Source organism: Sphingomonas sp. Leaf38 (assembly GCF_001421825.1).
In the GTDB taxonomy this organism is placed as follows: domain Bacteria; phylum Pseudomonadota; class Alphaproteobacteria; order Sphingomonadales; family Sphingomonadaceae; genus Sphingomonas.
Map to the genome: position 1 here is coordinate 170765 of NZ_LMLD01000011.1, position 57671 is coordinate 228435.

Here is a 57671-nt window from a genome sequence, read left to right on the forward strand (position 1 = left end):
TTCCGTGTCCTCCCCCTCCGTCTCGCTGCGCGATCTCCCCCTGGCGGGGAGGATTTCTCAGGGGTAGCTGACGGTCTTCGGGACCGCGGGGATCTCGATCCATTCCTTCTCGTCGCCGGGCACCTTCGGGAAATTGCCCGCATTCCAGTCGCGTTTCGCCTGTTCGATCCGGTCGCGGCTGGAGCTGACGAAGTTCCACCAGACGTGGCGCGGGCTCGTGAACGCGTCGCCGCCGCACAGCATCGCACGCCCCCCGGTCGCCGAGCGGAGCGTCGCCGCAATGCCGGGACGCAGCACGTAGAGCACCTGTGGTTCGAGCGGCACGCCCTCCAGCGTCGCCTCGCCCATCGCGAGATAGATCGCGCGTTCCTCCGCCGCCGCATCGATCGGCACGCTCGCGCCGGGATCGAGCGCGATGTCCGCGTAGATCGTGCCCGAATAGGTCGTGGTCGGTGCGGTCTGGCCCCACAGACTCCCCATGATGATCCGCGAGCGCGCGCCATGCGCATCGATCACCGGCAATTGCGCCTTGGTGACGTGCTCGAACGCGGGATCGATCTCCTCGACCGCCTCGGGCATCGCCAGCCAGGTCTGGATCCCCGACAGCGTCGGCCCCCCGGCGCGCTCGTCGCCGGGCGAGCGTTCGGAATGGACGATGCCGTGGCCCGCGGTCATCAGATTGACCGCGCCGGGCTCGATCCGCGCCTGCGTGCCGAGCGAATCGCGGTGGTCGATCGCGCCGTCGAACAGATAGGTGACGGTCGACAGGTTGATGTGCGGATGCGGCCGCACGTCGATGCCCGATCCGACCTCGAGATGCGCGGGGCCCATCTGGTCGAAGAACAGGAACGGGCCGACCATCGTCCGTTCCTTGTTGGGCAGCGTCCGGTGGACCTTGAACCCGCCCAGATCGTGCGTCGACGGCAGGATGGTCTGGAGAACGAAATCATCGAGCATGTGCGCTATCCCTTGGCAGGTTCCGAGGCGTCGAGAAGGTCGACCAGATCTGCTGGATAGATGGTTTCGTCATGCGCGACGATGTCGTTTCGGGAAAACCACCGGTGACCGACGAGCAGTTGCTTCTCCTGTTCGGTGAGATTGCCCGCCTTCACGTCGCACGTGTCGACGTCGACCCGGAAATAGCGTTCGTCCGCGGTGACCTCGACGCCGTCGAAGGTCAGGAAGTCGATCGTCCGTTGCGCGACCTCGGGGCCGCAGTCGATGTCAAGGCCGACCTCCTCCCAGAGCTCGCGGCGCGCGGCGGCGGCATAGCTCTCGCCCGGATCGACCGCGCCGCCGGGCGTGCACCATAGCGGCGGGCGATCGTCGGGCGTGAAGCGGAACATCAGCACGCGGTCTTCACCGTCGACCAGCAGGATCCGCGCGGCAGGGCGCGGTGTGCGCCCGCTCATGAATCCTCCCCCGCCAGGTGGCGGTGGCAGGCAAAGCTTGACGGAGGGGGAGGACACGGAACAGCGGTCATCGCTTCCCGCCCCCTCCGTCTCGCTGCGCGATCCACCTCCCCCTGGCGGGGGAGGATTCGGGCATGCTCATGCCGCATCCAGTTCGGGATAATGGCGGAAGATGCCGTCGGTGTTGAACGCGATCCGGCGGTCGCTTTTCAGATACGCCTTGATCCCCGGCAGCTCGGCGACCTGATCGTGTATGCGGATAAGATTGGGATACTCCGGCTCGAGCGTCTTCATCCGCTGCGGAAACATGTAGCGCAGCCCCTCGACGATCTGGAACAGCGAGGTGTCGGCATAGCCCCATTTATGGTCGATCAGCCAATCACCCGGGTTTGCCTGCGCCGCATCCTCGAAATGGCCGAGAAATTTCGGGAGGCGCTCCTCGCGGAACTGCTTGGCAGCGCGCGCGGCCTCGGGCTTCTGGTCGTTGTAATAGTCCATCATCGCGACCGGATGGTGGACGTTGTGGACCTCTGCGACGAGGTCCGCGATCGTCAGCTGCAACTGGTTGAGCCACAGCCGGTCGGCCATGGTCGACGGCGCGATCGAATGCCGCTCGCCGAGATACAGCAGGATGTTGGCGACTTGCGCGATGACCAGCCCGTCGAGTTCGAGATAGGGCGGCGCGAACGGCGTCCGTCCGGTGCGGTCGTTCAGATCGGCGAGCAAACCCTCTTCGCCTACGCCGCGCGCGCAATCCTCATACGCGATCTCTGCCCCTTCGAGCGCGAGGCGGACGAACTCGCCGCGTCCCTGGAGCGAGGGCCAGTACCAGAGCTTGTACGCCATCAGAGCTCCCCGGGCGCGCGGGCCTTGATGGCGAGCGCGTGGATCTTCGTGCTCAACAGGTCGGCGAGCGCCTGGTTCACGAGCCGCTGCCGCGCGACGCGAGTAAGGCCTTCGAATGCCGGTGTTTCCACCTCGACGCGGAAATGCGTTTCGCCAGTGCCGTCGTCGCCCATGTGGCCGGCATGGAGTCCGCTCTCGTTGACGACGGTCAGCTGCGTGGGCGCGAGCGCGGTGGTGAGGCGCGCGGTGATCTGGTCCTGTACGGAGCCGGTGGCGAGGTCTGTCATCGAACCTATATAGCCCGTTTCGGAAAGCGCGGGGAGCCAGTGAGCGAAGACGGTGAGAACAATCGCAAGGAACGCCCCAGCCCGCGCTTTCACGGCCGCGTGGAAGGGACCGGGCGCGTCTGCATGTGGCGCGATTGCGAAGGACCGGGCGAATTTCGCGCGCCGCCTTTGGAAGGGCCGAGTGACAGCGGGCCGCCGCAGTTCCGCTGGTTCTGCCTCGAGCATGTCCGCGCGTTCAACGCCGGCTATAATTTCTTCGACGGGATGACCGCGGACGAGATCCATCATGCCCAGCGGCCGATGGCGGGCTGGGAGCGCGAGACGCGTGCGTTCGCGCATGGCGGCGGCGACACGCCGCCCAAATGGGCGGACTTCGCCGACCCGATCGACGCGATCGGTGCGCGCTTCGGGGAACGGATGGCGGCAGCGCGCAAGGACGGTCGCGTGTTATCCGATGGCGAACGACGGTCGTTGCGCGTGCTCGGGCTGGGGACGGACACCGACCGGACCACGCTGCGCAAACGCTACAGCGAACTCGTGCGCCGCTATCACCCCGATCGCAACGGCGGCGACCGTGCGCATGAATCGGAGTTGCAGAAGGTGATCGCCGCGTACCAGCATCTGAAGGGCGCGGCCGCGTTCGCGTAACCACTCCGTCATCCTGGGCTCGACCCAGGATCCAGAGCCGAGCATGGAATCGAGTGGGGCTCTGGATCCCAGCGTTCGCTGGGATGACGGTTGTGGGATTCCGGCGTTCGCTCGGATGACGGCCGTGCGGTATGATGCATGCTTACTCTGATCGAGATTTCACGCCGCCCGATCCGGAACCCGCTGCTATCCCGGCGGTTCGTCTAACTCATCCGGTCAATCGCCCGACCAATCGTACAGCGGCGGTTGAGTAACAGCCCGCGCTTGGCCTAGAGCTACCGGGAACACGAGGCCAACATGACCGATATCCCGAATACCCAGCCCGACAGCCGCGAGACCACGATCCTCGACGCCCCCGACCGCATGGTCAAGGTGCGCGAGATGTTCGGCATCGATTCCGACATGGAAGTGCCCGCCTTCTCGGAAGCCGACGAGCGCGTTCCCGATCTCGATCCGGCGTATGTCTTCGATGCGGACACCACGCTCGCCGTCCTTGCCGGCTTTGCGCATAACCGTCGCGTGATGGTCCAGGGCTATCACGGCACCGGCAAGTCGACGCATATCGAGCAGGTTGCGGCGCGCCTCAAATGGCCGTGCATCCGCATCAACCTCGACGCGCATATCAGCCGAATCGACCTGATCGGTCGCGACGCGATCGTGCTCAAGGACGGCCAGCAGATCACCGAGTTCCGCGAAGGCCTGCTGCCCTGGGCGCTTCAGACCCCGACTGCGCTCGTGTTCGACGAATATGACGCAGGGCGCCCGGACGTGATGTTCGTGATCCAGCGCGTGCTGGAGACCGAGGGCAAGCTGACGTTGCTGGACCAGAACCGCGTGATCCGCCCGAACCCGTGGTTCCGCCTGTTCGCGACCGCCAACACGGTCGGCCTCGGCGACACCAGCGGGCTGTATCACGGCACGCAGCAGATCAACCAGGGCCAGATGGATCGCTGGAACATCGTCGTCACGCTCAACTACCTGCCCGCCAAGGTCGAGGCGCAGATCGTACTCGCCAAGTCGGGCGAATATGACAAGCCCGACGGCAAGAAGGTCGTCGAGAACATGGTCCGCGTCGCCGACATGACGCGCAAGGGCTTCGTCAACGGTGACATCTCGACCGTGATGAGCCCGCGCACCGTGATCACCTGGGCGCAGAACGCGCTGATCTTCGGCGATGTCGGCTTCGCATTTCGGTTGAGCTTCCTCAACAAGTGCGACGAGGCCGAGCGGCCGCTGGTGGCGGAATATTACCAGCGCGTGTTCGGCAAGGATCTCCCCGAGAGCGTGGTGGGCAAGGCGTAAGCTTTTGGCGAACGAAACGCCTCTCGATCGCTTTAAGGCGGTTCTGGCCGGGACGGCACGCGCAATCGCGGAGGAGCCCGAGGTCGAGCTCGCCTTCACCGCGGACGCGCCGACGCAGAGCGGCAAGCATATCAAGGTGCCGATGCCCGCCCGCGCCTTGCCGGCCGAGCAGGTGGCGGAGGCGCGTGGGTTCGCCGATGGCTTCGCGCTGCGGCTGAAGCTGCACGACATCGCGCTGCACAACCGCGCCGCACCGGTCGAAGCAGTCGCCCGCGCGGTTTTCGATTCGGTCGAGACCGCGCGGATCGAGGCGCTCGGGTCGCGCGGCTATGCGGGGATCGCGGACAATCTGGATCGTGCGCTCGACGTTCGGCTCCGCGCCGATCCGATCACGCGTGCGCGCAATCGTGACGAAGTGCCGCTGTCGACCGCGCTTGGCCTGATGGTGCGCGAGAAGCTGACCGGGCAGGATTCGCCCGCGATCGCCGCGCCCGGGCTCGCGCTGGTGCGTGAGTGGATCGAGAGCAAGACCGATCTCGACGCGCTGGCCTACGCGCTCGACGACCAGAAAGCATTCCAGGGTCTCGCGCGGAAGATGCTGCAGGAGCTGGAACTCGTCGAAGGCGATCAGGTCCCCGAGGAGAGCGACGAGGGCGGCTCCGAGGACGAGGGCACCGACGAGCAGCAGCAGGACGAGGGCGACGAAGGCGACGACCAGGGCGAGGACGGCCAGGGCGAAGTCGAGGCGCGCGGCGAACAGGCCGAGCAGCAGAACGAGGAAAGCGACGGCCAGGAGCAGAGCGACGAGTCGATGGACGACATCGACGGCGAGCCAGGCGACGATGGCGAGGAGGGGATGCAGCCGGTCCGCCCGAACCGCCCCTTCGCGGACATGGGCGGCGCGTTCGACTACAAGCCGTGGACGACGCAGTTCGACGAGGTGATCGCCGCGACCGAGCTGTGCGACGCGGACGAACTGGCGCGGCTGCGCGGCTATCTCGACCAGCAGCTCGTGCATCTGCAATCGACCGTGTCGAAGCTTGCCAACCGCCTGCAGCGCCGCCTGATGGCGCAGCAGTCGCGGTCGTGGGATTTCGACCAGGAGGAGGGCATTCTCGACGCCGCGCGGCTGGCGCGCGTGATCGTCAACCCGACGCTGTCGCTGAGCTACAAGGCCGAGCGCGAGACCGATTTCCGCGATACCGTCGTGACCCTGCTGATCGACAATTCGGGATCGATGCGCGGACGACCGATCTCGATCGCGGCGATCAGCGCGGACATCCTCGCGCGCACGCTCGAGCGCTGCGGTGTGAAGACCGAGATCCTCGGCTTCACGACGCGCGCCTGGAAGGGCGGACAGAGCCGCGAGACGTGGCTCGCCGCCGGGCGTCCGCCGCAGCCGGGGCGGCTCAACGACATTCGTCACATCGTCTACAAGCGCGCCGACGAACCGTGGCGGCGCGCGCGCAACTCGCTCGGGCTGATGATGCGCGAGGGGTTGCTTAAGGAAAATATCGACGGCGAGGCGCTGATGTGGGCGCATGCGCGGCTGGTCGCGCGGCCCGAGGAGCGTCGCATCCTGATGGTGATCAGCGACGGCGCGCCGGTCGATGATTCGACGCTTAGCGTGAACTCGGGCTCGTACCTCGAACGCCATCTGCGCCAGGTGATCGGCTGGATCGAGAGCAAGTCGCCGGTCGAGCTCGTCGCGATCGGCATCGGCCACGACGTCACCCGCTATTATGCGCGCGCCGTGACGATCATGGATGTCGAGCAGCTTGGCGGGACGATCATCGAACAGCTCGCGTCGCTGTTCGACACCGAGTGATCGCCGCGTGATCGAGGCGCCAGCCGGCGGCTTCCACGGCCCCGTCAAACGCTCGATCACCATCGCTGGCCACCAGACCTCGATCAGTCTCGAACCCGTCTTCTGGCAGGCGCTCGAAGCCGCGGCCACGCGTCTCGCGCTGCCGCTGTCGGCGCTCGTCGCCGAGATCGACGCCATTCGCATTGTCGCAGACGATCCGCCCAATCTTGCTAGCGCGTTGAGAACATGGCTCTTCGTTAATTTGCGTTGAGAACTACTCGCATTAGCGTTGACAGTGCGAACGACTCTCAATAGCGAGCCCCTCAAGAACAAAGGGGTTTGTCCATGTCGCTACCGTCGCCGCGCGCATCGTTGCCGCGTTCGTCCTCCGTGCCCGCGTTCCTTGCTCTGTCGTGCGTCGGTGCCTTCGCGACCGCGCCGGCCTATGCGGCGGATGCCGACAAGGCGGCGGCACCAGTGACGGATGCGCAGCAGCGCGAGGAAATCCTCGTCAACGGCCAGCGCATTCACGACGAAGGCCCCAAGCAGGTCGCGCCGCTGGTCAACACGCCGCGGTCGGTGATCGTCCTGCCCAAGGAAGTGATTGAGCAGACCGGCTCGAACAGCCTCGCCGACGCGCTGCGCACCGTGCCCGGCATCACCTTCGGCGCGGCGGAGGGTGGCAATCCGATCGGCGACCGTCCCTTCATCCGTGGGTTCGACAGCCAGGGCAGCATCTATGTCGACGGCGTCCGCGATCTAGCGTCGCAGACGCGCGAAGTATTCGCGGTTGATTCGGTCCAGATCGTTCGCGGCTCGGATTCGACGCTCGGCGGTCGCGGCTCGGCGGGGGGCACGATCAACATCCTGTCGCGCCTGCCGCAGCTCGACACCTTCGGATCGCTCGGCGCCAGCTACGGCGAGGCGGACTATAAGCGCGTCACGGGTGACGTGAACCTCAAGGTCTCCGACACCGCCGCCTTCCGCATCGAGGGGATGTGGCATGATCAGGACGTCGCAGGACGTGATGCGATCTGGCAGAAACGCTGGGGCATCGCGCCGTCGTTCGCGGTCGGGCTCGGCACGCCGACCCGGCTGACCGCGAGCTTCTATCATATGGAGAGCGAGGAACTGCCCGACAGCGGCATCCCCTATCTCTACACGATCGCCAATCATCCCGGCACCGGCAACGTCACGACCCAGCCCGCGCTCGGCACCGTGACGACCGCCAGCGGCCAGACCGGCTATGTCTCGCGCAAGACCTTCTACGGGCTGGCGGCGCGCGACTTCCGCGATGCGACCACCAATCAGGCGACGCTCCGCGTCGAGCATGATTTTGGCGGCATCACGCTACGTAACACCGCACGCTACACGCACAGCTCGCAAAGCTTCATCTTCACGTTGCCCGATGACAGCCAGGGCAATGTCTATGGCACCACCGCGACGGCAACCAGTGGCGTCAATCCCATCACGGGCGGTACGAAGGTGACGGGCGGCGGCTATGTCTGGACGCGCGGCAACACGCGCTATGGCTATAGCGAGAGCATCGTCGACCAGACCGACCTGTACGGGAAGTTCAACACCGGCGGTATCGAGCACAGCTTCTCGCTCGGCACCGAAATCTCCTGGGAGAAGACGCGGCGCGGGACGTTCGTGTCGGCGAACGGATCGACGATCAGCCCGCGCTGCGACACGGTCACGATCGCGCGGTCCTACTGCGTCAGCCTGTTCGATCCAAATCCGTATGCGCCGTGGGTCAACTACACGAGCGATACGTCGACCACCCAGACGCCCATCGTGAAGGGTGCGCCCTCGACCGAGACGCAGAACGACGCAAATACCAAGGCGGTCTACGCGTTCGATTCGATCACGTTGATGCCCGCGCTGATCCTGAACCTCGGTGCGCGCTACGATCGCTTCCAGTCGACAGTTACCTTGCCAGGTGCCCAGCAAACGCGAATCAAGCGGGTCGACAATCTGTTCAACTGGCAGGCCGGCCTCGTCTTCAAGCCGACGTCGGAAACCAGCCTGTACGCAAGCTACGCGACCGCCGCCACACCCCCCAACAGCCTGCTCGGCGAGGGCCGCGAGGACAATGCGATCTCCGCGGCGGTGCTCAACTTGCTGAATCCGCAAAAAACCAAGTCGTACGAGGTGGGTGCCAAGGCCAGCCTGTTCGGCGAGCAGCTCCAGCTCGGCGCCGCGGTGTTCCAGACCGAGATTTCCAACGCGCGCGTGCTCGACGACACCAACACCGCATCGTTCATCGGCGAGACGCGGATCCGCGGTATCGAGTTTAACGTCAGCGGGACGATCCTGCCCGGCTGGACCGTGTTCGGCGGGTTCACGCATCTCGACCCCAAGATCATCGACGGCGGTTTCACGACGCTGACCGCCGCGGCGCGTCCCGGCATCCAGCCTGCACGAACGATTGGTGTGGTCTCGGTCAACACCGGCAAGCAGGTACCGCAGACCGCCAAGAACAGCTTTACAGCGACGACCAATATCGACGTGACCAAGCGGCTCCAGATCGGTGGCACCGCGTTGTACATGGACGAGCAGATCGGTGGCTATGCCGACAACCGCACCGCAACGCAGAACGATGCCGGCGTCGTCTCGGTCAATCCGGCAACCAAGGTGCTGACGCGCAGCATCCCCGATTACTGGCGCTTCGATGCGCGCGCGAGTTACAAGCTGACCGACACTATCGACCTCAGCGTCAACGCGCAGAATCTGACGAACAAGACCTATTTCTCGCAGACCTTCACCAGCCATTATGCGTCGATAGCGGCCGGCCGTACGGTGTTCGGCACCGTGAACCTGCGTTTCTAAAAAGGGGTGGCCGTGACGGCGATCGATACGTTGACGCCCGACGCCATCGCCGCGCGCCTTTCCGGCAGTCCGGACGAGCGCGCGGCGTTCGTGCGCGAGGCTGCGGACGCGGGCGTCGCGGAGGCGCAGGCGGTCTATGGGCAGATGCTGCTCGACGGCACCGGCGTCGCCGCCGATCCCGTCGCGGCGCTCGGTTGGTTCACCAAGGCCGCGGCGCAGCATCACGTGATGGCGCTCAACATGGTCGGGCGCTGCTACGATCTCGGCTGGGGTACGCGCGTCGACAAGGCGCGCGCCGCCGAATGCTACCGTATCGCGGCCGAGCGCGGGCTCGACTGGGCGATGTACAATTATGCGACCTTGCTCGCGCTGGGTGACGGCGTGGCCGAGGACAAGCCGGCCGCGCTGGCGTGGCTGAAACGCGTGGCGGCGATGGACTCGGGATTGGCGAGTGCGAAGGCGCTCAACTTCGTCGGCAGCTTTGCCGAAGACGGGTGGGCGTGCGATCGCGATCTTGACCGCGCCGCCGACTGTTACGCCCGGGCGGCCGAGGGCGGCGATTTCCGCGGGTGTTTCAATCACGCGCGGATGCTCGGGGCGGCGGGGGAGATCGAGATGGCATTGGGGTGGCTGCAACAGGCTGGGCAGCGCGGAAATGCGGCGTTTCTCGCCAAGGCGGAGGCGTGGCTCGCGTCCAGCGCGATCCCGGCCTTCCGCACGCGTGGCGTCGCGGCGCTGCGGGAGGGTGGCCAGTGCTGATCGCGATCCCCGACGTGCTCGATCCCGCTGGCGTTACGCGGATCCGTGCGCTGATCGACGCGGCAGACTGGATCGACGGCAACGCGACGTCCGGCTCCCAAAGCGCGCTGACCAAGCGCAACGAGCAATTGCCCGAGGACTCCGTCGCGGCGCGCGAGGCAGGCGGGATGATCCTCGATGCGCTCGGCCAGTCGGCGCTGTTCGTCGCCGCCGCGCTGCCGCTGAAAGTCTTCCCACCGCTGTTCAACCGCTATGCCGGTGGGCAGGATTTCGGGCTGCACGTCGACACTGCGGTCCGGATCAAGCGCGGCTCCGACTTCCGCATCCGCAGCGACCTGTCGGCGACGCTCTTCCTCGCCGATCCCGACGGCTATGATGGCGGCGAGCTGGTGATCGAGGATCAGTTCGGGCCGCAATCGGTCAAGCTGCCCGCGGGGCACATGGTGCTCTATCCCGCCTCCAGCCTGCACCGCGTCGCGCCGGTGACGCGCGGGGTGCGGGTGGCGTCGTTCTTCTGGCTGCAGTCGATGGTCCGCGACGACGGTGCGCGACGGATCCTGTTCGACCTCGACCAGGGCGTCCAGGCGGTCGCGGCCGCGCAGGGGCAGGGCGATCCGGCAACGGTGCGGCTGACCGGCGTGTATCATAATCTGCTACGCCGCTGGGCCGATGTCTAGGCACGCGCGGAAAGGGGATGGATGGACTTGCGTAGGCCCGCCATGCCACGCTGCACGAACGGGGGAATATGCGATGAATAAGCTGGCGATGCGACGCGCGTGGTTCCAGGTCCATAAGTGGATCGGGCTGATCCTGGCTGTCCTGATCATTCCGCTGTCGCTCAGCGGCGCGGCTTTGGTGTGGCACGATGCGCTCGACCGGATTGTCGATCCAAGCCGTTATGCGGTGTCGGGAACGACGGTGCGCGACCCGGACGCCTATGTCGCGGCGGCGGCGGCCCGGCTGACGCACGGCGAGCGGATCGCGCAGCTGACCATGCCTACGGATGGCGGACCCGTCGTGGTTGCCGCCGCCGCTGCGGGCAGCGCGCCTAAGCGGCCGGGCCCGCCGCAACGGACGATGGTGTATCTCGATCCGCCGACCGCGCGCGTGCTGGAGGTGTCGGCGTCGAACGGGGGGCTGGTTCGGTTCCTCCACGTCCTGCACGGCAGCCTGCAACTGCCCGGCGTCGGCAGGTCGATCGTCGGCTGGATCGGCGTGGCGATGATGGTGTCGTGCTTTACCGGGCTGTGGCTGTGGTGGCCGACGATCGGCAAATGGACGCGCGGGCTGCGCTACCGGCGGCATCGCAACGCCGATACGAACCTGCATCACCTGTTCGGCTTCTGGATCGCGCTACCGTTGTTCGTGCTGTCGCTGACCGGTGCGTGGATCGCGTTCCCGCAATTCCTCGGCAAGATCACCGGCGAGGCGTCGCGGCCGCGCGGGGGTCCCGATCGCGGCGCGATGATGCGCGCGAAGCCGCTCGCGAAACCGGCGCAGCCGCTCGCCGTGGCGATCGGCAAGGCGCGGTCTCTCGCCGGCGGCGCGCCGTTGCGCAGCGTCACGTGGCCGACCGATCTCAGCGCCGACTGGACGGTGACGTTCGCGCGCGGCAGCACGCCGGTCGGGGTGAAGATCGCCGACGACACCGGCGGCGCGACGGCCGCGCCCGCACGGCCGCAGACAGGCGTGGCGCGGTGGATGCGACGGATCCACGACGGCACCGACATGGGCGCGCTGTGGCAGGCGATCATCTTCCTCGGCGGGATCCTGCCCGCGGTGCTCGCGGTGACCGGGGTGATCATGTGGTGGCGCGCGCGCGGCTGGAAGGCGGAGCTCGCGGCCAAGAAGGCGGCGCGGGCGTAATGCTTGTCCCTCTTCCCCTTGAGGAGAGGGAAGGCGGAGCCGTAGGCGACGGGAGGGTGAGGGGCTGTGGGGTTCGCGTCCCGAGCCTCATGCCCCTCACCCTCCCACACGCGAGCGCGTGCGGGCCCCTCCCTCTCCCCTGAAGGGAGAGGGCAAGAACTACCGGCCTAGCAGAACCCGGGCCTGCCCGGCGATCTGCGCCAGCATCGCCGCATTCGGGACCGCGGCATGCCGCGCGCGGTCGATCACCGCCTTGAACTGCGCCACGCGCGTTGCGTTCGCGGTCAGCCAGGCCTCGACAGCACCCTGCGGATCCTGCGCCCCGCGACGCGCGAGGAACTCCAGCCGCAGCTGCTGGAAATCGCGCGCAAGGCCGGCAATCAGCAGGCGCTCCCACGGATCGGTCGGGCTGATCCGCGCCGCGTTCGCCTGCGCCCAGTCCAGCCCGAGCGCCTGCCCGAGATGCGTGAACGCACGTGTGAGGACCGCCTCGTCGAGCGTCATCCGCTCGCCGAGATCGGCCAGCCCGACCGCGCCGTCCATCTCGAACAACCGCACCACCTTGCGCACCAGATCGCTTGGTGCACCGACCGCTTCGAGCTGGCCCGCGATACGGCTGCTCTGCGCACTCGCCTCCTCGAGCAGCAACGCCGCAGTCTGGCTGTCGAGTTGCGTGATGCCCTTCGCCAGTCGCGCGAGTACGTCGCCCGGTGCCGTCCCCGGTGCCGACACGCGCAACAGATCGGCGATCTGCGAACGAGTCGCGACCGCCACCTCGTCGAACAGCGCGATCCGCGCCGCCTCGGGCATGACGGCCGTCTCGATCTCCGCCCACAGTGCCGGCAGGTCGAACAGGCGCTCGGCGACGACGAACATCGCCGCGATATCGCCCATCGCCGCGCCTTCCTCTTCCGCCAGTTCGAACGGGTAGAGGATGCCCAGTCGGTTGACGATCCGGTTGGCGAGCTTGGTCGCGACGATCTCGGGCCGCAGCCGATGCTCGTCGATCGCCGTTTCGAACCGCTCGCGCATCGCCGCGGGGAAGGCGGCGTGAAGGTCGGGCTTCAACGCGTCGTCCTTGGCGATGTCGCCATGCTCGATCGCGTCCTGCAACCCGAGCTTGGCGGTCGCCAGCAGCACGGCCAGTTCAGGGCGCGTGAGCCCCAACCCATCCTGGCCGCGACGCAGCAGGATGTCGTTCGACGCGAGGCCCTCGACCGCACGGTCGAGCCGGCCGGCGCTCTCGAAGATCTCGATCACGCGGACATAGCTCGGCATCGCCACCGCGCCATCCGCCTCGGCGATCGACAGCGCCAGCGTCTGCAGGCGGTTGTCCTCCAGCACGAGGTGCGCGACGTCATCGGTCATGCTGGCGAGCAGCGTGTTGCGATCCTCGTACTCGAGCCGGCCCTCGATCATCTCGCGGTTGAGCGCGATCTTGATGTTGACCTCGTTATCCGAGCAGTCGACGCCCGCCGAATTGTCGATGAAGTCGGTGTTGATCCGCCCGCCGCGCGCCGAAAACGCGATGCGTGCGGCCTGCGTGACACCCAGATTCGCGCCTTCGCCGATCGCGATCACGCGCAGATCCTCGGCATTGACGCGCAACCGGTCATTCGCCGGATCGCCGACCGCGACGTTCGCCTCGGAGGCGGCCTTCACATAGGTGCCGATACCGCCGAACCAGAGCAGGTCGGCGGGCGCCTTGAGAATCGCCGAAATGAGCGCACCCGGCTCCATCTCGCTCACCGTCACGCCGAGCGCAGCCTGCACCTCCGGCGACAGTTTCACGATCTTGTCGGTGCGCGCGAACACGCCGCCGCCCTTCGAGATCAGCGTCGCATCGTAATCCGCCCAGCTCGACCGCGGCAGCGCGAACATCCGGTTGCGCTCGGTCCAGCTCGCCGCCGGATCGGGATCGGGATCGAGGAAGATGTGGCGGTGATCGAACGCCGCGATGACCTTCAGCGTCTTCGACAGCAGCATGCCGTTGCCGAACACGTCGCCCGACATGTCGCCGCAGCCGACGACGGTGATGCTCTCGCTCTGCACGTCGAGGCCGCGTTCGGCGAAGTGCCGCTGGACGCTGAGCCATGCGCCCTTGGCGGTGATGCCCATCGCCTTGTGGTCGTAGCCGACCGAGCCGCCGCTCGCGAACGCGTCGCCGAGCCAGTATCCGCGTTCGAGCGCGAGCGCGTTGGCCACGTCGCTGAACGTCGCGGTACCCTTGTCCGCCGCGACGACGAAATACGGATCCTCGCCGTCGAGGATCGTCACGCCGTCCGGATGGACGATCTTGCCCTCGACGATGTTGTCGGTGATCGACAGCAAGGTGCGGATAAAGATCCGGTAGCTCTCGGTCCCCTCGGCGAGCCATGCGTCGCGGTTCGACGGGGCAGGGAGCTGTTTCGGATAGAAGCCGCCCTTCGCGCCGGTCGGCACGATCACCGCGTTCTTGACGCGCTGCGCCTTCATCAGCCCGAGGATCTCGGTGCGGAAATCGTCGCGACGATCAGACCAGCGCAGGCCGCCGCGCGCGACCGGGCCGGCGCGTAGGTGGATGCCCTCGACGCGTGGCGAATAGACCCACACTTCGCGCCACGGCACGGGCGCGGGAAGGCCGGGAATCAGATGGCTGTCGAGCTTGAACGCGAGCGCCTCCGACGCGGCGGGCGTGAACGCGTTGGTGCGCAGCGTCGCCGCGATCAGGTTGCGATAGGCGCGCAGGATACGGTCGTCGTCGATCGCAGTCACCGCGTCGAGGCCGGCTTCGATCGCTTGGTCCGCCTCGATCGCGTTGCCTGGATGCTCCGGATGATGAACCGCGGTGAAGCGCGCGATCAGCGCCGCCGCGACCTTCGGTGCACGCCGCAACGCATCGACGACGGTGGTCAGCCCGTAAGGGAGCCCGGCCTGACGCAGATACCGGAACCACGCGCGGAACAGCACGATGGCTTCGGGACGCATGCCGAGTTCGACGATCAGCCGGTTGAACGCATCATTCTCCGCCGCGCCTTCCAGCACCGCCGCGATCGCGCCCTCCAGAATGCCGGCATCGCTCTGCTGCGCTGCGTCATTGGCCTCCAGCACGAAGTCATGCACGAACGGCACGCTGTCGTCGCGCAGCCGCGTCGGGAGTTCACCGATCACGCGGAAGCCGAAGTTTTCCAGCACCGGCACGGCGTCCGACAGCGGCAGTGCGCCGCCCAGCTTGTAGATCTTGAGCTGCGGATCGGCACCGACGTCGCTGGGGACCAGCCGCACACCGCGCGCGGCGGGATCGGTCAGGGCAGCGATCCGCTGGATATCCTCGGCAGCCTCGGCGGGAGTGCTGAGGTTGCGGTAATTCTGGGGGAACGCGGCGGCCCATTTGAGCGCGAGGCGCGCGGCGCGCGCTGGCGGCAACGTCTCGACCAGGGCGGCCTCGACGTCCGACACCCAGCCGCGCACCATCCGCTGCAACCGCAGCGCAAGCGGCGCGACGTCGGGCATCCGGCCTTCCCCGCGCAGATCGAGCGTGTAGCGAATCATCGCGACCTCGCCGTCCTCGAGCGCGATCGACCAGTTCAGGATGCTCGCATTCGCCGCCTCGGCCAGCATGTCGCCGATCGCGACCCGGCGGCTGGTCGTGACGTCGTCACGCGGCAGCCAGACGAACCCGAACAGGTGCCGGCCGAGCGCCGATTCGACGAGCACGAGCGCGGGCCGCGGCCGATCCGCGAGGCTCATCGCGGTCAGCGCCAGATCCTCGAGCGCATCGGGGGCGAACGCGATCACGAGGTCATGCGGGAGCGCGGTGAACGCATGCGTCAGCGCCTTGCCGGCGTGGCCGCGCGGATCGAACCCGAACTTGTTCTTCAGCGCCGCCAGCCGCGCGCGCAGCACCGGCACGTCGCGCGGCATCGCCGCCAGCGCGGCGCTGGTCCACAACCCGCTATAGATCGACAGCCCGGCGACGGTCGCGCCTTCCATCACCGGCACCAGCACCAGATCGAGCGGCACGGCGCGGTGGACGGTCGAGATCAGGTTGGACTTGAGCAACAGTGGCGCATCGTTGCCCGCCTCGAACCATTTGATCGCGAGTGCGCGCGATGCTTCCGCGAGGATCGGCACGCGGTGGTCGTTGCGCGCGATGCCGAGCGCGGCGTGACCGCTCCCGTCACGATGCCAGATCTGGTGCCCGAGCAACGTGAGGTGCCCGCTCAGGAACCACTGCAACAGCGCCGCACCTTCGCCCTCGGGCAGCTTGGCGATATCGTCGTCGAGCGCGGCTTGCATCGCGCGCCAGTCGGTTACCGCCGCCCGCACGTCGGCCAGCACCGCGGTAAGGTCTTCGATCAGCCCGCGACGGTCGCGCGCGTCGGCACGCTCCATCTCCAGATAGATCATCGATTCGGGGCGGCCCGCGCCTTGGCCATCCGCGTCGATCGCCTGCAGCGTGCCATCGGGGGTCCGCGTCGTCCGGACGACCGGGTGGATGATTCGATCGACCGCGATGTCCTGCGCACCGATCGCCGCCGCGATCGAATCGACCAGGAACGGCATGTCGTCGTTGACGATCGCGAGCCGCATCCGCCGCCGCGTATCGTCCGCGCTGATCGGCTCGATCGCGATCGCCGGCGCACCGTCATCGCGGTGCGCGGCAGTCGCGGCCACGAACGCCGCGGCCTGCGCGACCTCGCTCGCACCGAAGTCCTTCAATTCGCCCGGAAGGGCCCGTTCGGTCAACCGGCCCGCAAGGGTGTCGGTGAGCGTCTTCAACGATTGGTTCGCCATAGGTCAGGGCCTATGCGCCCGCCGTCCGGCTATCTCAAGGCTTGTGGCAGGTGCGAAGGAATATGCTGCGCTGCACCTAAGTCGCAGCGACTTCGGCAGCAGCGATTGCAGCGAGATCGCCGCCGAATCCGCTGATAAAGCTTGTCATTCCGCCGATCGGCACCTGATGACGCTGCGCGTGTGCCAACACGTGCGCAAACGCGGTCCGTCGCTCCACGTCGAAGTCGGGTCCGAACACAAGCGCGACGATCTGCGTCAGCGCCGTTCCATGACCCGGCAGGCACGCAGCCGACAGCAATGCGGCGTAGTCGTCGCCGTCGCGCGCCGCCGACACAGCGAGATCATGCGCGCGACCAAGCGCCCGGTGCAGTGCGGCGCGGCTGCGCGCTTCGGCAGCGCGGGCCTGCGCGGCAGTTTCGCGCGCCATCGCCAGTTGCTCGCCAAGCGCCCCCGCAAGGACATCGTCCGCCGGCATCGGATCGTCCAACACCAGTTCGGGCACGACCGGCGTGGTCGGCTCGCTTGCGAATCCGCCACTCGGACCATCGGCCCAGACCTGTGCGACCTTGGCCGGCAACGGCGGCGTCGCGCGCGCGGCGGCATCGAGTTCGGCCGCCAGCGTCGCCTGCAGGGTGTCGTCCGCCAGTTCCTTCCAGTTGATGACGCCGTAGATGAAATCGATCGTGTCGCCGATGGACGAGAACGGCATCAGGATCCCGCGGTACAACGTCGTCCGGCCTCGGCTGCTGACGAACTCCGCCTCGAAGCCGATCGGCGCGCGATTCGCGATGATCTGCAGGTAATGATCGGTAAGACGGGACAGCAGCGACCGGCTGGGTACGTCGGCGATCGTCGCGATCGGCCCCTCCAGCCCGCATTCCTCGCGCAGCGCACGACCGAGATATGCGATTCGCGGATCGCCCATCCCGTGGCTGAAATCGAGCAGCACGCTGTGCGGGCCGAAATCGGTGATGGTTTCGGGCTCGAGGTTGGCGATCGACGGGTACGGCCGTCCGTCCAGCAGCGACACCCAGTGCGTATAGGCGCGCACATGCATCCGCCGCTCGTCGCCGCCGAGATCGAACATCACGTCGTTCACCCCGGCATCGGTCGATTCGCCGGTACGGCTATGGGCGTCGGGGTCGGCGCTACCGTCCCGGTCGCCGCCGTTCCCCGCAAGCGCCACGATGCCATCCGGACCATCGTTCTTCTCGCTGTCGAGCCCATGTACCGTATCCATGCCAGCGTCCCCAAGTCACCGCCCCGCTTGTGCACCGCCCGTGGTAAACGCCGCGTAAACGTGCAAACCGCTTGTCAGCCCCCAGATCCCCTGTTAAGCGCCGCCACCTCGACCGGAGACATCCAACGTCGGGCCGCTTTAGCTCAGCTGGTAGAGCATCGCATTCGTAATGCGGGGGTCACAGGTTCGAGTCCTGTAAGCGGCACCATTTTTTCCAGGCGACAAGTGATTGTTTTACCTCACATTTTTATCACTCCGGCCTGCGCTGCGGTGTCTGGCTGTTCGGTGCAGGTTCGGTGCAATGCACCGGGGGCAAGACGTTCAAGGTCGGTAAAATGCCGGTCAGTGCGGTGACGACGCTGGGAAATTCGCCAATCGCGTAGACCTCGGTCTGGCTGCCGTCGCTGTGACCCATGAAGCCCTCTAGGTCCCACTTCGTAGCGCCGCGGTTGCGCGCGAGCGTCGCGACGCTGTGGCGCAACAGGTACGAGCGCCAATCGCGGCCCTTCGGCAGTCCGAGCTTCGTAAGCATCGCGTCCCATGCCCGGTCGACGTCCTGGACGGGACGGCCGTGGTAGTTGACCAGCCAGCCGCGGCCGGCGCGGTCTTCCGGCTTGAGGTCCATGAACGTCGCGTATTCGGCGCGCAGCCAGCGATCGAGCGTTGGGAGAACCGGCACCAAAGCGCGATACTTCTTGTTCTGCGTCCTGCCCTGCGGGTTCAGGTCGATCGTCGGCGCACCTGGCCACCACTGCTCACGGTCGGCCGCTACGTTGATGTCCACAACGGCAGCGGCCGATTGATGAGAACCGGATGCGCTAACATGGCGTCCACCAGCGCGTCGTCTGATAGCGCCGCGTCACTAAGACCGAGCTCCGCATGGGGTGTCCCCTTCTCGCGCAGCAGATCGCGGGGCGTGATTCCAGCGCGACTGATAAGCTCGACAAGCAGCGCGCGTGAAGGCTGCGTCTTCAGATATTCAACAACGTGCGGCTCGATGCCGGCATTGCGGATCATCGCCAGCGTGTTGCGCGACGTGCCGCACTCGGGGTTGTGATAGATCACGATATCGACGGCCACGAGGCATCCTTTCAGCGGCATGGGGTGAGTTCGGCCAGAAGCGGCGCGCATAGTTCGGGTAGCCAGCACAGCAGTCCTTGACGAGGAACAGGGTTAGTGTGCGCAGCCCGTCCAGATCGGCGCGGTAGACGATCAAGCGGCTACGCCGTTCGGAACGGACGATGCCGGCACGAGAGAGGATGCCAAGATGCGCGGACATAGTATTTTGCAGCACCTTAAGTTGGCGTGCGATTTCGCCGGCGGCCAACCCATCTGGTTCGTGGCGAACCAGTAGGCGGAAAACGTCGGGGCGAGTGCCCCGTGCGAGAGCGGTAAGTGCAGCAATAGCCGAATCGTTTTCCATATATCCAGCACAGAGGATATGTCAGACGCCGCTAGCTGGAGATCTCCGAAGCCGATTTTATCGGTTCACCATCTTTTTCGAGAAATCTGGCGTGCCGCCCGGCCGTGGGGAATGCGTGCGGCATGGGCCCACGTCCCCATGAACGAAGGGCCAAAGTTGGGAAGTGAAATTCTCGCCGTGCACGTCCACAACTGAGTCTTCGCGCCGATGAGTATCGCTGGCAGACGAATAGGTGGAGCAAGTTACTTCAAATCCTGAGCTACCCGTTTGCCGCCGCGCCGTAGTTATCGGGCGGATGGCACTGTTACCAGATCCGTACGCGGTCGGCCGGTGCGAGATACTGCTTCTGGCCAGGGTCAATCTTCCACGCGGCGTACCAAGCATCCACGTTGCGTAGCGGGTTCACCGCACGGATCTGACCCGGCGAGTGCGGGTCGCTGACCAGCTGCTGTCGGAGCGCCTCGTCCCGGAACAGCGTCCGCCAAACCTGTCCCCAACCCAGGAAAAAGCGCTGATCGCCGGTGAAGCCGCCAAGCACGGGGGCAGCCTTGACGCCTAGCGAGGTGTGATACGCGTCGAGCGAGATCAGCACCCCGCCAAGATCGCCTATGTTCTCGCCCATCGAAGCGCGGCCATTGATGTGAATGCCGGGCAGCCCGTCGAAGCTGTACGCCTCGTACTGTTCGCCTAGCCTTGCCGCCTGTGCCTCGAACTTGGTCGCGTCCTCCGCCGTCCACCAGTCGCGCAGAACGCCACGGCCGTCCGACTTTCGGCCCTGGTCGTCGAAGCCGTGGCTGATCTCATGGCCGATCACGCCGCCGATGCCGCCATAATTCACGGCGTCGTCCGCCCTTGGGTCGAAGAAGGGCGGCTGCAGGATTGCGGCCGGGAAGACGATCTCGTTCTTGACCGAGTTATAATAGGCGTTGACCGTCTGTGGCGTCATTCCCCATTCAGCCTTGTCGACCGGAATGCCGATCCGTGCCCGCCGGTAATCCCATTCGAAGCGTTGCGCGGCCTCTGCGTTGCCGACAAGGTCGCCCGGTTTGATTTCGAGGCCGGCATAGTTCCGCCAGTTGTCTGGGTAGCCGATCTTGACGTTAAAGCCCCGGAGCTTGTCGAGCGCCTGCTCCTTCGTGGCAGCGCCCATCCATCTTAGATTGCGGATTCGCCCAGCCAACGCCACGCGCAAATTGCGGACGAGCTGGTCCATCTTCGCCTTGGACGCAGGCGGGAAGTAGAGCGCGACATAGTCCCGCCCGATTCCCTCACCGACGCCATTCTCGGCGAACGCCACCGCGCGCTTCCAGCGCTCGCGCTGCTGCGGCTGGCCGTTCAGGAATTTCGAGCGAAACTCGAATTGCGCGTCGACGAAGCGCTTCGAAAGGAGTGGTGCGATGTCGTCGGTGATGCGGAACGCCTCCCACGCCTTCAGCGTATCGAGGTCACTCTCGGCGAACACCTTGGCGATGCTGGGGAAGGCGGTGTTCTGCGCCACGATCGCGCGGTTGGCGGCGTCGACGCCGGCAGCCTCGAAGAAGGTCGCCCAGGGGAAACCGGGTGCCTGGCTCGCCAACTGCGCGGGCGTCGTCGGGTTGTAGGTCTTGTCGCGGTCGCGGCTCTGCGCGCGCGTCCAGTGCGCCTGCGCGAGCCTGGTCTCCATCGCCACGACGTTCCCCGCCGCGGCCTCGGCGTCGGGCCATCCCGCAAGAGTCAGCATCTGCGTCACATATTGCCGATACCGCGCAACCTGTGGAGCGAACTTGCCGTCGATATAGAGGTCGCGATCGCCGAGGCCCAAGCCGGACTGCCGCAAATAGAGGGCGTACACGTCTGGCTGCTTGGCATCGTCGTTGACGCCGGGCGCGAAGAAGCTGGCGCCAAAACCGCCGAGCGAGCGCCCCATGAACCGTGCGATGTCGTCCTTCGACGTAGCAGCCCTCAGCGGCGCCAGTCGCTGGGTCAGCGGTGCGGCGTCGAGCTTCTCTGCAGTGGCGGTGTCCATGAACCCTGCGTAAAGGATTGCTGCCTTCATCCGGTCGGGATGCGCGGTGTCGGAAGCGCTATAGCGGCCGATGAGGCTACGCAGCCTCTGCTCAGAAATGTCGCGCAAAACCGCGAAGGCACCGTAGGATGATCGATCCGGCGGGATCTTCGTTCGGTCCGCCCACGCACCATTGACGAAGCGGAACCAGTCATCACCCGGCTTCACGCTACGATCCATCCCTGTCATGTCAAAGCCCCAGGCGCCGTAGCTGGTCGCCGCGGTGTTATCCGTTGGCACTGCCGCTGTCGGCTGCGCAGTCTGGCGAGCAACCGCACTCCCGATCGCGACGACGCCGAGGAGGGCAACAAGCGGCATATGCTTCAAAACCAACCATCTTCTCCGATTAAGGACATTGCACCTTACCTTTATGATGGCTTCGCGCTAGCAGAAACCATGCAATGATGTGGCCCACATCAAGATGCTGCCGAGCTCATCTGGATAATGAATGGATGCGTAGGTTTCGGAAGCGGGGAAGGGCCCCCGAATGCCAGCTATCGTCTTCCATGCAGCGGGCCAATCATATTCACGAGCTCTCCGAAAGCGTGGGAGCATGTCTCAAGTCGTACCGTTTGGATCGTGCATGGTGAGTCGGATGGCTACAGCTGCCAACGGCCCTGGCGCTTACTCCGAGACGTAAGAAGGGCATCCAAGTCGCCTCGAATGCCCTAATTTGGCAAGCCGCTTGGGAGCAACCTGCCTGCAGTTCTAAGCGCTCGGTCTGTTAGATGCCATTCGAAAGATTGGTATCCGGGTCGTTGGTCCGCATGTCTTCAGCCTGATTCTGGCCTGTCGCGCGCACTGCGTCGGCCTTGTTCTCCAGGCTCGCTTCAGCTGCTTCGTTGCCCGTGGCGTCGGCGGCGTCTTCGAGGTTATCGGCGACGGCTTCAGTGTTCGACTCGATCTTATCGGCCGCCTGCTCGCGCGGGCTGGTGTTGCAAGCTGCGAGCGAGAGCAGACCGGTAACGACGGCGACAGCAAAAAATTTCTTCATGATCAACCCTTTTTGTGGTGCGATACGGATACACGACGGCGGTAGGAATTCAACGCCGATCCACTTGGTGGGGTATGGCTGCCCAGCGGCCAGCAACGCCTTGCCTAAGCGATCCCTCAACAGGCAGGAACCAGTGGCCAAACCCATGCGCTCGGAGCGCTATCACTGAGGAAGAAGCGATGGATGAGTTTGCGCGCATGATGAGTATGGAGGGTGTGCGTCCTCTTGATACCCTAAAGGAAAAATCCCGGCGGATTGTCAAACAGCGGTCTCCAGACCCGAGCCAACCCTTAGAAACTATCCAAGAATTGGGGGCAGGCGGTTATGCATGGGTTACAGGAAAACGTGCGCGCACTGCGCTCGAGACGGCGTTGGAACGCATGGCCAGCGAGATCCGCAGCGGACGGCGCGGCTGGGCAACCGGCATTCTTCAGGATGGCAGGACAGTCACATTGCCTGCTTCGTCAGGAGCGGCGTCACTGCTTGGCACCGCAGATCGGCAATCGTTACGCCTGATGATTGTCGGCGGCGACGGCTGGACCTTCGTAATGCATCCGATGATGGGAGTCGCTACGCTTGATAACGATCCTGCCTAGCCCGATGAACAAGCGTCAGGAAAGGGAATGCAGGTGGAGCGGCTGGACGTCGAGAAACCGGTTTTCCTGACTGAGGGGCGGCGGTCCATGTTACTTTTGCTGATTCGTCCCTCGTTGAGCCCTTTCATTGGATTGTCCGTTCCGCCATGGCCAGCGCCCGTCAATCTTGACGTGACCCCCGCCTTTCATCCAGCTGGAACCAGAGACCGACCGTTGTTGTCGCGCAGGAGCGCGGGTGAAGCAACGGTCGGGTTTAAACCCGATCGTTGCTTTTCGAGTTCGGCGGCAAAGGCGGCCGGTGTGGCGTAGCCGAGCGAGGAGTGTGGCCGCTCAGTGTTGTAGTCCTCGACCCAGCGGGCGAGGATCGTGCGCGCCTGGCGGACCGTGAAGAACAGCGTCTCATTGAGTAGCTCGTCGCGCATGCGACCGTTGAAGCTCTCGACGAACCCGTTCTGCGTCGGTTTGCCCGGTGCGATATAGTGCCACTCGACGCCGGCATCGCCCGACCACGCCAGCACCGAGTTTGAGGTCAGCTCGGTGCCATCGTCGCTGACGATCATCTTGGGCGAGCCACGCTCGGCAATCAGGTCGCCCAGCTCGCGCACCACCCGCTTGCCTGATATCGACGTGTCGAGCACAGCCCGCAAACACTCGCGTGTCACGTCGTCGACGATGTTGAGGATATGGAACCGCCGCCCCGTGGCCATCTGATCATGAACGAAGTCCAGGCTCCAGCGCTGGTTGGGTAGCGCCAGGACCGGCGCAGGTGCCCGCGCGCCGACGGTGCGCTTTCGTCCCTTCCGCCGACGGACTGTCAGACCTTCCTCGCGGTAAAGCCGCTGGGTCTTCTTGCGGTTGATCGTGATGCCCTCCCGCCGAAGCAGGATGTGCAACCGCCGATAGCCGAACCGTCGGCGCTGCTGCGCCAGCTCACGCAGACGCGACCGAAGGTCGCCATCATCCGCCCGTCTCGAGCGATACCGCATGCTCTTGCGATCCGCCCCGACGACAGCACACGCCCGCCGCTCGCTCATCCCCAGCGCCGTCTGGAGATGCGCGACTGCTTCCCGCTTCGCGGCAGGCGTCACCATTTTTTTGAGAGCAGGTCCTTCAGACCTGCGTTGTCGAGCATCGTATCCGCCAGCAGTCGCTTGAGCCGCGCGTTCTCCTCCTCGAACGCCCGCAACCGCTTAGCATCGGACACCTCCAGACCGCCGAACTTGGCCTTCCAGGCGTAATAGGTGGCGCTAGACATCCCGTGCCGACGACACAGATCCGTCACCACCACACCTGCCTCGGCTTCCTTCAGGATGCCAATGATCTGCTCTTCCGAAAACTGCTTTCGCTTCATCTGTCCGTCCCATTCCGGGGTCGGACTCTAGCTCCAACTGGAGCAAAAACGGGGGTCACGTCAGCGCTCCTGCGCGACAACAACGGTCGGTCTCTGGTTCCAGCTGGATGAAAGGCGGGGGGCACGTCAGCGTCTGAAGTTGGGAAGCCCAAGAGGACTACGGAATGTCCACTTGTGGGTCTCTAGCTCCGTAACCAGCCGGTCATTCGAGCCTAAAACATTCTAAGGACGTCATGGTTCAAGCGACCTTTCGCTTTCTCCGCCTGCGCTGGCCCAAGTTCCATTTCGTCCGCCAGAAGCCGTACACCGCGAGGCTGCCAAGCAGCGTCAGTACGATGCCCGACACGGTCATGGCGACCTTCCATGCAATGCCGCCCGTTTTGGCAGCGTGCACGGGATAGAGTTTCTCGCGGATCGATGCCGCCTTTCCCCGGGCCGCCGGATCGTCATAGGCCACGATCGTCAGCTTAACCGGATCGGCGTACACGAACGTCCGTCCGTTCGGGGTCCATTCGAAAGATTGGCGGAGGCGCAGGATGATGGGAGCGCCGGTCTTGCGCGGCATTTGCAGGCGGCGAAATTCGGCACCGGGAAACATCGCGGCAGCAGCCTTGAAAAGCGGCTTCAGGTCATGCGCGGATGGCGTGACTCGGAAACTGTGAACTTTGGGTGCGACCGGGCGTGTTTCGGCAAGCAAGGGCCCACCCAACGCGGGAAAAATCATAAGAATGCCCGTCACCAGCGACACGAGCAGCAACGGCGCCGTCACGACGCCCATGTCCCGGTGGTGATGGACGATTGCGCCGGGCTTCATCGTCGCAGGCCACAACCGCAGGCGAAAGCGGCTGCGCATCCGCCACCACAGGATCATCCCGCTAATGAGGAAGAACAGGCCCGTAAGCCCGGCGACACCGGTAATTGTCTCGCCGGCATCGCCGACCAGAAGGCGATGATGCAGGTCGAACACCCACAATTCCGGTCGCTGCCATGACGAGGACCAGCGGTCGACCGTCACGCCGGCCTGGCTGATATAGGCACCGCTGCCGTCTGCGAAGATGGCCTGATGAACGCCCAGACCGTCGCCTGCGAACGTGATGCGGTCGATCTGGGACGACGCGTCCGTCACGGCGCCGACCGCCAAGGCCAGCGATCCCGGATCGGCCCGGACTGGATCGCCAGCGTGCGCCACGAAGGTCAGCTGGTTGCGCCAGACGAGCAGCGTACCCGTGAGCCCCAGTACCCCCAGCAGCAGACCGCCGATCGCGCCGATCCAGCGATGCAGCAGGGACAGGATGCGCATCAGAAGCCGGCCTGCCAGCTCAACGTGAAATTGCGGCCCCGCCCCGTGTAAAAGCGCGCATTGTCGGTCGGACCCTGCGTATCGCTGTAGTAGGTAACGTAATCGGTATTGCCGACATTCTGAACGCTCAGCATTACGCGGCCTACCGATAGCTCGTAGGCGACATACGCGTCGAACAGCCGATAACCGACGAAGTCGTTGGCGATCGGCTGTCCCTCAAAACGACGGGACAGGTAGTAGCGCCCCTGTACACGCGCACTGAAGGGGCCGTGGCTGTAATCCAGGTTGAGATTGAGGCGATCGGGCGAGATGTTGGCGCCGTCCAGATCGGCATCGAGAATGCCATCGGCGTTGGTGTCGGTGCGCCCGTTGAGATGGCTGAAACCGGTGCCGACCTTCAGACCGGGCAGCGGGGTGCGAACAGCGAGGTTCAGTTCCAGACCCTCGATGTCGATCGGCTGTCGTGCAACGTTGAAGAAGCCATCGCTGCTGCGGACGAGCACCTGACCCAGATCGCTCGACGACCAATAATAGGTCGCGCTGGCGTCCAGTGGCCCTTGTTTCACTTCGACGCCGATCTCGCGGTTGTTCGAGATCACGGGGGTCAGATCTAGAAAGTCGGCGATCCGGATATTAGGCTGGCTGATACCGCGCAGGACACGACCAATATCGGCGATCGTGTAGCCCTCGGCATAGCTGCCATAGGCGCGGATACCCTTGACCGGCTCCAGCACGAACCCGCCGTTCCACAGCGCGCGGTTGAATGATGGCTTGCCGCCGATAACGGCCCGGGAACCGGCACTTGCAAGCGTCGTATAGTCGGGGATATCGAGCCGCACGTTCTCGTACCGGACGCCTCCTGCGATCCTGACGATGCCGTCGAACAGTTTGAGATTGGCCTGGCCGAACGGCGCGAGGCTGCGAAAATCCGTCCGCGGCACCCACGTGCGGCCGGTCTGCACCAGATCCTGCTTGGTGCGATCGATCAGCGCGTCGAACCCGGCGGTCAGCGTCAGCGCCTCGAGCCCCGGTACCGCGCGTTCATAGCTGATCTTGCCACCGAGCTTGCGCGAGACGTTGCGCGACTGGTCGAACAGCGTGCCGGCAGGAGCGATCCTCGCGTCCTGGAAGGTGGCGAGGATACCGCCGGCGAACGTGTCGCTGGTCCGATTGTAGAAGCCTTGGAGCGTGAACGCCCCGCCCATCAAATTGCCGTCGGTCAGCGATGCCGACACCATCTCGGCCAGGCCGGTGGAGGGTTGTCCGGCCGTTTCCCCTCTCCGGCTGGTGGCAGGGATGCCCAGCGTCCGGTTGCCATCGACCGCGACATAGTGGTTGTTGCCTTCCAGCTTGAAGCGATTGACGATTACCTCGAACCGGGCGGTGTCGGACAGATCGACGCCCACCCGACCAAAGAAGGCGATGCTGTCCGTATCCTGAATTTCGCTTTGGTTGCCGTCGAGGCCGATGCGCCGCCCGCGGCCATCGACGAAGACGCCGCGCCGCTCAAAGGCGATGCCGCCGGTCGCGTCGAACCGGCCGCTGCGCATGGTGACGAGGCCGGCGATCTTCCCGCCGAGCGACGACCCTGCGAAACCGTCGCCGCTGTTACCCTGAAGCAGCGTGCGTCCGCTCCAGCCGTTTTGCTTCGGCGCGCTCGCGGTGACCTGATTCACCACGCCGCCCGTCGCACCAATGCCCTGTAAGGCGTTGGAGCCGTAGATCACTTCGATCCGGTCGATGAAGAACGGGTCGATGGTATAGCCGTCGCGTGCGCCGTCGCGGATCGGCGTACTCTGCGGAATGCCGTTGATGGCATAGAGCGGCGAGCGACCGCGCAGCGTTTCGCCGAAGCCGGTGATCTTTTCCCGTGTCGGCGAGAAGGCCGGCAGCAGTGCCGATATCGCGTCGACGACCGAACCGGAGACTGCAACCTGACGCGACAGTGTCTCGCGGTCGATCACGTCGACGGTCAGGGGCAGGGCGCTAGCCGGCAGGGTCGTGCGCGCAGCCGTTACTACGATATCTCTCCGCCGGGCGTCGTCCGCACCCTCGCGGGCCTGTATTTCCTGCGCGCTCGCTATGCCTGTCGACGTGACACAGGCGGCGATCATGCCCAATGCGACCTTCATTCTATTCCCCTTTGAAGAGGCAGTAGAAGTAGCTATGCGTAATTGCAATCAACTCTCAATAGCATTTCGTTGGGCACCGTTGGAGTGCCGCTCCTGCAGGTTAGGACGTAAGGGACGCAAACCGCCACGTTTAACGGGCGTGCGGGCGGCGATCGGTCGCGTCCAGCCGGTCGAGGACATCCACCGCACGATAGCCTCGCTGCGTGGCGCGGGCGTCGATCCGATCAACTTCGACCTGATGTATGACCTACCCGGCCAGTCCGAGGCGAGCCTGCAGGCGACGTTGCGCGACAGCATCGCGATGGGCCCGGACCGGCTCGGAGAGTTCGGCTATGCGCATGTCCCACATCTCGTGCCGCGCCAGCGTCGGATCGACGCGAGCGACTTGGCGGATTCTCAGACCCGGTTTTAGCAGTCGGCACTGTCGCACGGCGTACAGACCGCTGCAGGCTATACCGCGGTCTTCGCCCGGCCCGCCGATGCGCTGGCGCGAACAACCGGCGCGGGCACGCTATACCGCAATTGCCGGGGTTTTACCGAGGACCCGGCGCGGATTCTGATCGGGCTCGACGCCAGTTCGATCAGCGAGTTTCCAGGCGCGCTGGTGCAGAACGAGAAGAATACCGGCCGCTACGGGATGCGGATCGGCGCGGGCCGTTTCGCGACGACGCGGGGGGCTGCGGCGGATCGTGGAGGACCAGATCCAGGGTGGCGCGATCGAGGCGATCCTGACGCGCGGGATCGTCGATCTCGGGTCCGTTGCGGGGCTCGACTCGATTCGTGCGCGGCTCGATCCGTTCGAGCGGCTCGAACTGCTGGAACGGGAGGGCCATGTCCTGCAGTCCGCGGCAGATGTGCTGCCCTATGCGCGGACGATCGCCAGCGTGCTCGACAGCTATCGGCAAACCGCGACAGGACGCTTCAGCAGTGCCATCTGACGTTGCACCGAAAGCGCGAGCGAGACGGTGCAGGTGCTGTGTGACGCGGACCTGTGCGTCTACCCGCGCTTCGCCACGCGCTCGACGCCCATCCTGCGGCCGAACGACTGCTTTTGCGTCGCGCGCTCGCTACGCTGGACGAGGCGCGACGCTGGATACTGATGCTGGGGCGCAAGGATGCCAGCGCGAGGATCGCGACGTTCCTGATCGACATGGCGCGGCGCACCGGCGGCGCGGGCCCGCGGTTCGAGCTGCCGGTCAGCCGGTCCGAGATCGGCGCGGTGCGCGGCCTGACGATCGAGAAGGTCAGTCGACAGATGACGGCATTGTGCGGCGCGCGGATCATCGCGCTGCCCGGGGGGCCGGACGGTCGCGAACCTCGACGCGGCGCGGCTGGCAGTATGGGCGGGGGCTTAACGCCGATCAGGCTGCGTTGCGCAGTGCGGCCAGGGTCACGCCGAGGTCCAGCCGCTGCGTACAGATCTTCGTCAGCACCGGGCGATGGCTGACGACGATCACGCCTTGGCCCGTCGCGTCGACCCGATTCACCAACCGCTCGGCGAGCAAGGCTTCTGTCGCTGCGTCCAGCCCTTCGCTCGGCTCGTCGAGCAACAGCCAGGGCGCAGCCGCGCAATAGGCGCGGGCCACCGCCAGCCGGCGGCGCTCGCCGCCCGACAGCCGCGCGCCATTCTCGCCGATCCAGCTGTCCAGCCCGGCATCGAGCGCGCGGATGCGATCGTCGAGGACCGCATCGTGCAGGGCGCGCCACAGGGTCGCGTCGTCCGCCTGCGGGTTTGCGAGCAACAGATTGTCGCGGACGCTGCCCGACAGCAGCATCGCATCCTGCGGCGCCCAGGCGAAGGCCGTGCGGCGCGTGGCGGGCGCGATCGTCGCGACGTCGACGCCGCCGAGCCACAGCGTGTGCGGGGCGATCGGCCGCAGCCCGATCAACTGCTCGACGAGCGTGGTCTTGCCGATCCCCGACGCGCCGACCAGCGCCAGCCGCGTGCCGGCGGGCGCTATGCAGTCGCGGGCCGGCAGTGCGAAGCGGATCGCCGGGGCGGGGTCGCTCAGGGCAGCGGCGGGGCGGCATTGATCGGGTGCCGCGAAGACCGCGCCGAGCCGGACCTGCGCTTCGGCGAGGCGACCGCGGTCGATCATCGCGCGCAGCAGCGGCCCGGCGGCATCGATCGTCATTGCCGCCGCCAGCGCCGCGAGTGCGGCCCGCGGTGCGCCCGATCCTGCGGCGACCGTCACCGCGCCCGCGGCGGCGACCCCGACCGCGGCGGCGTGGAGCAGCTCGAACCAGCCGGCGGCGTTCGCGTGCGCGCGCTGCGCCGCCGCGAGCACCCGGCTCTGCGCGTCGACCCTGTCCGCGGCCCATGTCTCGAGGCCGTAGCAGCGGAGTTCGGGCGCGGCGTCCGCAAGGCTCGCAAAGGTTTCGCGCAGCGCCGCCGACGCCTGCTGCACCGCGCGGCCGGGGGCGACGATCATCGCAAAGACGAACGGCACCAGGGTCGCGATCAGGATGCACGCGGCGATCGGGCTGGCGATCGCGGTTGCGGCGAGGATGAGCAACGGGGCGACCGCGCCCGCCTTTCGCGCGGGCAGGAAGCGCGCGATATAGCCCTCCAGCGTTTCGACCTCGTCGACGACCGCGGTCATGAAGGCACCGGTCGTGATCGCGGTGGCGGGATCGCGGTGCAGCGCGCCGGCGACCACGCGGGCCCGCACGCGGACCTTCGCCTGTTCGGCGCCCGCCGCGCCGCTGCGCGCCGACAGCATCGCGAAAAGGCCGCGCGCGGCACCGGCGAGTGCGGCGAGTATCGCCCAGGGCAGTATGGCGGCGATGCCGGCCGGAATCGCGACGATGGCGCCGGCAAGCCCGCCCGCAAAACCGATCGCGACCACGCTGTCGAGCAGCAGCAGCCCGGTCGAGATCTGTACCCGGCCCCCGTCACGGGTCGCCGTCTTGAGCCAATGCGTGCGCGCGCGCGTCGCGATCCTGTCCGGTGATGCTGCGTTCATGGCCGTCGCTGTCGCCTGCCGACGTTCTCGCCGTCTTTGACCGCGATCAATGTTCAGTCCGCACGCGCCTCCTATCGAACACGCAGAACCGGCGCATCGACCGGTGGGAGACTGTCCATGGACCTCGGGGTCATCGATCTGTCGCGACTGCAATTCGCGCTGACCGCACTCTATCACTTCCTGTTCGTGCCGCTGACGCTGGGGCTGTCGATGATGCTCGTCATCATGGAGGCGATCTATGTCATGACGAACCGGCCGATCTGGCGCGTGATCACGCGGTTCTGGGGGCGGATCTTCGCGATCAACTTCGTGCTGGGCGTCGCCACCGGGCTGACGATGGAGTTCCAGTTCGGCACCAACTGGTCGTATTTCTCGCATTATGTCGGCGACATCTTCGGTGCGCCGCTCGCGATCGAGGGCCTGATGGCGTTCTTCCTCGAGGCGACGTTCGTCGGCATCATGTTCTTCGGCTGGAACCGCCTGTCGAAGCTGGGCCATCTGATCGTCACCTTCATGGTGGCGCTGGGCACCAATTTGTCGGCGCTGTGGATCCTGGTCGCCAATGGCTGGATGCAGAACCCGACCGGCGCCGCGTTCAATCCCGAGACGATGCGGATGGAAGTGACCGACTTCGGCGCGGTGCTGTTCAACCCGATCGCGCAGGCCAAGTTCGTCCACACCGTCAGCGCGGGCTATGTCTGCGCGTCGGTGGTGGTGCTCGGCATCTCGGCCTTCTGGCTGCTGAAGGGCAAGTACACCGCGGTCGCGCGCCGATCGATGACGGTCGCCGCCGCGTTCGGTCTTGCCGCGTCGCTGTCGGTCGTGATCCTCGGCGACGAGAGCGGCTATGTGCTGACCGACAACCAGAAGATGAAGCTCGCCGCGATCGAGGCCGCCTGGCACACCGCGCCCGCGCCTGCGGGGCTGACGCTGTTCGGCATCCCCGACGTCGCCGCGCGCGAGACGCGCTACGAGGTGCAGATCCCCTGGGTGCTCGGCCTGATCGCCACGCGCAGCCTGGACGGCACGGTAACCGGCATGTCCGAGCTGGTGCTGAAGGCGCAGGAGCGGATCACCTCGGGTGTCGTCGCCTATGACGCGGTCGAGCGGCTGAAGACCGATCCGACTAACCTCGCGCAACGCGCCCGGTTCGAGGCGCACAAGCGCGATCTCGGCTATGCGCTGCTGCTCAAGGCGCATGTCGCCGATCCGCGGATGGCCAGCCCGCAGCTGATCGCCACCACCGCCTGGGACGTGGTGCCCAACGTGCCGCTGATGTTCTGGAGCTTCCGGATCATGGCTGCGATCGGCTTCGTGATGATCGCGCTGTTCGGCGCGGCGTTCGTGCTCACCTCGCTGCGGCTGCACATGCAGGCGCGCTGGTTCCTGAAGCTGGCGGTGATCGCGATCCCGCTGCCCTGGATCGCGATCGAGCTCGGCTGGATGCTCGCCGAGATCGGCCGCCAGCCCTGGGCGATCGAGGGCGTGCTGCCGACCTTCCTCGCCGCCTCCTCGCTGACCCGCGGCGCGCTGTGGACGACGATCATCGGCTTCACCGCGCTGTACGGCACGCTGGCGGTGATCGAGGTCCGCCTGATCCTCGAAACGATCCGCAAGGGACCGTTCGAGCATGACGAGGACCCGCAGCCCGCACCCGGCGACATCCCCGCGCTGCCCGTTGCCGCCTGACAGGAGACAATACGATGTTCGATTACGAAACGCTGCGCATCCTGTGGTGGGGCTTGATGGGGGTGCTGCTCATCGCCTTCGCGCTGACCGACGGCTATGATCTGGGGGTCGCGGCGCTGCTGCCCTTCGTCGCCCGCACCGACGCCGAACGGCGGATGGTCATCAACTCGGTTGGTCCCACCTGGGAGGGCAACCAGGTGTGGTTCATCCTCGGCGGCGGCGCGATCTTCGCGGCCTGGCCGTTCGTCTACGCGGTCAGCTTCTCGGGCTTCTACCTGGCGATGTTCCTCGTGCTCGCGGCGCTGATCCTGCGGCCGGTGGGGTTCAAATACCGCTCCAAACGCCCCGACGCGGCATGGCGTTCGCGCTGGGATTGGGCCCTGTTCGTCGGCGGGTTCGTGCCGGCGCTCGTGTTCGGCGTGGCGGTGGGCAACGTGTTGTCGGGGGCGCCGTTCCGGCTGGACAGCGACCTGCGCGCGTTCTTCGACGGCAGCTTCCTCGGGCTGTTCACGCCGTTCACGCTGCTATGTGGGCTGCTCTCGGTCACAATGCTGGTGCTGCACGGCAGCGCGTGGCTGGCGATCAAGATCGAGCACGGCGTAGTCCATGCCCGCGCCAAGCGGTTCGGCACGGTCGCCGGCATCCTGTCGGTGCTGCTGTTCGCCGCGGGCTGGGCGTTCGTCGCCTTCACCGATATCGGCTTCCGCATCGTCGGCGAGGTCGATCCGTTCGGCCCGTCCAACCCCTTGCGCACCACCAGCGAGATCGCAACCGGGGCATGGCTCGCCAATTATGCGACCTACCCCTGGATGCTCGTCGCGCCGGTGCTCGGCTTCGGCGGCGCGCTGCTGGCGCTCGTCGGGATCCATCGCCGGTGGGAAGCGGCGGCGTTCGCGGGGTCGTCCGCCTCGGCGATCGGGATCATCGCCACCGTTGGACTGTCGATGTTCCCGTATATCCTGCCGTCGAGCATCGACATGCACTCCAGCCTGACGGTGTGGAACGCGTCATCGACGCCCAAGACGCTGGGCATCATGCTGTTCGTCACCGCGATCTTCCTGCCGCTGATCCTCGCCTACACCGCCTGGGCGTACAAGGTGATGTTCGGCCGGGTGACCACGCAGGAGGTCGCGACCAACCCCGATTTCTACTGAATCCTGATCCATTCGGAGAGTTAGCATGTGGTATTTCAGCTGGGCCCTGGGCCTAGGTCTCGCGGTCGGCTTCGGCGTCCTCAACGGCATCTGGCACGAGTTTCATCTGCCGATCGAGGACGATGTCGAAGGCCTTGCCAACCCGTGACAAGGAGGGCCCGGAAAGATCGCCTTTACAGGGCTCCTTGTTACACCGCCGAATTGATGCATGTTTCTTTAGATCAGACCGCTATGATAGCGGGATGCTCAGCACGACCATTTGCGCAGACTGTGCGGTTCGCGACGAAGCGTTGTGCAGCAGCCTGACGAATAACGAGCTGGCCGCGCTGAATACGATCGGCCGCAAACACAGTGTTAAGCGCGGCGAGACCGTAATTTGGGCGGGTGACGATAGCATCATCTGTGCCAACCTGCTGTCCGGCGTGCTCAAGCTGGTCGCGTCGACGCAGGACGGCCGAGAACAGATCGTTGGTCTGCTCTACGCGGCCGATCTCGTCGGGCAGCCCTATGCGGGCCGTGCTGACTTCACCATTACCGCGCTCACCGATTCGGAACTGTGTATATTTCAACGCGCCGCTTTCGAGCGCGTCCTCACCGATCATGTACGGATGGAGCGCCTGCTGCTTCAGCGGACGCTCGCCGCGCTCAACGTGGCGCGCGCGCGGGTGCTGACGCTCGCCCGGACGTCGGCGGCTGAAAAGGTCGCGGGCTTCCTGATGGACATGGCATCGCGCGCTGCATTGACCGGGTGCAGGGGCACCGCGGGCGGGCCGGTCACGTTCGATCTGCCGCTATCGCGCGGCCAGATCGCCGACATCCTCGGCCTGACCATCGAAACCGTTAGCCGCCAGATGACGAATTTGAAAAGTGCTGGCATCATCCGGCTTCCCGGCGGTCGTGCGATCACGATCGCCGATCCTGGCGCTCTCGAGACGCGGGCGGTAGCCGCCTAGGTCAGGCCGGGACGTTGCGCTCGAGGCTGGCGATCAGCAATTCCCGCGCTTGCGGGGTAAGCCGCCGGTCGCCCACCGTAAGGATCGCGAGTTCGTTGAAGTCCATAGCCCGGCGCCAGCCGTCGAAAACGCCGCGCAGCATATACCCGAGTGTTTCCGGCGGAAGCCGGTACTGTTCGTTGGGGGACGGCTCTCGCGCGGCAATCAGATTCTCCGCATTGGCGGCGTCCACGGCGTGACGCGCCCGGATATGCGCGAGCACCGCGGCGTTCAGTGTCTGTGGCGGTTCGCGTTGAAATATAGCCTCCAGCAGCGGGCCGCTGCCATAGGCATCGCGCAAGCTGCCTCTTCACTTTCCAAAACGTTAGCGGACTACAAAGCGCCGCGCCGGTGCCTGAACGAACGTCCGCTTACGACGATCAAAACTCGAAAGCTGACGGCCGGGATTCCTTCCCCATTCACGACATCCATGACGGACGATCATTCGCCAAGCTCAGTGAGCGCGGGGGTCAGTAGTCAGTAAGCGGGGAAGGGCGCGCGAATGTCGACTTTTGGGTCAGCGCCGAGGAGGCGGCGTGGTGTCGTCGAAAGCACGAAGTTGCGGATGGGAATGGTAGTCATCTGACTGTTGGCGCCTAAAGCCGCCCTTTGGATCACCGAGGAAGGCCCGGCTAATATCACGCGGCAGGCGGACTTTCCTTTTTCGCGTTTTCGCCGCAAGTAACGGCTAGATGGCTCTCTCACCCGACTATTATTCTGTTCTAGGGGTGTCTTCGACGGCAAGTCGCGACACTATCCACACCGCGTGGAAAGCGCTGCTCCGTCAATATCACCCCGATGCCAATCATGGTGTGGATGTTTCGGCGCGTGCGAAAGAGATCAACGAGGCGTATGCCGTTTTGGGAAAGAAGGACGCACGCGCCGCCTATGATCGCACGCAGATCAGACCGTCTGCCCACGGAGCGACCGCGGACCGCCCGTTTCACCCCAGGAAAGCCGGCAGGCGCCCGATGCGACCTAACCCGTCAATGCAGCCCAGCGGTAGCTTCTCGCAGCCGCTAGAGACCAACGAATGGCTGATGGGCCTTTTCCTGTTGATCCTCACTGCCGCACCGATCGCTACAATCCTGGTTCTGTGGAATGAGGAATCCGGATTGGCATCTCCGGTTCGACGTAGCGTCGCCGCTCATCCCGTGCCTGAGCCTCCCGCAAAAGCCGTCCGCCGCTCATCGCGTACAAAACTCGGACTTGGACAGCCGGCTTCCTAACTATCGCCCGGTCGCGACATTCGAGTTCGCAGGGGCAGGCGTTGAAAGCGGTCGTAACGCGGAGATGAACGCGCGGCCGAAGTTATGAAGCTGGGAAGGGGGCGGGGACGCCTGAATATGGATCCTCTCAGCCATTGGTCCTTCTAAACTCTACCAAAACATTACGTCTCGATATCGCCCGATGTTGCGAAGCGCGTCACAGGGGGAATTGGTGGGCGATATCGCGCGGATGGTGCTAGACCTGCCGATCAACGGGAACGGGTTCGCGGCCTATGTCGGTCAGGTGCTCGGGCCCAATCTCCGCTGCGCCGATGGGGTGATCACGGATAGATTATCCAACCACAAGCGACAGCGCCCTCGTATTGATCGAGGCTGCGGGGGCCGGGATTGTGTTCCTCCGGCCCTACAGCTCCGACTTCAACCTGATCGAAAGGCCTTCGATCAACGGAGCCATTCTTCAGCCCGTCGCGGCCTCCGTCCTTGTCGGTGAAGTAGCTGAGCAGAAAAACGCTATCGTCGGGCAGCCGTGCAAAGACGGGCAGCGTCGTTCCGGCCATGCCACTACCCATGCCCGCCAGAGCCGTGCGTCGCGTCGTACGTCATGCGCGCTCCTTCTTCGAACACCGGGGCGATCTTGCGCCGTCGCCATCACTTCGGTCCGGTCGGATACCCTACCGTCGCGTCGGGACAAGCGCCTTGCGGATCGGCTCTACCCAACGATCCTTGTCGATGTCGTACAAGATAAAGTCGCTGTCGAACTGCCAATAGGCCCAGGGGAAGCCATGCGCCTCGGCTTCGCGGCGGACGGTCGCGGTGTAACGCGCGCGGGCCTCGATCGGCGTGCCGCTTTTCTCGTAGGCGCCGAACTCGCCCATCAGGACGGGACGATCGTTCGCGCGTGACCATGCACCGACCTTGTCGTAGTCGGCCTTGATCCGAGCCTCGTCGGCGGGCGTGAAGGGGACGTTTTTAAGTCCGGCCGATTCCGACGCCCAAGGCGCGCCCTGGTGGGTGAATTGGAACGGTTCGTACGAGTGGAAGGTGACGAGAATGTTCCGGTCGGATTTGGGCAGTTCGAGCGCAGGCAGTTCGTCCAGATTGTTCCAGCGGGTAGGCCCTATCACCAGCGTCCGGCCTGGATTGCTCGCCCGGACGACGGGAATGAGCCTGCGCAGCATCAGGTTCCACCGGGGACCATCCAATGGCGCGTGCGGCTCGTTCAGTAATTCGAATAATACGCTGTCGGGCGCGTCACGATACCGTGCGCCGATCTGCTTCCAGAACGCGATCAGCCTGGGTTCGCACGCGTCTGGCGCTTCCGAGCACAGGTTGAAATCGTGTTCGTCGAGAATGACGCTGAGGCCGGCGGCGGTGGCGTTCTTGACGATGCCATCGAGCGTCGCGAGCCACTTCGGATCGAGCCGGTTTGCGGCATCCATGTGTCTGAACGACTGGAGCACGACCCGGACGAAATCGAACCCGCCCTGTTTGATGATCCGGAAGTGGCGCGGCTTGAACCGTGCCTTTTGCGGATCGTTCCACAACGGGTCGTAGCCGACGATGTTCACGCCGCGGTGCAGCCGCGATGCGGTGCGCCACGCCGGGCCGGTCGGCATCGTCGTACGGTCGGACGTCTGCACCAACGCTTTACCGACGCCATCGTGCGAATAAGCGAGCGAAGGCGTGGCGAGGGCTACAGCCGTACCCAACACGTATTTGAAGAGCACGGATGTGTTCCTTTCGATAACGATCCGCACAGTGCAGCTCCCCGATGCGTAGGCGATGACAGGGAGCTGCAGACGTGGCGGCAATATTAGGCCTGCGCCGGGATCAGAACTTCATCCGCGTGGTCAGCGAGAATCGACGATCATTCTTGAAGTAACTGCGCGGCGCGCGCAGGCCCGCAGCGTTGATGACCGACTCCGTCTTCGTCGTGCTGTCGAGGAGGTTGACCCCCTGGAAGCCGATCTTGAAGTTGTCGTTGACCGAGTACAGGATCGTCCCGTCGAGCTGCCCGAACGCGCTGGAATAGATCGGCAGGAACGGGGCGATCTCGTCGCGGATCGTCAGCAGGTACCGCGAGCGCCAATTATAGGCGGCGCGCAGCGACAACGGGCCCATCTCGTAGAACAGCGCACCGTTGATCGTGTGGCGCGAGAGCCCTTCGAGCGGCAGGCGTGATACGTCGATCGTGGTGGTCGGCGAGGTGGCCTGCGCACCACGGCCCTGCGGGATGTTGGACGGATCGACGAAGGTATAGTTGGCCTGCACGCCGAAGCCCGACAGCAGCCCCGGCAGGAAATCATAGGTCTGCTGGTAGGCGACTTCGAAGCCCTTGATGTTGCTGTGGCTGTCCGCGTTCTGCGGCGCCACGAACAGCACGTTCTGCGTGATGCCGTTGTTCGTGATCGAGCGGGTTTGCGCGACGTTGGCAACGATGACGTTCGACAGATCCTTATAGAACGCCGCCACGGTCAACGACCCGACTTTCGCGAAATACCATTCCGCGGTGAGATCGAACTGGTTCGCCTCGACGGGTTTCAGGAAGGGGTTCGAGTTGCGGCTGCCGCCTTCGAGCTGGAACACTGAAAGGCCGCTGGTCGGTGCGATCAGGGTCGTGCTCTGCAACTGTTCGAAGCCTGGCCGCGAGATCGCCTTCGAATAGGCGAAGCGCGAGATCAGGTTCGGCGTGACGCCAACCTTCAGGTTGAAGCTCGGCAGGAAATGATCGAAGCGATTGCGTGTCGTCTGGTTGATCGCGGTCCCGTTGGAAAACGTCAGGACATCCTGCTGCTGTGCCGAGGTCAGACCGCAAAAGGGGCTCGTCTGTGCAGGCTGACCGCAGAAGGTCGCGACGCTGGCGGCGCTGCCGATGATCTGGTTGCGCGTCGGAAAGGTGAAGAAGCCGTTCGCCTTGTCCGTGGTCTGGATGTAGCGCAGGCCGATGTTACCCGAGACCTTCAGGCCGCCGAACAGATCGTTGCCCTGTGTGCCGAAGTCGAGCCGGGCATAGGCGGCCTTGGTCTCTTCGGAATTGGTGTAGACCTCGCTCGGCAGGAAGCTCGTGCCCGCGATCACACCAGCGCGCTGGCCAGCCGGCGTCCATCCGCCGGAATTCGCGCCCTTCTGATTGCGCCAGATCGCGTTGACCGCCTGCACCTGTGCGGCGACCGCATCATAGCTCGATGCTGCGTTCCCATTGATGTAGTTCGCACCAAGTTCGGACGGACCGTCACCACGGAACACGTTGTCGAAGCTGAACAAGCCGTAGCTGTTCGGATTGGTATCGGCGAAGGTTACGGGGCCGGAGCCATCCCAGACTTCGCTCAGCACGCCCCAGTTATACAGCGAGTAGCGCACCGTCTGGTCGCGATCGGCATAGCGTGCGCCGACCTTGGCTTTCTTTAGGAAGCTGTCGTCGCCGAAATCATAGGTCGCGTCCGCCTTGAACGCCCATTCATTGCCCTTGTTGTCCTCGAAATGGTCCATCGCCGCCCGGTAATAGCTGTTCGCCGGATCCGCGAAATACGCCTGCCTGTTCGCGCCGTTAGGGGCGAGGAAGCTGATGTCGGGCGTGTTCCCCGTAAGATCGAGCGCGACGTCGGCGAAGGTCGATCCATACACCGACATATCCGTCTGCTTCGTGGTCGATTTCACATATTGGCCATCGAAGTTGAACGCGAGCTTCTCGGTTGCCTGCCACTTTACGTTACCGCCGAAGTCGTTGGTGACCGCCCGCGTCTTCACGCCGCGATTGGCAAGCTGCGTGACCATGCCGCGCTGCTGACCGCCGGCAGGCACATAGCCGCGATCGAGCGAAATCGTACCGGTCTCGAAAAGACCGTCGTCGCCGAAGGTGTAGTTTGTGCCAGGCCGCGGCGCCGTTGCGCGGTCGATGCCGTCGGAGACGGTTTCCACCGTGCGCTCGCCCCAGGTCTGGCGTGCGTCGCTGCGGACGAACTGCAGCGTGGCGAGCAGCGACTTGTCGTTCGATTCGAACTGCAGCGCGCCGGCCGCACCGATGCGCTCGCGGTTGAAGTCCTGCGTGCGGACGCCGGCGCCCACTGGCGCGTAGGCCACCTGGCCCGGGGCAAGCCCTGCCAGGGTGTCGGTTTCGGTTACCCCGTCGCCGTTGATATCCTGCGATCCGTTGAAGCGGGCCTGGTAGTTGGTGACCTGCAAACCGTCTGCGCGGCTGAAGAGCTGCGAATACGACCCACCAACGAGCACACCGAAACGCCCGATGTTGGTGTCGAAGTTCCGCGAGGCGAGGCCGGAAATCGCGGGCGAGCCCTTCTTTGAAAAGTCGCCATAATTCATGTCCGCAGACACGTAGACGACCGGTTCCTTACTATCGAAGGGCTTGCGCGTGTTGAGGACGACCGTTCCGGCGATCCCGCCTTCGATCTGGTCGGCCGTCATGTTCTTATAGACTTCGACCGAGCCGAGCAATTCGGGCGAGACGTCCTGGAAGTTGAGCGCGCGGCCGCCATTGACCGAGAAGCTGTCGCGACCGTTGAATTCCGAGCGGACGTAGTTGAGCCCGCGAATGACGATCCCGGATCCCTCGACCGAGAAGTGATCGGAGTCGTTGCCCGCCGCAAAGCGGCTGATCGACACGCCGGGTACGCGCTGGAGCGCCTCCGTTACCGAGCGATCCGGCAGCGCGCCGATGTCTTCGGCGGTGATCGCGTCGACGACGGTGTCGGCATCGCGCTTGATCCCCTGCGAGTTCGCCAGGCTGGCGCGGATGCCGGTGACGACGATCTCGTCGCCGGTCGCGGCGTCGGTCTGGGCCGCCACGGGATCCTGCCCGGTTGCAGGTGTCCCCGTCTGCGCGTCGGGTGCGGCAGCGCCAGCGACCACCGGATCGGTCGAGCGCGAGATGCCGCCGTCCTGGCTGTTGGTCGTGGGGGCGGTAGGCTGGGTCACCGTCTGCGCGACGGACTGCGCACTGGCAGTGAGCGCCATGACGGACGCGCCGATACCTAGCGAGCGGACGAACGATAGCGATGCGCTACGCGAGGCGTTGACGTGCATTCAGACTCTCCCCAAGGCCGGCTTCAGATGTCCACCGGCTCTCTTTCCCGCAAAACGCGGGTGATTATGTCGGACTAGCCTCCGTTTCGCCGCGACAGCAATGGCAAACCTGCGCACCACGGCTTTAACTGTTTTGATTTTCGTTAGTCTGTTGCGTACAGGTCACACTGCCCCGACACGGTAATACCGTGCAGCCTTGGCAAGAGAGAGGAATGTGCCATCAACCCGCCGCAGCCCGTACCGATCAGGCCCGTACCGATCAGGCCTGTTCCGATCAGGGTCGTCATTATCGGCGGAGGCACGGCGGGCTGGATGACCGCTGCGGCCTTGGCCGCCGTCGCGGGACCGACCGTTGCAGACGTGCATCTCGTCGAGTCCGAGGAGATCGGCATCGTCGGCGTCGGCGAGGCGACGCTGCCGCATATCCGCGCGTTCAACACGCGTCTCGGGATCGACGAGGCCGAGTTCATGCGGGCGACCGGCGCGACGTTCAAGCTGGGCATCGAGTTCTGCGACTGGGCGCGGATCGGCGACAGCTATATCCATCCGTTCGGGGCCTTCGGGCATGACGTCGACGGGGTGGGATTCCACCATTATCTCAGCCGCGCCGGCCAGATCGCCACGCTTCCGGACTATTCGCTGCCGGTCGTCGCGGCGCGTCACGCGAAGTTCGCGCCGCCGCTGGACGATCCGCGATCGCTGCTGTCGACCTTCGGCTATGCGTATCAGTTCGACGCGACGCGCTACGCGCCCTTTCTCCGCGCGCGGGCCGAGCGGCAGGGGGTGACGCGCACCGAGGGACGCGTGGTCGATGTCGAACGAAGCAGCACGGGCGATGTCGTCGCGGTCGTGCTCGGGGATGGCCGGCGGATGACGGGCGACCTGTTCGTCGACTGCTCCGGGTTCCGCTCGCTGCTGCTGGGACAGGCCATGGGCGAGCCGTTCGAAGACTGGTCGCACTGGCTGCCCTGCGACCGTGCGGTCGCGGTCCCTTGCGCCGACGCGGGGACGCTGAAGCCCTATACGACGGCGACCGCGATGCCCGCCGGTTGGCGGTGGCGTATTCCGCTCCAGCACCGGGTCGGCAACGGTTATGTCTATTCGTCCGCGCATATCGACGATGGCGCGGCGCAGGACGCCTTGCTGCGGTCGATCGAAAGCACGTCGCTGGCGGACCCGCGCATGCTGCGCTTCAAGGCTGGCCGAAGGGCGCGTAGCTGGGTCGGAAACGTCGTTGGCGTTGGGCTGGCCGGCGGGTTCCTGGAGCCGCTGGAATCGACGAGCATCTATCTGATCCAGCTGGCGATCACCCAGTTGCTGGAGCTGTTCCCCGCCACGCCGATCTCGCCCGTCGACCGCGATACGTTCAACCGGGTGGTCGATCTGGAATATGACCGGATCCGCGACTTCCTGATCCTGCACTACCATGCGACGGCGCGCGATGATTCGCCGTTCTGGGATCATGTGCGGACGATGGCGGTGCCCGATACGCTGGCGGAGAAACTGGCGCTGTTCCGAAAGCGGGGGCGGGTGATGACCTATCGGGAGGGCGTATTCCTCGAGCCGAGCTGGATCGCGGTGTATCTGGGGCAGGGGGTGGTGCCGGCGGGATATGACCAGCGTGCGGATCGGCCGTCCGATGCCGCGCTCGCCCAGGCGCTGGCACGGTTGCGCACCGAAACGCGCGACGCGGTCATGACCATGCCCGATCACGCCGCCTATATCGCGCAATCGGGCGCGGCTGCGGCATGAGCGACAGGCGGATCGGAACGATCGCGGTGGTCGGTGACGGCGTTGCGGGCTGGAGCGCGGCGGCGGCGCTGAAGTCGCGGGTGCCCGATGTCTCGGTCGCGGTGATCCCGGTCGCGGACCTGCGTCCCGGATTTGTCGATCTGTTCGGCGGGGCATCGCCGTCGATCGGCGAGTTCCACACGGACATCGGGTTGGACGAGCGCGACGTCGTGGCGCGGACCGGCGCGGGCATCCGGCTCGGCACCCGGTTCTCGGGGTGGAGCGGCGCCGAGTATACGCACGCCTATGGCCCCGCCGGGATGCCTGTCGATGGAGTGCCCTTTGCCACGCTCTGGGCAGGTCTGGGGGGAATGGAGCCGTTCGACAGCTTCGCCCCGGCCGCTGCGCTGGCGGCAGCGGGACGGTTCATCCCGCCGCGCGGCGACATGCTCGGTGGCTATGCCAACGGGCTGCAGCTCGATCCGCGCGTCTATCGCCGGTTCATCGAAGCTTATGCCCGACATTTGGGCGTCGTGGTGACGGCCAGCGGGATGCGGCACGCGGAGGTGGACGGCCACCGCGTGACGGCGCTTCATCTCGACGATGGTGGGCGTCTGGAGGCGGATCTCTACATCGACGCGACCAACGGCGACGCGCGGCTCATCGGCCAGTTCGGCGACGATTGGCAGGATTGGTCGCCGTGGCTGCCGTGCGACAGCGTCGTTCAGGCGCTCGGGAAACCGGATGCCGCGCCTTTCGAACCTTTCCTGTCACCCCTGGAGCAGGTCGAAGCGATCGATGGCGGGTGGCGCCTGACGTCGTGCCTGCCCGGCAGAACCGATACGGCGATCGTTTACGCAAGCGGGGCGCGCCACGAACCGGGCGAGGTCCGGTGGTTCCAGAGCGGTAGGCGATCGCGCGCCTGGATCGGCAATGTCGTGGCGATCGGCGAGGCGCATTGCGTCGTGGAGCCGCTGGAAGCCGCCCCGCTGCACGTGCTGCACACGCAGATCGACCGGCTCGTCGCGTCGCTGCCCGATCGCGATTTCGACGCGGTCGAGCTCGCTTATTACAACCGCGAGACGGGGCAGGAGGCGGATCGCCTGCGCGATTTCCTGATCCTGCACTATGCGACGTCCGATCGACCTGAGCCGTTCTGGCAAGCCGCGCGTGACGTCGCATTGCCGCCGTTACTGGCCGAGACGCTGACGCTGTTTCGCGAACGGGGACGGTTGCCGATCCGCGATGGCGAGAGCTTCGATCGGGACAGCTGGCACGCGGTGCTGCTCGGGCAGGGCATCCTGCCGCAGCGCGGCGACGTGTTGGCCGTGGCGGTCGACCCGACACGCGCGCGCGCCGCGATGGCTGATTTTCGGGCGCGGTTGTCGACGGCGGTCGCCGCCGCGCCGACCCATCGCGCCTACCTGGCGAGCTTGAGGACGAACGCATGAACGAACACAGCATCCGCGAGGTCGTCATCGTCGGCGGCGGCACCGCCGGCTGGATGGCCGCGGCGGCGCTATCCAAGTTCCTCGGCAGCAGGCAGGGCGGGGCGGGGCAGCCGCGTATTCGTCTGATCGAGAGCGAAGAGATCGGCACCGTCGGGGTCGGCGAGGCGACGATTCCGACGATCGCGACGTTCAACCAGATGCTGGGCATCGACGAGGATGATTTCGTTGCGAAGACGCAGGGCACGTTCAAGCTCGGCATCGAGTTCGTCGACTGGCGGCGGATCGGCGAGCGCTATTTTCACCCCTTCGGCCAGTTCGGACACGATATCGAAGGGCTGAGCTTCCATCAGTTCTTCCTCAAGCTCGCCAAACAGGGCCAGTGCGCCGATATCTGGCATTATGCGCCGTGCGCGGTGGCGGCGGCGGCGGGGCGGTTCGCGCGGCAATCGCCCGATCCCCGGTCGCCCTTCGGCACATTGCCGTATGCGTTCCATTTCGACGCCGGGCTCTACGCCCGATATTTGCGCGCCTATGCCGAAGCGCGCGGGGTCGAGCGTATCGAGGGGCGGATCGTCGATGTCGGATTGCGTAGCGAAGATGGGTTCGTCGAGAGCCTGACGCTCGACGGCGGCCGGCGCGTCGAAGGCGAGCTGTTCGTCGATTGCTCGGGCTTCCGCGGCCTGCTGATAGAAGGCGCGCTGAAGACCGGGTATGAAGATTGGCGTCATTGGCTGCCGTGCGATCGCGCCGTTGCAGTCCCCACAGCGAACATCGGCGACCCGGCGCCGTTCACGCGCTCGACGGCGCGAAATGCCGGCTGGCAGTGGCGCATCCCGCTGCAACACCGCACCGGCAACGGCTATGTCTATTCGAGCGCGCATATTTCCGACGAGGATGCGGAGGCGACGTTGCTCTCCACCGTCGAAGGGCCGCCGATCGCCGATCCGCGCCGTCTGGCGTTCGTCACGGGGCGGCGCAAGCGGTTCTGGAACCGCAACGTGGTCGCGCTCGGCCTGTCCGGCGGCTTTCTGGAGCCGCTCGAATCGACCTCGATCCACCTGATCCAGACCGGGATCGCGAAGCTTCTCGCGCTGTTCCCGGATCGACGGTTTCTCCAGGTTGAGGCCGGCGAATATGATCGCCTGATGGGCAGCGCCTATGACGGCGTGCGCGACTTCATCATCCTGCATTATCACGCGACGACGCGGGACGATTCTCCGTTCTGGAACCATGTGCGGACGATGACCGTGCCCGACAGCCTGCGCCGAAAGACCGAGCTGTTCCGCGCGAAAGGCCGCTTCTTCCGCTATGACGACGAACTGTTCTCGCTCGCGAGTTGGGTCGCGGTGATGCTGGGGCAGGGCATCACGCCCGAAGGCTATGATCCGATCGTCGACGGCCTCGACGAATCAAAGCTCGTCGAGGCCGTGGAGCGGATGCGGCTGGGGATCCGCCAGACGATCGCGCAGATGCCGTCGCAATCGGACTATATCCGCGCGAACTGCGCCGCTATCTGAAACGCCGATCTAGCGGGTCGGGCACGCCGCGACCGGCCCATCGGCATGCGCCAGACGAACGTCGAAGATCGAGAGCGTCATTTTCCCCGCGGTCGAGATGATGAGAGGCTCGGTGATTTTGTGCGGATCGATCCCGGCGGCGACGAAGCATTTTAGCGGAATCGCCAAGGACTTCCATTCGCCGATCGGTGCCGCCTGTAGAATGCCGGTAATCGGGACCGTAGCGGTTTTGCCGGGGCCGGCCATCGAGAGCGCGACGGCGGACACGGGGCTCGCATCCGTTCGGAACTGGACGATCATGCTTAGTTCTCCATTCGCCTCGCGGGCGATGTCGAGCGGCGCGTTGGCCTCGATCCTGACGTCCGCCTCGTGCTTGCCTGTCCAGCTGAACCGCCGGGCGTCCTCCTGCGCATTGCGATCGATACCGGCGATCGTCAGCGCGCCACCCGGGCTCCGGCCGCTATTGCCGACGATGCGCGTCGATCCGCTGCTGCCTTCGCCGAGCGACAGGCTCCACGCTTCGGGGACGCGCCCCTTCGTGAAGAAGACGCCGCCCGCGTCGACCGCCATGCCGGCGGGACGCGTCTCGTCCAATGTGCCTACCACGGCGCGATCCGCATAGGTGAGGCCGTACCCGAATTTGAACAGCGGGTCGTAGTTCGGATCGCGGGCATTCAGGACATACTGGTCGGGACGCTTGGGCCATGAGAAGGACAGCTTGCCCCGGAAGTCGTGGACGGGTTTGCCGTCCTTGCCGGCGAACAGCACGTCGGCGACGCCCGCGCCTTCGCTCCCCGGCAGAAACGCCGCGACGAAGGCATCCGACGCGTTGAGTTCGGCATTCACCCACATCGGGCGGCCCGACAGGAAAACGGCGACGACCGGGATGCCCGCCGCTTTCAGTTTGCGGAGCAGCGCGACATCGCTCTTGTCGCCCGGTGAATATTCCAGGGTCGGTCGGTCGCCCATGAATTCGGCATAGGGGGTCTCGCCGAAGACGACGATGGCGGCGTCGGGTTTCGCGGTATAGGCGCCCGTCGGCGAGTAGGTGGCGGTACCGCCGCCGGCGCGTACGGCCTGGTCGATGCCGGTCCAGATCGACGTCGCATTGGGGAAGCCGCGCTTCGGCACGTCCGTGCCCTGCCAGGTGATCGACCAGCCGCCCGCCTGCTGCGCCACATCGTCGGCGGCGCTACCGGCGACAAGAATATTCGCCTTGGGCTTGAGCGGCAGAACACCCCCGTTGTTTTTGAGCAGCACGAGCGATTCCTGGACGGCCTGGCGTCCGATGGCATGCCCTTCCGCCGAGCCGATCAGGCCGAACTGTCCGGCATAACGTCGCGTCGAGGGCTTGCCCGCGGTAAAGCTCCCGGCGAGCATCTTGACGCGCAGGATACGACGAACCGCGTCGTCGAGACGCGCCGGCACGATTTCGCCCGACTTAGCTTGCGCCAGCGTGTTGCGGTACAGCGCCTTCCAGTCGCCCGACATCATGAACATATCGAGGCCGGCATTGATTGCGGCCGCGCAGCTTTCGTTGGTACACCCGGAGATCTGGCCGTGTGCATTCCAGTCGCCGACGACGAAGCCGTTAAAGCCCATCCGGCCCTTCAGCACGTCGGTCAGCAAGGTCTTGTTGCCGTGCATCTTCTCGCCGTTCCAGCTGGAAAAGCTCGCCATCACGGTCAAGGTGCCGGCTTCGATCGCGGGTGGGTATCCCGCCGCGTGAACGTCGCGCAGCACGACCTCCGAGACTTTGGTATCGCCCTGATCGCGCCCGCCCGTGCCGCCGTCGCCGACGAAATGCTTGGTGGTCGCGATGACGTGGCCTGGCGTCATGAAATCTGGCGAACCCACCTTGCCCTGGATGCCGGTAACGACCGGGCCGGCATAGCTGGCGACCACGCCCGGCTCTTCGGAATAGCTTTCGTAGGTGCGCCCCCACCGATCGTCCTGCACGACCGCGAGTGTCGGTGCGAAGCTCCAGTCGAGCCCGGCCGCCGCCGTCTCGAGTGCGGTGATGCGGCCGATCTTTTCCATCAGCGCGGGATCGCGGGCCGCTCCCAGCCCGATATTGTGCGGAAACAGGGTGGCGCCGACGATGTTGTTGTTGCCGTGAACCGCATCGGTCCCCCAGATCGTCGGGATTTTCGGCCGACCGTCGGTGCGCTGCATCGAGGCGTCGTAGAATGCGTCGGCCAGCTTCAGCCATGCCGCCGGCGGTGCCAGTTCGTCGTTGTTGGGCGCCGAATTCCCGCCGTTCAGCACCGAGCCGAGCTTGTAGGTCTTGAGGTCTTCGGGCTTTACGGTCGCGATATCGGCCTGGATGATCTGCCCGACCTTGTCCTCGATCGACATGGCAGCAAGGATGGCGCCGATCCTGGTTTCGAGCTTGGGATCGAGCGCGGGCTTCGCCGCGACCTTTGCCCATGTCTCGGCATGCGCGACGGGAGAGAGCGAAACCGGCCCCGTCTGCGCGATCGCCGTGGTGCCACCCAGCAGCGCCAGGACGCTGGCGACCGAAAGCTTCGTCTTCATCATTCTCTCCCCGGTTCCCGTCTTGCGGGATTGGTCGCGTTTCAAACCACTTGGGAGGCGTCGTCAATCAATATTAATTTTGATTTTCACGACACGCGATCAGTCGCGCCCGACGTTCATCAGAATGGCGTCCGAGGGCAGCATGAGATCGCTGAACGGCAGCAACGCCGCGCCCACCGCCGGTGCGTCGGCGGCCATCGCGGCACGCCGGATCGGCGCGATCGACGGCATATCTGCGGCGTAGCCGGCAAGCGCGTTCGTCAAGGCCGCGACCAAGGCATCGATCAGCGGTTCGGGCAAACGACCTCCCACCAGCACCGCCTGTGGATTGATAAGGCAATTGATCGCGATCATCGGATCGACGAGCATCTCGGCAGCTTCGGCAATCCACGCGTCGATGACGGTCTTCGCACGAACGTCCTCCAAGCCTAGTGCACCAAGAGTTCCACTTTTGCATCCGGCGCCCGACAGGCGATCGTACAAAGCGGAAAGCGACACGCGGCTTTCGATCGACTTTCCGCTCGAGGCGGGAACCCGGCTCAGAATATAGCCGACCTCCCCGCTTCTGGCGGACGCGCCCCTGTAATAGCTTCCATCGATCACGAGTCCGCCGCCAAGCCCTGCACCGATCAGCAGGTAAAAGAAATTGTGGCAATTGCGGCCCGAACCGAACTCCAGTTCGCCCAACGCCGCAGTTGCGGCATCGTTGTCGACATGCAGCGGCCAAGGCATCAGGTCCGCCAGCAAGCCTGCGACGTCGAGGTCGTTCCACACGGAGTAGCCAGCGGGCTGATCATGAAAGCCAGCTTTGCTGAATGGTTCGGGAACCGCGATACCTGCGCCGACGATCCGGTCGACGATCACGCGAGGGTCGTCGCAGCAGGTCGTTACCGCCTCGGCGACAAATGTTCGGACCTGGTCGGGAAGGGCATAGGCGATGTCCTGCGACACGCGCGCGCGGACATTTCCCGCCAGATCGAGAACGACGAAGGTCAAATGGTCGCGGTCGATGTTGATGCCGATGCCGAACGCACCATCGGGATCTATTGCCAATTGCACGGCAGGCTGCCCGCGCCCCTGTTGCAGGCGTCCGACGATCTGGACCAGGCCCGCGGCGATCAGGCGGCGGGAAATCGTTGCGATCGTCGGCGGCGTCAGACCGGTCACCGCGACCAGTTCCTGCCGGGTCGTCACGGCGCGCAGGCGGATCGCCTGCAACACCACGCGCTGGTTGTAATCCGCCGCGCGTTCGAGGTTCGTACCGGACAGGCTGACGGTCAGCCGGGCGTGTCGCCGGTCGGTCATGCTCGTCGTCCCAGTCCCCGCTGGAGGAACTCGCGCATGAGCGCCGTTCTGTCGGGGCTGCTGGGCCCCAGGATACCGCGTGCATGGGCCGGCAGGTGGTCCGCGTCGGCCGCGTCGGCGTCGAACACATAATGATCGAAAAATGCCCGCCAGTTCCGGCGCTCTGCGGCCGGCCGATTTCGGATGGCGAGCATCGCATAGATCAACGCTTCGAAAGCGGACGCATCGTTCGGTGGGCTCCACCAGTAATTGACGAGCAGGTTAAAGCGCTCGGTCGAGCGGACGTGATGCCACCACATCGTCGGCACATAGATCGCGTCGCCGGGCGCCAGCACCGCCGATCGCGCGGTTCCGACTGCCAGGGCATAGCGTGGGAAGCGGTCCAGGTCGGGTGCCAACGGGTCGACCATGCTGACGGGCTGGCCGGAAATCGTGTTTTCCAAAGGCCCGACATACAGGTTCGCGACCTGTTCGGGGGGAAACAGCGTAAAGCTGCGATGGCCCGCAGTCACGCAGGCGATGTTGTCCGCGGTGTCGTAATGCGTCGATACCGTCACCGCATTACCGATCCACAACCTGGGGGATGTCGTCGGCGGGAGCAGCGGCATCGGGTTGTCGGCGGCGAATGTCGGGAAGTGTTCCACCGCGGATGCAGCGCCACTGTAGATTGATGGACCGGTTCCCGACGTCAGATCGCCGAGCAACATATCGGCCACGGCACGGAAAGGCGCCGTCCCGCGGTCGAAGTTGAAGCCGTTCATGTCGTCGCGGTAAAAGAATTTGCCGGCAATGGCGGGGGCGCCGACATAGGTAGACAGCGGCGTGCCCGAGTCATGCGACGCCAGATAGGCGACCAGGTCGCGCTCCGTACGCGATCCTGCGAGGGTAGCCGGCCAGTCCGCCACCAGACCGCGGAGTACCGCGGGTTCACCCATCGGTACAATCTCAGTCTCGAAAATCCGCCTCGTGACGCCGTGCCATTCGCGGACTGGTTTACCGATCGTATCCATGCGGCTGCTTTGCCTTGCTTATCCCGGAAACGAAAGGCTGGAGCGCGCGCCGCTACCACGTTCTTCGACTTCCTGCCCGGACCGTTGCGCGGTCTCGGCGCGCAGGCCAACCTCACCTATATCGACGGCGAGCAGATTGTGCCCGCGGCCGCCAATCTCGCGGGCGGGCGCAATACGGTGCCGGGCGTTTCGAAATACAGCTTCAACATCATCGGCCTGTACGAACTTGGTCCCGCAAGCGTGCGGTTGGCGTATGATTACAGGAGTGCCAACGTCGATGGCCTCGGTGCTCCCGGCGTATTCACCACGGTCTATTCGGATGCGGTAGGTCGCCTCGACCTGCCTGCAAGCTACAACGTGCACAACCATGTCACCCTGACAATGGATGCCACGAACCTGCTTCGGACGCCCGACCATAGCAAGGTGAAGTCGCGGAAATACCCTCGCGACGTTCGCTGGGAGGCGAGGCTGCTGTCTGCCGGTGTGCGCTTCCGCTTCTGGAGCAACCACAACGCGAATGAGTTTGGCGACCGGCAATAGTCTGACATAAGCAGTCGTTCGTCGGCAGGAGGACCTGCAAGGGAGAATATATGCGACATGGCCTGACCTCAGCGGCGGTGTTTGTCTTGATCGTAAGCATCGGGCCCTCGATCGCGCAGGCATTGCATCGGTCAGCCGCACCGTCACCCGCCGGTGGGCAGTCTGTTCCCGCGAGCGGGCGGGGCGGCGATGCGCCGTTCCGTGTTGCAGACGGCACGGTGTCGATCTCCGATGTTGGGGGTAGGGTCTCGCCGATGCTCGAAAGGCAACCGGCCTCGCTTCCCCCAAAGGCCGGTGTCGCGGCGGATGGCGCGGTGCCGGCAGCCGCGCCTCTCGACCTGCCCGTTGCAGCCGCACGTACACCGGGCAAGGCCGTGAAGGAGGCCTATCTTTTCGTCTACTTCACAGGGGATTCGATCGATGGCGAAAAGCTGCGGTTCGCCATATCTGACGGCAACAACGCGTTGCAGTGGCAGGATCTGAACCACGCCAAGCCGGTGTTGGAATCAACATTCGGTACGCGCGGACTGCGCGACCCCTTCATCATGCGCTCGGCGGAAGGAGATCGATTTTTCCTTCTGGCAACCGATCTCTCGACGGGGCGCACCGGGTGGGGGGGCGCCACCGACCGAGGTAGCAGCTATCTCGAAATATGGGAATCCGCCGATCTGGTGCACTGGGGCAAGCAACGCCACGTCAAGGTAAACACACCGCGTGCGGGCATGACGTGGGCACCCGAGGCGAGCTACGATCCAACGATCAGCGCGTACGTGGTATATTGGACGTCGACTATGTTCAAGGACGCTGTCCGGACCAAGGCCGATGACAACGGACCGCAGATCCTCATGTCGACGACCCGCGATTTTCGTAGCTTCACCACGCCCGTGCCGTGGCTGAAGGCCGCCGACGTGCCCGGCCTCGTCCGAAACAAGGGAATGATCGACGCCACGGTGTTGAAGGACGGCGACGACTATTTCCGCTTCGTCAAAGGGACACAGGCACAGGGCTGCGCATCCGCTGACATCCTTGGCCAGCGCTCGACATCGCTGCGAGCGGCCGGCACCTCTGGTGAATGGTCCGTGATCGCGCGCTGTATCGGGCGGACAGCCGGCACGCCCGAAGTCGAAGGGCCGAGCGCATTCGTGGCGAATCCAGGCGATACCGGCGGTTTTCGCTATTATGTGTGGGTCGATAACTACGGCGGCGTCGGCTATATTCCGCTTGGGACAAACTCTCTTTCAGGAGATGTCCGCTGGACGTACCCAAAGAGTTTTCGGCTACCGGCCTCTCCCCGCCACGGCTCCGTACTCGCGATTACAACAGGCGAGCGCGAAGCCCTTGCCGCTCGATGGGGCGTTTCCGATGTGCCCTCCAAGGCCTCTCCGGCATCGGCTAAAACTGAAGGCGATGAATCTCGACTGATGGGCGAAGCCTGGGTCGTTCCATCCGTTGTGGCATCCGACACCAGGTTGCCGGCGCCGGCCGGCGCGCGCGTCGTTTGGGCCTCGGACTGGCCGGGTCTGCATGGGGGAGTCCTGACGAACGGTGGCGCAGAACCGGTAACGATGCACTTGACCGGGACCATCGTGAAGCCCGCAGGCGGATCGATCGTGAAGCGCTTCACGGTGCAAGTACTCGGGCGCGATATGCAACTCCTGTACGCCTATGGTCGTACGCCCACGAGCGCGCACGACGCCAATCAACCCGTCATCGCGCGCAGCGTGCATCTCGCGCTTGGGGGCGATGGAGCCGCGCCGATACCGCTCAACGAGAATTATGGCGTGATCTTCGCCAGGGGCGAGCACACCGGCGTCGATCACGTGGCACTGCGCGGTATCGTCGATCCGTCCCTGTTCTATTTTGCCGATGGAAGCCTTGGCGTCATCGGGACGCAAGTGCAGATGACAGCCACCGCGGATCCTTCGCAAACGTCCGCCGCCCTCGTCTTCAAGGCCGATCCCGTGACACCGGGAAATTTCACCGAGTTGGGCTTGGTCGATCTGCAGACGACGGGTGGGGTCGTCAAACCCATGGCGGTGTGGGACTCGTCGGCCCGCCGCTACGTCGTGGCGTGGCGGGATCGCGCCGGCGACGCGCGCTGGACGACGGTCGAGGATCTGGCTCGGACGCAGAAAATTGTCACGCCCTTCTATCCTGGCGATGGTGGCCGCGTTTCGCGGATAGTTTCGACCGGTAACGTGGGCGCGACACGGTCAGGTCTTGTCGCGACGATCTTCGGGCATGCAGCGGACAGCGCGCGTGCGAACCTTCCCGATGCCGAGGCTGCGAGCAGTCTTCCCGTCAGTGGCCAAACCGCGAACGCCCTCGCGCATCGGTTCGGGCGCGTCGTCAACACGGCCGCGACGGTCGATGCACAAACGATCGCCGCAGGTGATATTGCTGCGGCAACGCGCGCCCGCGTCCGGCTGACGTACTCAGATGGATCGACCGCAACGCGCGGGGTCGACTGGGATGCCGACGACCTTCGGCGTCTGGCTCGGGCCCGCGGTGGCACGCATGCGATTCGGGGAACCGTACGCCTGCCGGTCTACCCGTCGATCTTCGCGTATAATCGGGCGGATCCGACCATCTTTCGCTACGATCATGCCGGCATCAGCCAATATCTGTTCGTTGCCACCGACGACACCGGCAACGACAATGTCGGATCGGTTCATCTACCCCTGCGCACGGCTGACAGCATCGCCGCGCTGGCCGATGCCAATGGCGGCAGAAAGCTCGAGGTGGACCTTCTCAATCGCACCACGAGGAAAGACCGCACCGCAGAAGGGCGGGTGATCGCCGGCTGCTACTGGGCACCGGAACTGCACGAGATAGGCGGCCGGCTCAGCATCCTGTTCGCGCCGTGCTTCAATCCGGCCGACGACCAGTCGAGCGAACGGGGCGATTGGTCCACCGTCGATGCGCATGTGATGCAGCTTCGGGAAGGCGGAAATCCCAGCAATCCTGCCGACTGGTCGAAGCCCGCCGCCGTTCGCAAAAAGGATGGCTCACCGCTCGGTCGGGCGGCGTTCCAGAAGAATATCAGTCTGGATATGTCGTATTTCGAGGCCGATGGACAAGGCTATTACACTTGGTCGCAGCGATATCTATCCACGTCGGCGACGCTCGGAGATCCGTTGACCTGGATCGCCAAAGTCGATCCCGCTCATCCCGCGCGTCTGACGTCAGAACCAAGGCCCATCATCGTTCCCGATCTCTCGTTCGAGGAGAATCTGGCCGAAGGCGCTTTTGCCACTCTCCACGACGGACGCGTGACGCTGGCCTATTCAAGTTCGGGTGTCAGCCCGACCTATGTCGTCGGCGGGGTATGGGCCGACGCGCATGCCGATCTCACCGACATCGACGCTTGGCACAAATATGGCGCGCCGCTTCAAAAGAGCATGCCGATGCCGCCGGGCGTTACGGATTATCGTGCCTATGAGCAGGGACCGGGACATGGCGCGTTTACCACCGATGCGGACGGCACCATGCTGTATGTTTACCACAGCTGGGGCGACGGCGTGGGCGGCAATGGCCGTGATACACGCGTACGTCGTGTCCACTGGGCTGCAACCGGCCGGCCCATCCTCGACATGACCGCCGAAGAAGAGGTCGCGCCGCAAAATCGAGCCGTCACCATGATGGTCACGGCCACAACGCCGACCAGATGATAGGATGTCAAAACGCTTTTCCGTATCGGGCGCGATCAGCGTCCGGCGCTGCATGATCCTCGCACGACCTTCCGGGTGAGCAACACCGTCACGATCGCGCGTGGCGGTACGATCGTGCCTGCCATGCAGTTGGCAACATTTTTCGAGTTGGTGAGGGCCATCTGTGCAGGCCAGCCGCGTGGGAGATCGAGCGCGCGGGGGTTCAGTCCATCATTGACATGGACGAGCACACCCTTTTCCCGTCGGGAGAGATCGCGCCCGCCGTGTCGAGATCGTCGACCGCGATCAGTTTGTAGCCGGGTTTGATGTAACGGCTGAACTGCGCCACCGCCCAATAATTGCGCATAAGATAAATCTGATCATGCAGGTGGCGGGCAAATGCACGTCGGTTTCGATCAGCCCCCAATTCGATCCGGCTCCGGAATGCCCCGTGGTTCCGGCGGCCTGCCAGAAAGTCCAGGCGGCGGTTTGCAGCCGTTCAGGTCGAGCACTATGTGCGCGGCGAATGCGAGCGCGGACGGCATGCCTTCCAGATCCTGCGGGTCCTTGTCGAGCGGCGTATCATTCTCGCTCATCGAACATGATCTCGATACGGCTACGGCGCCTGTAGCGGCGTTTGTCGTATTTGACGGGCTCGAGCCGAGACCTCCGACCTAGGATGCGTGGCTAGATGCCCTTTGCCCGCAAGGCATCCCTGAACCAGTCGTCGTCGTAACCGCGGCCGCCGAGCAGCGATTGCGCCTCGGGCAGATCGTCGAGCAATGCGGCCGCACCGATATAGTCGCTGACCTGTCTGGCAGTCATGAAGAAGCTGAGCGGCGGGCCGTTTGCGTCGGTCACGGCATGGAGCGTCGTGTTCATGACGAGCCGCTCGCGTTCATCGTGATCGACTATTGCGTTGCCGGGTCGGGCGCTGTGAAATTCATCGCCAGCGCGCGCGGGGTGCGGCCCAATCTGCCGATTCTGTTCATTAGCGGCCAGTTCAATCTCACCGGCGTCGCGCACGAAGCCGTGCTGCTCAAGCCATTTCTCCCCGAGCAACTGTCAAAGGCCGTGCTGGATATGGTCGAACGGTCACAACGCCTCGACGCGCGTGATGCGTCGCTCGATAGCATGGCCGCGCGGTTCAAGTCCGCCGTCCTCAACCGCGTGCTCACGCAGTGGCGAGGCGAGCGATCGGGCGAGACGTTGCCGGCGCTAAACCGCGTGCCCATCACGCGTGACGAACGGGATTTCGTCGCCGAGGTCGTGGTCGATCAGACGTACGTGCCGATGACCTTCGAACTGGTACAGGTCGGCGCAGAACTTAGCCGGCGGGCCGAAACCGATTTCACGTGGTGGCGGATCGATGGCACCGGCGACGATAGCGAGATGACGCAGGAAGGGGCGTATCGGCGCTGCGTGCGATCGCGAAAGCCCACCTACGACTTTGCGCGTTTCGACTTCGGATCGGAAGACACCTCCTTTTTCGAACGGCTTTTGCTCCCCTGTTCCGAAGACGGAGCCGAAGTCACAAGTTTGATCGCCGTCGTCAATTTTGACGAGACCGATCCTGCAGAGGGGCAATAGGCCATGAGCGTCCGCTTCGATCAACCGGACCTCGCACGGGCTGTCGAGCGGCTCGAGGTCAAGGAGATCGATGCGCTGCCCTTCGGCGCGATCCGGCTCGATCCCAAGGGGGCGGTCGTTCTGTTCAGCGAAGCCGAGGCGCGCCTCTCCGGTTTTGGTGCACGCCCCCGGATCGGCCTGAACTTCTTCACCCAGATTGCCCCCTGCATGAACACCGAGAGTTTTCGATCCGCCGCCGAACGCGCGGTCAGTGTGGGTACGTTCAATGCCGAGTTCACGCATATCGGCGATTTCGACGACCGCGACCGCGAACTTACGGTGAAGATCCAGTCGGCCAGCGATGGTGGGATGTGGATTTTCCTGCGACGGGAAAGCTAGAGCCGCGATGCAGTCCGTGGCGGACGGAAATCCGGGCTTCACGACCGCGCCCTTCGATCGAGGGACAGCACTGGCAAATCCCCGCTGTCCTTGGTCCGTTGCACCCGCGGCTTCGGTATCGCCGTCGAGCATATCGGCGTGACGGTAGATTGGCCCGATGATCGCATAGGCCAAGCCGTGCGCCGGTGTGCCTGGCACGTGCCGCTGCGATATCCATCTTATTCTGTGGCCCATGAGAGAGGGGCGAGCCGACCTTGGTCTCGCAGTATCCGGGCCTGAATTCTCGGGACCTTGTAAAACCATGCGGTTTGCCGCGGCGAATCCTCCGGTGTCGATCATTGCAGGAACGCGGGGTGGCGGGTAGCGCTGGGGCGTAACCGATAGGACGATGCTGTGATGCTTACCAAGCGCGCGTTTGTAGGACTGCTGATGGCGGGCACGACGCTGCCGCTGATCCGGCCCGTGATCGCCAGCGCGGCGACCGGTCCCGCCAATGACGATGCGCGGCTCCTGCGCTTTCTCGACGCCGCGTTCGATGCCAGTGTCGCGCTCAGTCCCGAGACGCAGACCAGCCTCGGCCTGAAGACCAACTATGACCGGCTCGACGATTATACCGACGCTGCCGCGCGGCGCGCGCAGGCGTTGGCGGATGCGCAACTCGCCGACCTGCACCGCAGTTTCGCGGTCGATCGGCTCGGCCCCGACGCGCGGCTGAGCTACCGCCTGTTCGAGGCACAGGTCGCCACGGACCGGCGTCAATTCGCGTTCCGCGACTATGTCTTTCCGGTGTCGACGAATGGCAGCCCGGCGGGCAATATTCCGGTGTTCCTCATCAACCAGCACAGCATCGCCACGGTGGCCGATGCGCAGGCGTACGTGGCGCGGGTGCGCGATTCGCTGCGTGTCATGCGGGAGGTCGCCGCCACCATGCGGAAGCAGGCGGCCAAGGGCATCGTGCCGCCAAAGATGGTGTTCGCGCCCGCGCGTGGCGATGCGCGCCAGGTGATCACCGGTGCGCCGTTCGATAGCGGCGCGGACAGCAGCCTGCTCACCGATTTCAAGGCGAAGGTCGGCAAGCTGGCCGTGACAGACGCCGTCAAGACCGCGCTGATCGGGGATGTCGTCGCGGCGCTGAAAGGCCCGTTCCGGCAGGGCTTCGACCTGCTCTTTGCCGCGCTCGACGAGATCGAGCCGCTCGCCAAGGGCAATGACGGCGCCTGGAGTTTGCCGGGCGGCGACGCCTATTATCAGGCGCGCCTGGCCTATTACACCACCA

The 57671-nt window shown here is 65.1% G+C and carries 46 protein-coding genes, 1 tRNA gene and 4 pseudogenes (1 of these 51 cut by a window edge); 27 read left to right on the plus strand and 24 right to left on the minus strand.

The features are described from left to right. Nucleotides 1–57: 57 nt before the first annotated feature. From ASE88_RS08235 to ASE88_RS08250, 4 genes are all read right to left on the minus strand, one after another. Nucleotides 58–957: a pirin family protein gene (locus ASE88_RS08235; RefSeq protein ID WP_056477450.1), complete on the minus strand. Its 900-nt coding sequence runs from the start codon at nt 955–957 to the stop codon at nt 58–60. A gap of 5 nt (nt 958–962) precedes the next feature. Next, nucleotides 963–1412 (minus strand): NUDIX hydrolase, encoded by a 450-nt coding sequence (locus tag ASE88_RS08240; RefSeq protein ID WP_056477451.1) that lies wholly within the window; start codon nt 1410–1412, stop codon nt 963–965. Between the two features lie 138 nt (nt 1413–1550). Further along, the gene (locus tag ASE88_RS08245; protein WP_056477453.1) at nt 1551–2258 is read right to left on the minus strand and encodes a glutathione S-transferase; all 708 of its coding nucleotides are present in this window, start codon (nt 2256–2258) and stop codon (nt 1551–1553) included. Next, nucleotides 2258–2545, minus strand: a complete 288-nt coding sequence (locus ASE88_RS08250; protein WP_056477455.1) for a BolA family protein — start codon at nt 2543–2545, stop codon at nt 2258–2260. The genes ASE88_RS08245 and ASE88_RS08250 overlap by 1 nt, the downstream gene beginning before the upstream one ends. A gap of 123 nt (nt 2546–2668) precedes the next feature. Here ASE88_RS08250 and ASE88_RS08255 point away from each other — a divergent pair, with 123 nt between their 5' ends. The 8 genes from ASE88_RS08255 (at nt 2669) to ASE88_RS08290 (ending at nt 11759) form a co-directional block, all read left to right on the plus strand. Then, nucleotides 2669–3193 (plus strand): J domain-containing protein, encoded by a 525-nt coding sequence (locus ASE88_RS08255; protein ID WP_082463234.1) that lies wholly within the window; start codon nt 2669–2671, stop codon nt 3191–3193. A gap of 297 nt (nt 3194–3490) precedes the next feature. Further along, the gene (cobS, locus tag ASE88_RS08260) at nt 3491–4495 is read left to right on the plus strand and encodes a cobaltochelatase subunit CobS (RefSeq protein WP_055874633.1); all 1005 of its coding nucleotides are present in this window, start codon (nt 3491–3493) and stop codon (nt 4493–4495) included. A 4-nt stretch (nt 4496–4499) separates the two neighbouring features. Further along, nucleotides 4500–6323, plus strand: a complete 1824-nt coding sequence (gene cobT, locus ASE88_RS08265; protein ID WP_055874630.1) for a cobaltochelatase subunit CobT — start codon at nt 4500–4502, stop codon at nt 6321–6323. A gap of 7 nt (nt 6324–6330) precedes the next feature. Further along, on the plus strand, nt 6331–6573 hold the full coding sequence (locus tag ASE88_RS08270; protein ID WP_056477457.1) for a ribbon-helix-helix domain-containing protein: 243 nt from the start codon (nt 6331–6333) through the stop codon (nt 6571–6573). Between the two features lie 74 nt (nt 6574–6647). Then, the gene (locus ASE88_RS08275; RefSeq protein ID WP_056477459.1) at nt 6648–9134 is read left to right on the plus strand and encodes a TonB-dependent receptor; all 2487 of its coding nucleotides are present in this window, start codon (nt 6648–6650) and stop codon (nt 9132–9134) included. A gap of 12 nt (nt 9135–9146) precedes the next feature. Further along, nucleotides 9147–9893, plus strand: coding sequence for a tetratricopeptide repeat protein (locus ASE88_RS08280; RefSeq protein ID WP_156356982.1), 747 nt, complete (start codon nt 9147–9149; stop codon nt 9891–9893). Continuing rightward, nucleotides 9887–10570, plus strand: coding sequence for a Fe2+-dependent dioxygenase (locus ASE88_RS08285; RefSeq protein ID WP_056477461.1), 684 nt, complete (start codon nt 9887–9889; stop codon nt 10568–10570). Before ASE88_RS08280 ends, ASE88_RS08285 begins: the two co-directional genes overlap by 7 nt. 73 nt (nt 10571–10643) lie before the next feature. Then, the gene (locus ASE88_RS08290; RefSeq protein ID WP_056477463.1) at nt 10644–11759 is read left to right on the plus strand and encodes a PepSY-associated TM helix domain-containing protein; all 1116 of its coding nucleotides are present in this window, start codon (nt 10644–10646) and stop codon (nt 11757–11759) included. Nucleotides 11760–11918: 159 nt separating this feature from the next. Here the strand turns inward: ASE88_RS08290 and ASE88_RS08295 are convergent, their stop codons facing one another. Beyond that, nucleotides 11919–16535: an NAD-glutamate dehydrogenase gene (locus ASE88_RS08295; RefSeq protein WP_056477465.1), complete on the minus strand. Its 4617-nt coding sequence runs from the start codon at nt 16533–16535 to the stop codon at nt 11919–11921. Nucleotides 16536–16611: 76 nt separating this feature from the next. Continuing rightward, the gene (locus ASE88_RS08300; RefSeq protein ID WP_056477467.1) at nt 16612–17775 is read right to left on the minus strand and encodes a hypothetical protein; all 1164 of its coding nucleotides are present in this window, start codon (nt 17773–17775) and stop codon (nt 16612–16614) included. A 132-nt stretch (nt 17776–17907) separates the two neighbouring features. On the opposite strand from ASE88_RS08300, the gene ASE88_RS08305 reads away from it, so the two are divergent. After that, nucleotides 17908–17983 (plus strand) — tRNA-Thr (locus ASE88_RS08305). Between the two features lie 42 nt (nt 17984–18025). Here the strand turns inward: ASE88_RS08305 and ASE88_RS08310 are convergent. From ASE88_RS08310 to ASE88_RS08325, 5 genes and pseudogenes are all read right to left on the minus strand, one after another. After that, complete coding sequence (locus ASE88_RS08310) at nt 18026–18559, minus strand: hypothetical protein (protein WP_235527879.1); 534 nt, start codon at nt 18557–18559, stop codon at nt 18026–18028. A 65-nt stretch (nt 18560–18624) separates the two neighbouring features. After that, a pseudogene (locus ASE88_RS08315) lies at nt 18625–18906 on the minus strand (hypothetical protein); the annotation flags it as partial. Further along, a pseudogene (locus ASE88_RS18315) lies at nt 18867–19198 on the minus strand (ArsR/SmtB family transcription factor). The pseudogenes ASE88_RS08315 and ASE88_RS18315, both read right to left, overlap by 40 nt. 304 nt (nt 19199–19502) lie before the next feature. After that, nucleotides 19503–21560, minus strand: coding sequence for a M13 family metallopeptidase (locus tag ASE88_RS08320; RefSeq protein WP_156357044.1), 2058 nt, complete (start codon nt 21558–21560; stop codon nt 19503–19505). 406 nt (nt 21561–21966) lie between these two features. After that, nucleotides 21967–22236: a hypothetical protein gene (locus tag ASE88_RS08325; RefSeq protein ID WP_055875422.1), complete on the minus strand. Its 270-nt coding sequence runs from the start codon at nt 22234–22236 to the stop codon at nt 21967–21969. Between the two features lie 179 nt (nt 22237–22415). Between ASE88_RS08325 and ASE88_RS18870 the strand changes: the two genes are divergently transcribed. Beyond that, the gene (locus tag ASE88_RS18870) at nt 22416–22832 is read left to right on the plus strand and encodes a hypothetical protein (protein WP_156356983.1); all 417 of its coding nucleotides are present in this window, start codon (nt 22416–22418) and stop codon (nt 22830–22832) included. A 185-nt stretch (nt 22833–23017) separates the two neighbouring features. Here the strand turns inward: ASE88_RS18870 and ASE88_RS08330 are convergent. From ASE88_RS08330 to ASE88_RS08345, 3 genes are all read right to left on the minus strand, one after another. Next, nucleotides 23018–24183, minus strand: a protein-coding gene (locus ASE88_RS08330) for an IS3 family transposase (RefSeq protein WP_156356984.1) whose coding sequence is annotated in 2 segments (ribosomal slippage) — nt 23018–23922 and nt 23922–24183 — 1167 coding nt in all. Because the reading frame shifts where the segments join, the coding sequence is not laid out codon by codon here. Nucleotides 24184–24421: 238 nt separating this feature from the next. Continuing rightward, the gene (locus ASE88_RS08340) at nt 24422–25483 is read right to left on the minus strand and encodes a PepSY-associated TM helix domain-containing protein (RefSeq protein WP_056477476.1); all 1062 of its coding nucleotides are present in this window, start codon (nt 25481–25483) and stop codon (nt 24422–24424) included. Then, nucleotides 25483–27615 carry a TonB-dependent receptor gene (locus ASE88_RS08345; protein ID WP_056477478.1) on the minus strand — a complete coding sequence of 711 codons (2133 nt, stop codon included), beginning with the start codon at nt 27613–27615 and terminating at the stop codon, nt 25483–25485. The genes ASE88_RS08340 and ASE88_RS08345 overlap by 1 nt, the downstream gene beginning before the upstream one ends. Before the next feature lie 139 nt (nt 27616–27754). Here ASE88_RS08345 and ASE88_RS08350 point away from each other — a divergent pair, with 139 nt between their 5' ends. From ASE88_RS08350 to ASE88_RS19855, 3 genes are all read left to right on the plus strand, one after another. Then, nucleotides 27755–28027, plus strand: a complete 273-nt coding sequence (locus tag ASE88_RS08350; RefSeq protein ID WP_056477480.1) for a hypothetical protein — start codon at nt 27755–27757, stop codon at nt 28025–28027. Nucleotides 28028–28304: 277 nt separating this feature from the next. Beyond that, a complete protein-coding gene (locus tag ASE88_RS08355; protein ID WP_056477482.1) occupies nt 28305–28553 on the plus strand; it encodes a hypothetical protein in 249 nt (82 codons plus the stop codon). Between the two features lie 161 nt (nt 28554–28714). Continuing rightward, a complete protein-coding gene (locus tag ASE88_RS19855; RefSeq protein ID WP_156348183.1) occupies nt 28715–29062 on the plus strand; it encodes a helix-turn-helix domain-containing protein in 348 nt (115 codons plus the stop codon). Here the strand turns inward: ASE88_RS19855 and ASE88_RS08360 are convergent. Next, nucleotides 28977–30581, minus strand: coding sequence for an ATP-binding cassette domain-containing protein (locus tag ASE88_RS08360; protein WP_056477484.1), 1605 nt, complete (start codon nt 30579–30581; stop codon nt 28977–28979). The two genes, ASE88_RS19855 and ASE88_RS08360, sit on opposite strands and share 86 nt — an antisense overlap. A gap of 117 nt (nt 30582–30698) precedes the next feature. Between ASE88_RS08360 and ASE88_RS08365 the strand changes: the two genes are divergently transcribed. The 4 genes from ASE88_RS08365 to ASE88_RS08375 are packed head-to-tail and all read left to right on the plus strand — an operon-like array spanning nt 30699 to nt 34377. Then, nucleotides 30699–32270, plus strand: a complete 1572-nt coding sequence (locus ASE88_RS08365) for a cytochrome ubiquinol oxidase subunit I (RefSeq protein WP_056477486.1) — start codon at nt 30699–30701, stop codon at nt 32268–32270. Between the two features lie 14 nt (nt 32271–32284). Continuing rightward, complete coding sequence (gene cydB / locus ASE88_RS08370) at nt 32285–33424, plus strand: cytochrome d ubiquinol oxidase subunit II (protein WP_056477488.1); 1140 nt, start codon at nt 32285–32287, stop codon at nt 33422–33424. 25 nt (nt 33425–33449) lie between these two features. Continuing rightward, the gene (gene cydX / locus ASE88_RS18325; protein ID WP_082466394.1) at nt 33450–33572 is read left to right on the plus strand and encodes a cytochrome bd-I oxidase subunit CydX; all 123 of its coding nucleotides are present in this window, start codon (nt 33450–33452) and stop codon (nt 33570–33572) included. Continuing rightward, entirely contained in the window at nt 33547–34377 is an 831-nt protein-coding gene (locus tag ASE88_RS08375; protein ID WP_235527880.1) for a Crp/Fnr family transcriptional regulator, read from the plus strand. Before cydX ends, ASE88_RS08375 begins: the two co-directional genes overlap by 26 nt. A 1-nt stretch (nt 34378) precedes the next feature. Here the strand turns inward: ASE88_RS08375 and ASE88_RS08380 are convergent, their stop codons facing one another. After that, nucleotides 34379–34717, minus strand: a complete 339-nt coding sequence (locus ASE88_RS08380; RefSeq protein WP_056477493.1) for a hypothetical protein — start codon at nt 34715–34717, stop codon at nt 34379–34381. A gap of 391 nt (nt 34718–35108) precedes the next feature. Between ASE88_RS08380 and ASE88_RS19860 the strand changes: the two genes are divergently transcribed. Together ASE88_RS19860 and ASE88_RS19865 are read left to right on the plus strand one after the other, a co-directional pair. Then, entirely contained in the window at nt 35109–35645 is a 537-nt protein-coding gene (locus ASE88_RS19860; RefSeq protein WP_082466396.1) for a DnaJ domain-containing protein, read from the plus strand. 220 nt (nt 35646–35865) lie between these two features. Further along, a pseudogene (locus ASE88_RS19865) lies at nt 35866–36079 on the plus strand (transposase); the annotation flags it as partial. A 237-nt stretch (nt 36080–36316) separates the two neighbouring features. Here the strand turns inward: ASE88_RS19865 and ASE88_RS08385 are convergent. Further along, nucleotides 36317–37372, minus strand: coding sequence for a glycoside hydrolase family 5 protein (locus tag ASE88_RS08385; RefSeq protein WP_235527881.1), 1056 nt, complete (start codon nt 37370–37372; stop codon nt 36317–36319). A 103-nt stretch (nt 37373–37475) separates the two neighbouring features. Beyond that, nucleotides 37476–40685 carry a TonB-dependent receptor gene (locus ASE88_RS08390; protein WP_056477495.1) on the minus strand — a complete coding sequence of 1070 codons (3210 nt, stop codon included), beginning with the start codon at nt 40683–40685 and terminating at the stop codon, nt 37476–37478. Between the two features lie 258 nt (nt 40686–40943). Between ASE88_RS08390 and ASE88_RS08395 the strand changes: the two genes are divergently transcribed. From ASE88_RS08395 to ASE88_RS08405, 3 genes are read left to right on the plus strand one after another with little or no spacing between them, the layout of a single operon-like run. Further along, nucleotides 40944–42437 carry a tryptophan halogenase family protein gene (locus ASE88_RS08395; RefSeq protein WP_414893880.1) on the plus strand — a complete coding sequence of 498 codons (1494 nt, stop codon included), beginning with the start codon at nt 40944–40946 and terminating at the stop codon, nt 42435–42437. Then, entirely contained in the window at nt 42434–43867 is a 1434-nt protein-coding gene (locus ASE88_RS08400) for a tryptophan 7-halogenase (protein WP_056477499.1), read from the plus strand. The genes ASE88_RS08395 and ASE88_RS08400 overlap by 4 nt, the downstream gene beginning before the upstream one ends. Continuing rightward, nucleotides 43864–45384 carry a tryptophan halogenase family protein gene (locus ASE88_RS08405; protein ID WP_056477501.1) on the plus strand — a complete coding sequence of 507 codons (1521 nt, stop codon included), beginning with the start codon at nt 43864–43866 and terminating at the stop codon, nt 45382–45384. The genes ASE88_RS08400 and ASE88_RS08405 overlap by 4 nt, the downstream gene beginning before the upstream one ends. Before the next feature lie 9 nt (nt 45385–45393). On the opposite strand, the gene ASE88_RS08410 is transcribed toward ASE88_RS08405, so the two are convergent. From ASE88_RS08410 to ASE88_RS08420, 3 genes are all read right to left on the minus strand, one after another. Then, the gene (locus ASE88_RS08410) at nt 45394–47922 is read right to left on the minus strand and encodes a glycoside hydrolase family 3 protein (RefSeq protein ID WP_056479258.1); all 2529 of its coding nucleotides are present in this window, start codon (nt 47920–47922) and stop codon (nt 45394–45396) included. Between the two features lie 99 nt (nt 47923–48021). Further along, a complete protein-coding gene (locus tag ASE88_RS08415; protein ID WP_056477503.1) occupies nt 48022–49227 on the minus strand; it encodes an ROK family transcriptional regulator in 1206 nt (401 codons plus the stop codon). Further along, a complete protein-coding gene (locus ASE88_RS08420; RefSeq protein WP_082466399.1) occupies nt 49224–50237 on the minus strand; it encodes a cupin-like domain-containing protein in 1014 nt (337 codons plus the stop codon). The genes ASE88_RS08415 and ASE88_RS08420 overlap by 4 nt, the downstream gene beginning before the upstream one ends. On the opposite strand from ASE88_RS08420, the gene ASE88_RS08425 reads away from it, so the two are divergent. Further along, nucleotides 50202–50777 (plus strand): TonB-dependent receptor, encoded by a 576-nt coding sequence (locus ASE88_RS08425; RefSeq protein ID WP_156348154.1) that lies wholly within the window; start codon nt 50202–50204, stop codon nt 50775–50777. The genes ASE88_RS08420 and ASE88_RS08425 overlap by 36 nt on opposite strands. 50 nt (nt 50778–50827) lie before the next feature. Further along, complete coding sequence (locus tag ASE88_RS08430; RefSeq protein WP_082466401.1) at nt 50828–54448, plus strand: family 43 glycosylhydrolase; 3621 nt, start codon at nt 50828–50830, stop codon at nt 54446–54448. A gap of 202 nt (nt 54449–54650) precedes the next feature. Here the strand turns inward: ASE88_RS08430 and ASE88_RS19110 are convergent, their stop codons facing one another. The 3 genes and pseudogenes from ASE88_RS19110 to ASE88_RS08435 all read right to left on the minus strand — a co-directional run. Beyond that, complete coding sequence (locus tag ASE88_RS19110; protein WP_162233409.1) at nt 54651–54794, minus strand: hypothetical protein; 144 nt, start codon at nt 54792–54794, stop codon at nt 54651–54653. Between the two features lie 49 nt (nt 54795–54843). After that, nucleotides 54844–55023, minus strand: coding sequence for a hypothetical protein (locus tag ASE88_RS18880; RefSeq protein ID WP_156348153.1), 180 nt, complete (start codon nt 55021–55023; stop codon nt 54844–54846). Between the two features lies 1 nt (nt 55024). Further along, nucleotides 55025–55309 (minus strand): annotated as a pseudogene (locus ASE88_RS08435) (transposase); the annotation flags it as partial. On the opposite strand from ASE88_RS08435, the gene ASE88_RS08440 reads away from it, so the two are divergent. From ASE88_RS08440 to ASE88_RS08450, 3 genes are all read left to right on the plus strand, one after another. After that, complete coding sequence (locus ASE88_RS08440) at nt 55292–56017, plus strand: hypothetical protein (RefSeq protein ID WP_156356987.1); 726 nt, start codon at nt 55292–55294, stop codon at nt 56015–56017. The pseudogene ASE88_RS08435 and the gene ASE88_RS08440 overlap by 18 nt on opposite strands. A gap of 3 nt (nt 56018–56020) precedes the next feature. Beyond that, nucleotides 56021–56395 carry a hypothetical protein gene (locus ASE88_RS08445; RefSeq protein WP_056477509.1) on the plus strand — a complete coding sequence of 125 codons (375 nt, stop codon included), beginning with the start codon at nt 56021–56023 and terminating at the stop codon, nt 56393–56395. Nucleotides 56396–56791: 396 nt separating this feature from the next. Then, a protein-coding gene (locus ASE88_RS08450; protein ID WP_055874522.1) for a DUF885 domain-containing protein crosses the window boundary here: on the plus strand, nt 56792–57671 show its 5' end (the start). 932 nt of this gene lie beyond the right edge of the window; 880 of the gene's 1812 nt are visible here — the first part of the coding sequence; it begins with the start codon at nt 56792–56794; its stop codon lies off the right edge, out of view.

Bases quoted from the DNA above. Each gene is read 5' to 3' on its own strand.
- ASE88_RS08235 (WP_056477450.1), bottom strand. From the start codon at position 957: ATGCTCGATGATTTCGTTCTCCAGACCATCCTGCCGTCGACGCACGAT.
- ASE88_RS08240 (WP_056477451.1), bottom strand. From the start codon at position 1,412: ATGAGCGGGCGCACACCGCGCCCTGCCGCGCGGATCCTGCTGGTCGAC.
- ASE88_RS08245 (WP_056477453.1), bottom strand. From the start codon at position 2,258: ATGGCGTACAAGCTCTGGTACTGGCCCTCGCTCCAGGGACGCGGCGAG.
- ASE88_RS08250 (WP_056477455.1), bottom strand. From the start codon at position 2,545: ATGACAGACCTCGCCACCGGCTCCGTACAGGACCAGATCACCGCGCGC.
- ASE88_RS08255 (WP_082463234.1), top strand. From the start codon at position 2,669: ATGTGGCGCGATTGCGAAGGACCGGGCGAATTTCGCGCGCCGCCTTTG.
- cobS (WP_055874633.1), top strand. From the start codon at position 3,491: ATGACCGATATCCCGAATACCCAGCCCGACAGCCGCGAGACCACGATC.
- ASE88_RS08275 (WP_056477459.1), top strand. From the start codon at position 6,648: ATGTCGCTACCGTCGCCGCGCGCATCGTTGCCGCGTTCGTCCTCCGTG.
- ASE88_RS08290 (WP_056477463.1), top strand. From the start codon at position 10,644: ATGAATAAGCTGGCGATGCGACGCGCGTGGTTCCAGGTCCATAAGTGG.
- ASE88_RS08295 (WP_056477465.1), bottom strand. From the start codon at position 16,535: ATGGCGAACCAATCGTTGAAGACGCTCACCGACACCCTTGCGGGCCGG.
- ASE88_RS08300 (WP_056477467.1), bottom strand. From the start codon at position 17,775: ATGGATACGGTACATGGGCTCGACAGCGAGAAGAACGATGGTCCGGAT.
- ASE88_RS08320 (WP_156357044.1), bottom strand. From the start codon at position 21,560: ATGCCGCTTGTTGCCCTCCTCGGCGTCGTCGCGATCGGGAGTGCGGTT.
- ASE88_RS08325 (WP_055875422.1), bottom strand. From the start codon at position 22,236: ATGAAGAAATTTTTTGCTGTCGCCGTCGTTACCGGTCTGCTCTCGCTC.
- ASE88_RS18870 (WP_156356983.1), top strand. From the start codon at position 22,416: ATGGATGAGTTTGCGCGCATGATGAGTATGGAGGGTGTGCGTCCTCTT.
- ASE88_RS08340 (WP_056477476.1), bottom strand. From the start codon at position 25,483: ATGCGCATCCTGTCCCTGCTGCATCGCTGGATCGGCGCGATCGGCGGT.
- ASE88_RS08345 (WP_056477478.1), bottom strand. From the start codon at position 27,615: ATGAAGGTCGCATTGGGCATGATCGCCGCCTGTGTCACGTCGACAGGC.
- ASE88_RS19855 (WP_156348183.1), top strand. From the start codon at position 28,715: ATGCTGGGGCGCAAGGATGCCAGCGCGAGGATCGCGACGTTCCTGATC.
- ASE88_RS08360 (WP_056477484.1), bottom strand. From the start codon at position 30,581: ATGAACGCAGCATCACCGGACAGGATCGCGACGCGCGCGCGCACGCAT.
- ASE88_RS08365 (WP_056477486.1), top strand. From the start codon at position 30,699: ATGGACCTCGGGGTCATCGATCTGTCGCGACTGCAATTCGCGCTGACC.
- cydB (WP_056477488.1), top strand. From the start codon at position 32,285: ATGTTCGATTACGAAACGCTGCGCATCCTGTGGTGGGGCTTGATGGGG.
- cydX (WP_082466394.1), top strand. From the start codon at position 33,450: ATGTGGTATTTCAGCTGGGCCCTGGGCCTAGGTCTCGCGGTCGGCTTC.
- ASE88_RS08375 (WP_235527880.1), top strand. From the start codon at position 33,547: ATGTCGAAGGCCTTGCCAACCCGTGACAAGGAGGGCCCGGAAAGATCG.
- ASE88_RS19860 (WP_082466396.1), top strand. From the start codon at position 35,109: ATGGCTCTCTCACCCGACTATTATTCTGTTCTAGGGGTGTCTTCGACG.
- ASE88_RS08390 (WP_056477495.1), bottom strand. From the start codon at position 40,685: ATGCACGTCAACGCCTCGCGTAGCGCATCGCTATCGTTCGTCCGCTCG.
- ASE88_RS08400 (WP_056477499.1), top strand. From the start codon at position 42,434: ATGAGCGACAGGCGGATCGGAACGATCGCGGTGGTCGGTGACGGCGTT.
- ASE88_RS08405 (WP_056477501.1), top strand. From the start codon at position 43,864: ATGAACGAACACAGCATCCGCGAGGTCGTCATCGTCGGCGGCGGCACC.
- ASE88_RS08410 (WP_056479258.1), bottom strand. From the start codon at position 47,922: ATGAAGACGAAGCTTTCGGTCGCCAGCGTCCTGGCGCTGCTGGGTGGC.
- ASE88_RS08415 (WP_056477503.1), bottom strand. From the start codon at position 49,227: ATGACCGACCGGCGACACGCCCGGCTGACCGTCAGCCTGTCCGGTACG.
- ASE88_RS08420 (WP_082466399.1), bottom strand. From the start codon at position 50,237: ATGGATACGATCGGTAAACCAGTCCGCGAATGGCACGGCGTCACGAGG.
- ASE88_RS08430 (WP_082466401.1), top strand. From the start codon at position 50,828: ATGCGACATGGCCTGACCTCAGCGGCGGTGTTTGTCTTGATCGTAAGC.
- ASE88_RS19110 (WP_162233409.1), bottom strand. From the start codon at position 54,794: ATGCGCAATTATTGGGCGGTGGCGCAGTTCAGCCGTTACATCAAACCC.
- ASE88_RS18880 (WP_156348153.1), bottom strand. From the start codon at position 55,023: ATGAGCGAGAATGATACGCCGCTCGACAAGGACCCGCAGGATCTGGAA.
- ASE88_RS08440 (WP_156356987.1), top strand. From the start codon at position 55,292: ATGGAGCGTCGTGTTCATGACGAGCCGCTCGCGTTCATCGTGATCGAC.
- ASE88_RS08445 (WP_056477509.1), top strand. From the start codon at position 56,021: ATGAGCGTCCGCTTCGATCAACCGGACCTCGCACGGGCTGTCGAGCGG.